60 protein-coding genes (1 of these 60 running past the window's edge) are annotated in these 56078 nt (G+C 57.9%); 29 read left to right on the plus strand and 31 right to left on the minus strand.

What is annotated here, in order from left to right:
• Nucleotides 1–138: 138 nt before the first annotated feature.
• Entirely contained in the window at nt 139–1161 is a 1023-nt protein-coding gene (locus tag B0B09_RS10735; protein WP_076659572.1) for an aspartate-semialdehyde dehydrogenase, read from the minus strand.
• A gap of 194 nt (nt 1162–1355) precedes the next feature.
• On the opposite strand from B0B09_RS10735, the gene B0B09_RS10740 reads away from it, so the two are divergent.
• The 3 genes from B0B09_RS10740 to B0B09_RS10750 all read left to right on the plus strand — a co-directional run bounded on the left by B0B09_RS10740 (nt 1356) and on the right by B0B09_RS10750 (nt 4558).
• Entirely contained in the window at nt 1356–1649 is a 294-nt protein-coding gene (locus tag B0B09_RS10740; RefSeq protein WP_076659574.1) for a hypothetical protein, read from the plus strand.
• Nucleotides 1643–3208 carry a methyl-accepting chemotaxis protein gene (locus B0B09_RS10745; RefSeq protein WP_076659576.1) on the plus strand — a complete coding sequence of 522 codons (1566 nt, stop codon included), beginning with the start codon at nt 1643–1645 and terminating at the stop codon, nt 3206–3208. The genes B0B09_RS10740 and B0B09_RS10745 overlap by 7 nt, the downstream gene beginning before the upstream one ends.
• Before the next feature lie 138 nt (nt 3209–3346).
• Nucleotides 3347–4558, plus strand: a complete 1212-nt coding sequence (locus tag B0B09_RS10750) for a Coenzyme F420 hydrogenase/dehydrogenase, beta subunit C-terminal domain (RefSeq protein ID WP_076659577.1) — start codon at nt 3347–3349, stop codon at nt 4556–4558.
• Here B0B09_RS10750 and B0B09_RS10755 read toward each other — a convergent pair.
• Nucleotides 4555–5013, minus strand: a complete 459-nt coding sequence (locus B0B09_RS10755; RefSeq protein ID WP_055293496.1) for an Lrp/AsnC family transcriptional regulator — start codon at nt 5011–5013, stop codon at nt 4555–4557. The genes B0B09_RS10750 and B0B09_RS10755 overlap by 4 nt on opposite strands.
• Nucleotides 5014–5148: 135 nt before the next feature.
• On the opposite strand from B0B09_RS10755, the gene ald reads away from it, so the two are divergent.
• Entirely contained in the window at nt 5149–6267 is a 1119-nt protein-coding gene (gene ald, locus B0B09_RS10760) for an alanine dehydrogenase (RefSeq protein WP_055293494.1), read from the plus strand.
• A 57-nt stretch (nt 6268–6324) separates the two neighbouring features.
• Here ald and mscL read toward each other — a convergent pair whose 3' ends face one another.
• A complete protein-coding gene (mscL, locus tag B0B09_RS10765; RefSeq protein ID WP_055293492.1) occupies nt 6325–6759 on the minus strand; it encodes a large conductance mechanosensitive channel protein MscL in 435 nt (144 codons plus the stop codon).
• A 160-nt stretch (nt 6760–6919) separates the two neighbouring features.
• Here mscL and B0B09_RS10770 point away from each other — a divergent pair, with 160 nt between their 5' ends.
• On the plus strand, nt 6920–7615 hold the full coding sequence (locus B0B09_RS10770; protein ID WP_076659579.1) for a glutathione S-transferase family protein: 696 nt from the start codon (nt 6920–6922) through the stop codon (nt 7613–7615).
• 112 nt (nt 7616–7727) lie between these two features.
• On the plus strand, nt 7728–8588 hold the full coding sequence (locus B0B09_RS10775; RefSeq protein WP_076659581.1) for a hypothetical protein: 861 nt from the start codon (nt 7728–7730) through the stop codon (nt 8586–8588).
• On the opposite strand, the gene B0B09_RS10780 is transcribed toward B0B09_RS10775, so the two are convergent.
• The 7 genes from B0B09_RS10780 to B0B09_RS10810 form a co-directional block, all read right to left on the minus strand.
• Nucleotides 8585–9049 (minus strand): YtoQ family protein, encoded by a 465-nt coding sequence (locus B0B09_RS10780; RefSeq protein WP_055293486.1) that lies wholly within the window; start codon nt 9047–9049, stop codon nt 8585–8587. The genes B0B09_RS10775 and B0B09_RS10780 overlap by 4 nt on opposite strands.
• A 49-nt stretch (nt 9050–9098) precedes the next feature.
• A complete protein-coding gene (pheT, locus tag B0B09_RS10785) occupies nt 9099–11495 on the minus strand; it encodes a phenylalanine--tRNA ligase subunit beta (RefSeq protein ID WP_076659582.1) in 2397 nt (798 codons plus the stop codon).
• Nucleotides 11496–11587: 92 nt separating this feature from the next.
• Entirely contained in the window at nt 11588–11794 is a 207-nt protein-coding gene (locus B0B09_RS10790; protein ID WP_055686923.1) for a hypothetical protein, read from the minus strand.
• Between the two features lie 48 nt (nt 11795–11842).
• A complete protein-coding gene (locus B0B09_RS10795; protein ID WP_076659583.1) occupies nt 11843–12271 on the minus strand; it encodes an ASCH domain-containing protein in 429 nt (142 codons plus the stop codon).
• 407 nt (nt 12272–12678) lie between these two features.
• Nucleotides 12679–13101, minus strand: a complete 423-nt coding sequence (locus tag B0B09_RS10800; protein ID WP_076659585.1) for a hypothetical protein — start codon at nt 13099–13101, stop codon at nt 12679–12681.
• Entirely contained in the window at nt 13098–14171 is a 1074-nt protein-coding gene (gene pheS / locus B0B09_RS10805; RefSeq protein WP_076659586.1) for a phenylalanine--tRNA ligase subunit alpha, read from the minus strand. The genes B0B09_RS10800 and pheS overlap by 4 nt, the downstream gene beginning before the upstream one ends.
• Nucleotides 14172–14367: 196 nt before the next feature.
• Nucleotides 14368–14739 carry a hypothetical protein gene (locus tag B0B09_RS10810; protein WP_207552145.1) on the minus strand — a complete coding sequence of 124 codons (372 nt, stop codon included), beginning with the start codon at nt 14737–14739 and terminating at the stop codon, nt 14368–14370.
• A gap of 476 nt (nt 14740–15215) precedes the next feature.
• On the opposite strand from B0B09_RS10810, the gene B0B09_RS10815 reads away from it, so the two are divergent.
• Nucleotides 15216–16634 carry an HD-GYP domain-containing protein gene (locus B0B09_RS10815; protein WP_242654376.1) on the plus strand — a complete coding sequence of 473 codons (1419 nt, stop codon included), beginning with the start codon at nt 15216–15218 and terminating at the stop codon, nt 16632–16634.
• A gap of 193 nt (nt 16635–16827) precedes the next feature.
• Here B0B09_RS10815 and rplT read toward each other — a convergent pair whose 3' ends face one another.
• The 4 genes from rplT to pyk form a co-directional block, all read right to left on the minus strand.
• Complete coding sequence (gene rplT, locus B0B09_RS10820; protein ID WP_055297200.1) at nt 16828–17190, minus strand: 50S ribosomal protein L20; 363 nt, start codon at nt 17188–17190, stop codon at nt 16828–16830.
• Nucleotides 17191–17207: 17 nt separating this feature from the next.
• Nucleotides 17208–17408: a 50S ribosomal protein L35 gene (gene rpmI / locus B0B09_RS10825; protein WP_055297198.1), complete on the minus strand. Its 201-nt coding sequence runs from the start codon at nt 17406–17408 to the stop codon at nt 17208–17210.
• A 151-nt stretch (nt 17409–17559) separates the two neighbouring features.
• On the minus strand, nt 17560–17787 hold the full coding sequence (locus B0B09_RS10830; RefSeq protein WP_055297196.1) for a hypothetical protein: 228 nt from the start codon (nt 17785–17787) through the stop codon (nt 17560–17562).
• Nucleotides 17788–17815: 28 nt separating this feature from the next.
• Nucleotides 17816–19261 carry a pyruvate kinase gene (pyk, locus tag B0B09_RS10835; protein WP_055297194.1) on the minus strand — a complete coding sequence of 482 codons (1446 nt, stop codon included), beginning with the start codon at nt 19259–19261 and terminating at the stop codon, nt 17816–17818.
• A 117-nt stretch (nt 19262–19378) separates the two neighbouring features.
• On the opposite strand from pyk, the gene B0B09_RS10840 reads away from it, so the two are divergent.
• The 4 genes from B0B09_RS10840 (at nt 19379) to B0B09_RS10855 (ending at nt 22386) form a co-directional block, all read left to right on the plus strand.
• Nucleotides 19379–20116, plus strand: a complete 738-nt coding sequence (locus tag B0B09_RS10840; RefSeq protein WP_076659588.1) for an N-formylglutamate amidohydrolase — start codon at nt 19379–19381, stop codon at nt 20114–20116.
• Nucleotides 20117–20128: 12 nt separating this feature from the next.
• The gene (locus B0B09_RS10845) at nt 20129–20422 is read left to right on the plus strand and encodes a DUF1244 domain-containing protein (protein WP_055297190.1); all 294 of its coding nucleotides are present in this window, start codon (nt 20129–20131) and stop codon (nt 20420–20422) included.
• Nucleotides 20423–20431: 9 nt separating this feature from the next.
• The gene (locus tag B0B09_RS10850; RefSeq protein ID WP_076659589.1) at nt 20432–20875 is read left to right on the plus strand and encodes a tellurite resistance TerB family protein; all 444 of its coding nucleotides are present in this window, start codon (nt 20432–20434) and stop codon (nt 20873–20875) included.
• 302 nt (nt 20876–21177) lie between these two features.
• Entirely contained in the window at nt 21178–22386 is a 1209-nt protein-coding gene (locus tag B0B09_RS10855) for a type 2 periplasmic-binding domain-containing protein (RefSeq protein WP_084190779.1), read from the plus strand.
• Nucleotides 22387–22513: 127 nt separating this feature from the next.
• On the opposite strand, the gene B0B09_RS10860 is transcribed toward B0B09_RS10855, so the two are convergent.
• From B0B09_RS10860 to B0B09_RS10880, 5 genes are all read right to left on the minus strand, one after another.
• Nucleotides 22514–23380: a D-amino-acid transaminase gene (locus B0B09_RS10860; protein ID WP_076659591.1), complete on the minus strand. Its 867-nt coding sequence runs from the start codon at nt 23378–23380 to the stop codon at nt 22514–22516.
• A complete protein-coding gene (gene dgcA, locus B0B09_RS10865) occupies nt 23377–24336 on the minus strand; it encodes an N-acetyl-D-Glu racemase DgcA (protein WP_076659592.1) in 960 nt (319 codons plus the stop codon). Before dgcA ends, B0B09_RS10860 begins: the two co-directional genes overlap by 4 nt.
• A 42-nt stretch (nt 24337–24378) precedes the next feature.
• On the minus strand, nt 24379–25380 hold the full coding sequence (gene dgcN / locus B0B09_RS10870; protein ID WP_076659594.1) for an N-acetyltransferase DgcN: 1002 nt from the start codon (nt 25378–25380) through the stop codon (nt 24379–24381).
• A gap of 235 nt (nt 25381–25615) precedes the next feature.
• A complete protein-coding gene (gene amtB, locus B0B09_RS10875) occupies nt 25616–26923 on the minus strand; it encodes an ammonium transporter AmtB (RefSeq protein WP_076659596.1) in 1308 nt (435 codons plus the stop codon).
• A 22-nt stretch (nt 26924–26945) separates the two neighbouring features.
• On the minus strand, nt 26946–27284 hold the full coding sequence (locus B0B09_RS10880; protein ID WP_055297178.1) for a P-II family nitrogen regulator: 339 nt from the start codon (nt 27282–27284) through the stop codon (nt 26946–26948).
• A gap of 278 nt (nt 27285–27562) precedes the next feature.
• Here B0B09_RS10880 and B0B09_RS10885 point away from each other — a divergent pair, with 278 nt between their 5' ends.
• Nucleotides 27563–29722, plus strand: coding sequence for a transglycosylase domain-containing protein (locus B0B09_RS10885; RefSeq protein WP_076659598.1), 2160 nt, complete (start codon nt 27563–27565; stop codon nt 29720–29722).
• Here B0B09_RS10885 and B0B09_RS10890 read toward each other — a convergent pair.
• Nucleotides 29719–30084 (minus strand): hypothetical protein, encoded by a 366-nt coding sequence (locus tag B0B09_RS10890; protein ID WP_055297229.1) that lies wholly within the window; start codon nt 30082–30084, stop codon nt 29719–29721. The two genes, B0B09_RS10885 and B0B09_RS10890, sit on opposite strands and share 4 nt — an antisense overlap.
• 183 nt (nt 30085–30267) lie before the next feature.
• Here B0B09_RS10890 and B0B09_RS10895 point away from each other — a divergent pair, with 183 nt between their 5' ends.
• From B0B09_RS10895 to B0B09_RS10915, 5 genes are read left to right on the plus strand one after another with little or no spacing between them, the layout of a single operon-like run.
• The gene (locus B0B09_RS10895; RefSeq protein WP_076659599.1) at nt 30268–30729 is read left to right on the plus strand and encodes a RidA family protein; all 462 of its coding nucleotides are present in this window, start codon (nt 30268–30270) and stop codon (nt 30727–30729) included.
• Entirely contained in the window at nt 30726–31478 is a 753-nt protein-coding gene (locus tag B0B09_RS10900) for a glycerophosphodiester phosphodiesterase family protein (protein WP_076659601.1), read from the plus strand. The genes B0B09_RS10895 and B0B09_RS10900 overlap by 4 nt, the downstream gene beginning before the upstream one ends.
• Before the next feature lie 31 nt (nt 31479–31509).
• Nucleotides 31510–32694, plus strand: a complete 1185-nt coding sequence (locus B0B09_RS10905) for a GNAT family N-acetyltransferase (protein WP_076659602.1) — start codon at nt 31510–31512, stop codon at nt 32692–32694.
• The gene (locus tag B0B09_RS10910) at nt 32691–32990 is read left to right on the plus strand and encodes a 4a-hydroxytetrahydrobiopterin dehydratase (protein ID WP_076659603.1); all 300 of its coding nucleotides are present in this window, start codon (nt 32691–32693) and stop codon (nt 32988–32990) included. The genes B0B09_RS10905 and B0B09_RS10910 overlap by 4 nt, the downstream gene beginning before the upstream one ends.
• A gap of 1 nt (nt 32991) precedes the next feature.
• On the plus strand, nt 32992–33837 hold the full coding sequence (locus B0B09_RS10915; protein ID WP_076659605.1) for a mechanosensitive ion channel family protein: 846 nt from the start codon (nt 32992–32994) through the stop codon (nt 33835–33837).
• Nucleotides 33838–33885: 48 nt separating this feature from the next.
• Here the strand turns inward: B0B09_RS10915 and B0B09_RS10920 are convergent, their stop codons facing one another.
• Nucleotides 33886–34377, minus strand: coding sequence for a peroxiredoxin (locus B0B09_RS10920; RefSeq protein WP_076659606.1), 492 nt, complete (start codon nt 34375–34377; stop codon nt 33886–33888).
• Nucleotides 34378–34469: 92 nt separating this feature from the next.
• On the opposite strand from B0B09_RS10920, the gene B0B09_RS10925 reads away from it, so the two are divergent.
• Genes B0B09_RS10925 through B0B09_RS10935 form a run of 3 tightly spaced genes read left to right on the plus strand, consistent with a single transcriptional unit; the run spans nt 34470 to nt 36875 of the window.
• On the plus strand, nt 34470–35684 hold the full coding sequence (locus B0B09_RS10925) for an NAD(P)/FAD-dependent oxidoreductase (protein WP_076659608.1): 1215 nt from the start codon (nt 34470–34472) through the stop codon (nt 35682–35684).
• Entirely contained in the window at nt 35681–36238 is a 558-nt protein-coding gene (gene rsmD / locus B0B09_RS10930; RefSeq protein ID WP_076659610.1) for a 16S rRNA (guanine(966)-N(2))-methyltransferase RsmD, read from the plus strand. Before B0B09_RS10925 ends, rsmD begins: the two co-directional genes overlap by 4 nt.
• On the plus strand, nt 36228–36875 hold the full coding sequence (locus B0B09_RS10935; RefSeq protein WP_076659611.1) for an HAD family hydrolase: 648 nt from the start codon (nt 36228–36230) through the stop codon (nt 36873–36875). The genes rsmD and B0B09_RS10935 overlap by 11 nt, the downstream gene beginning before the upstream one ends.
• 43 nt (nt 36876–36918) lie before the next feature.
• Here B0B09_RS10935 and B0B09_RS10940 read toward each other — a convergent pair whose 3' ends face one another.
• The 6 genes from B0B09_RS10940 to B0B09_RS10965 form a co-directional block, all read right to left on the minus strand.
• Nucleotides 36919–37776 carry a 4-(cytidine 5'-diphospho)-2-C-methyl-D-erythritol kinase gene (locus B0B09_RS10940; protein WP_076659613.1) on the minus strand — a complete coding sequence of 286 codons (858 nt, stop codon included), beginning with the start codon at nt 37774–37776 and terminating at the stop codon, nt 36919–36921.
• Nucleotides 37763–39457: a tetratricopeptide repeat protein gene (locus B0B09_RS10945; RefSeq protein ID WP_242654377.1), complete on the minus strand. Its 1695-nt coding sequence runs from the start codon at nt 39455–39457 to the stop codon at nt 37763–37765. Before B0B09_RS10945 ends, B0B09_RS10940 begins: the two co-directional genes overlap by 14 nt.
• 276 nt (nt 39458–39733) lie before the next feature.
• Nucleotides 39734–40240 carry a hypothetical protein gene (locus B0B09_RS10950; protein ID WP_076659614.1) on the minus strand — a complete coding sequence of 169 codons (507 nt, stop codon included), beginning with the start codon at nt 40238–40240 and terminating at the stop codon, nt 39734–39736.
• Nucleotides 40237–41478 (minus strand): bifunctional folylpolyglutamate synthase/dihydrofolate synthase, encoded by a 1242-nt coding sequence (locus B0B09_RS10955; RefSeq protein WP_110549953.1) that lies wholly within the window; start codon nt 41476–41478, stop codon nt 40237–40239. Before B0B09_RS10955 ends, B0B09_RS10950 begins: the two co-directional genes overlap by 4 nt.
• A gap of 29 nt (nt 41479–41507) precedes the next feature.
• Nucleotides 41508–42443, minus strand: a complete 936-nt coding sequence (gene accD / locus B0B09_RS10960) for an acetyl-CoA carboxylase, carboxyltransferase subunit beta (RefSeq protein ID WP_076659617.1) — start codon at nt 42441–42443, stop codon at nt 41508–41510.
• A 60-nt stretch (nt 42444–42503) separates the two neighbouring features.
• Nucleotides 42504–43412, minus strand: a complete 909-nt coding sequence (locus B0B09_RS10965) for a CPBP family intramembrane glutamic endopeptidase (RefSeq protein ID WP_076659618.1) — start codon at nt 43410–43412, stop codon at nt 42504–42506.
• A 108-nt stretch (nt 43413–43520) separates the two neighbouring features.
• Here B0B09_RS10965 and ilvD point away from each other — a divergent pair, with 108 nt between their 5' ends.
• The 6 genes from ilvD (at nt 43521) to B0B09_RS10995 (ending at nt 48746) form a co-directional block, all read left to right on the plus strand.
• Nucleotides 43521–45254, plus strand: a complete 1734-nt coding sequence (ilvD, locus tag B0B09_RS10970) for a dihydroxy-acid dehydratase (protein ID WP_076659620.1) — start codon at nt 43521–43523, stop codon at nt 45252–45254.
• Between the two features lie 4 nt (nt 45255–45258).
• Nucleotides 45259–45870 carry a hypothetical protein gene (locus B0B09_RS10975; protein WP_076659621.1) on the plus strand — a complete coding sequence of 204 codons (612 nt, stop codon included), beginning with the start codon at nt 45259–45261 and terminating at the stop codon, nt 45868–45870.
• A gap of 62 nt (nt 45871–45932) precedes the next feature.
• Nucleotides 45933–46706, plus strand: a complete 774-nt coding sequence (locus tag B0B09_RS10980) for a DUF6478 family protein (RefSeq protein ID WP_076659623.1) — start codon at nt 45933–45935, stop codon at nt 46704–46706.
• Between the two features lie 12 nt (nt 46707–46718).
• Nucleotides 46719–47084 (plus strand): hypothetical protein, encoded by a 366-nt coding sequence (locus B0B09_RS10985; protein ID WP_076659624.1) that lies wholly within the window; start codon nt 46719–46721, stop codon nt 47082–47084.
• 129 nt (nt 47085–47213) lie between these two features.
• A complete protein-coding gene (locus B0B09_RS10990) occupies nt 47214–47705 on the plus strand; it encodes a fasciclin domain-containing protein (protein WP_076659626.1) in 492 nt (163 codons plus the stop codon).
• A gap of 375 nt (nt 47706–48080) precedes the next feature.
• Complete coding sequence (locus tag B0B09_RS10995) at nt 48081–48746, plus strand: lysophospholipid acyltransferase family protein (protein ID WP_165689318.1); 666 nt, start codon at nt 48081–48083, stop codon at nt 48744–48746.
• A gap of 7 nt (nt 48747–48753) precedes the next feature.
• Here B0B09_RS10995 and B0B09_RS11000 read toward each other — a convergent pair whose 3' ends face one another.
• Both B0B09_RS11000 and B0B09_RS11005 read right to left on the minus strand, forming a co-directional pair.
• A complete protein-coding gene (locus B0B09_RS11000) occupies nt 48754–49596 on the minus strand; it encodes a sugar phosphate isomerase/epimerase family protein (RefSeq protein WP_076659629.1) in 843 nt (280 codons plus the stop codon).
• Nucleotides 49593–50576 carry a fatty acid desaturase gene (locus B0B09_RS11005; RefSeq protein ID WP_076659631.1) on the minus strand — a complete coding sequence of 328 codons (984 nt, stop codon included), beginning with the start codon at nt 50574–50576 and terminating at the stop codon, nt 49593–49595. Before B0B09_RS11005 ends, B0B09_RS11000 begins: the two co-directional genes overlap by 4 nt.
• Before the next feature lie 154 nt (nt 50577–50730).
• Between B0B09_RS11005 and B0B09_RS11010 the strand changes: the two genes are divergently transcribed.
• From B0B09_RS11010 to B0B09_RS11020, 3 genes are all read left to right on the plus strand, one after another.
• A complete protein-coding gene (locus B0B09_RS11010) occupies nt 50731–52755 on the plus strand; it encodes an NADPH-dependent 2,4-dienoyl-CoA reductase (RefSeq protein ID WP_076659907.1) in 2025 nt (674 codons plus the stop codon).
• Between the two features lie 194 nt (nt 52756–52949).
• Nucleotides 52950–53855, plus strand: a complete 906-nt coding sequence (locus B0B09_RS11015) for a LysR family transcriptional regulator (protein WP_055297130.1) — start codon at nt 52950–52952, stop codon at nt 53853–53855.
• 135 nt (nt 53856–53990) lie between these two features.
• The gene (locus B0B09_RS11020; protein ID WP_084190821.1) at nt 53991–54728 is read left to right on the plus strand and encodes a GGDEF domain-containing protein; all 738 of its coding nucleotides are present in this window, start codon (nt 53991–53993) and stop codon (nt 54726–54728) included.
• A gap of 5 nt (nt 54729–54733) precedes the next feature.
• Here the strand turns inward: B0B09_RS11020 and B0B09_RS11025 are convergent, their stop codons facing one another.
• Nucleotides 54734–55672, minus strand: a complete 939-nt coding sequence (locus B0B09_RS11025) for an OmpA family protein (RefSeq protein ID WP_076659634.1) — start codon at nt 55670–55672, stop codon at nt 54734–54736.
• Nucleotides 55669–56078 carry the 3' portion of a peroxidase-related enzyme gene (locus B0B09_RS11030; protein WP_165689319.1) on the minus strand. It continues 157 nt past the right edge of the window, so the window shows 410 of its 567 coding nt (coding positions 158–567); its start codon lies beyond the right edge, outside the window — the gene reads right to left on this strand; it ends in the stop codon at nt 55669–55671. The genes B0B09_RS11025 and B0B09_RS11030 overlap by 4 nt, the downstream gene beginning before the upstream one ends.

Below are 56078 nucleotides of genomic sequence, written 5' to 3' on the forward strand. Positions count from 1 at the left end.
ATCCAAAGCCGCCATTGGAGCAGCCACAGCGAAAGTCTGACAAATCCCGCAAAACAGACATCACCAAAGAACACCCAAGGTATCCCAACAAAAAGGGCGCCCCGCAGGACGCCCTTTTCAAACTCCAACCTTGGCCAATCAGCCTTTTTTCAGGCACTCACGTCCAAGCAATTCTGCGATCTGCACAGCGTTCAAAGCCGCACCCTTGCGCAGGTTATCGGACACGCACCACAGGTTAAGACCGTTATCAATCGTGCTATCCTGACGGATGCGGCTGATGAACGTGGCAAAGTCACCGACACATTCGATGGGCGTCACATAGCCGCCGTCTTCGCGCTTATCGATCACCATAATGCCGGGGCTTTCGCGTAGGATATCGCGGGCCTCGTCCTCGTCCAGAAACTCTTCGAATTCGATGTTGATCGCTTCGGAGTGGCCAACAAACACAGGAACGCGCACACAGGTGGCCGTGACCTTGATCTTGGGGTCAACGATCTTCTTGGTCTCGGCGACCATTTTCCACTCTTCTTTGGTCTCGCCGCTATCCATGAAAACATCGATATGCGGGATCACGTTAAAAGCGATCTGCTTGGTGAACTGCTTGGGCGGCTTGCTGTCGGTGGGATTATAGATCGATTTGGTCTGGTCCCACAGCTCATCAATCCCGCCTTTGCCGGCGCCCGACACGGACTGATAAGTGCTCACAACAACGCGCTTGATCGTGGCGCGGTCATGCAGGGGCTTGAGCGCCACAACCATCTGCGCTGTCGAACAGTTCGGGTTGGCAATAATATTTTTCTTGGAATAGCCGTGCACGGCCTGCGGGTTCACCTCGGGCACGATCAACGGCACATCGGCGTCATAGCGATAAAGCGATGAGTTATCGATCACCACACAACCGGCTTTGGCAGCCTTGGGGGCATAAATCTTGGTCGCCTCGGACCCGACCGCAAAAAGCGCCATGTCCCAGCCGGTGAAATCAAATGTATCAAGGTCCTTGGTCTTCAGGGTTTTATCGCCAAAGCTGACCTCGGTGCCAAGCGATTTACGGCTGGCAAGTACGGCAATCTCGTCCACGGGAAAGGCCCGCTCGGCGAGGATGTTCAGCATTTCGCGGCCCACATTCCCAGTGGCACCGACAACGGCGATTCTATAGCCCATTTGGCTGGCTCCTTGTTACAGATGCGCCCCTTTAACGCGTGGGGGGACCAAGGGAAAGGGGTGGGCATCGCGAACCCACTGCCAGCCCAGTTTTACAGGCATCTTTGTTGCGGGTTTGTATCGCAAATCATCTGTGTGAATTCGCAGTTTCTTAATCCTCAGGGGCTAGTGGATGTGGGGGAAGGAATCTCTGCATGAAGAATGTACTATTCATAACGATCGCTACGGCGACGGTGCTTGCATCGCCTGGCTTGGCACTCGTCGCACAGAAAAAACCTGAAAGCGGCGATCTTGCACTGGTCGTTGCGTCCCCGTTTGGCAGGTCGGTTGAGCAGGTGCTTGACGCATCAGGAATGACAGATGCCTATCCAAATCGTGCGCCACTGGGCGCTTTCGTCCAATTGGAAACACCGCAAAGCTACGACCTGCTGATTGAAAACGGGGCCTGGCTCGTATTGCGCGGCAAGGAGATACTCGAGCTATGCTAGCGACAGCAACACACTCCGCAGCAGGACAGCAGCAGCAAGCAAACGAACGCTTCGTGCAGCAGGTTACGAACTGGATATTGGCGCCCGTCCCTGCGGTGGCAGCCTATGCCGTGAACGATTTGCCTCATTGGTGGATTTTTGCCGTGATCGGGCTGTTGCTCGGCGTGCTCGGCAACGCAGCAATAAGGTCTTCGGCTGAATTGCGCGACTACGTGATCAGTTTCTGCTTTGTCGGTCAGTGCATCCTACTGACATCCGCACTTGCCGGCCATCCGTGGCAGATCGATTCGCACATGTTGTTCTTCGCGGTATTGGCGATCATATCAACATTGGGCAGTCCGCGCGCACTGGTTTTCGCAACCGTGCTGGTGGCCTTGCATCACATGGCGTTCAGTATCGTTCTCCCCGGCCTCGTGTTTCCAAGCGTAGGCCTCGTCGGAAATCTTGAACGGACAGCATTCCATGCCGCGATTGTCTTACTCGGAAGCGGCGTGCTGCTGGTCTCAATCATAAATCGTGCCGCTGCGGAATCGGCGCTTCAGGTCGAACGCGCCGCCCTGCAAGAGCAGACCGAGGTCGCCAACCAATCGCGCGCTGCCGCCAGAAAGGACCAAGATGACGCAGAAGTTGTCGTGAAAACGCTCCAACGCCATCTGGACGATTTGGCGCGTGGCGTTTTGGACTGCCAGATCAAGACTGAGTTTCCAAAGGACTATGCGCCGTTGCGCCTCAGTTTTAACGCTGCGGTTGAGAAGCTTGGTGAAACGCTTGGGCAGGTTTCCGGCGCTGCGACGAATATCAAAACAAATGTCGCCAACATGAGCCAATCTTCCGAAGATCTGTCCAGACGGTCCGAAACACAGGCGGCCACGTTGGAAGAAACTGTAGCTGCGCTTGAAGAAATTACAGTTTCGGTAAGGCAGGCCGCACAGAGCGCGCAAAACGCCAAGACCATCGCAACCGACACGCGGCACGATGCCGAAAGAACCGGCAATATCGTGGCAGACGCGATTGCCGCAATGACAGCGATCGAAGCGTCATCCGATCAAATCTCGAGCATCATTGGCGTCATTGATGATATCGCATTTCAGACCAACCTGCTGGCGTTGAATGCCGGTGTTGAAGCGGCCCGCGCCGGCGATGCAGGGCGCGGATTTGCCGTGGTCGCCACAGAGGTACGCGGCTTGGCCCATCGGTCAGCGGACTCTGCAACAGAAATCAAAGGGTTGATCGAACAAAGCTCTCTGCAGGTCCGCAACGGCGTGGAATTCATTGGGAAAGCCGGTGAAGCAATTGGCGGCATCGTGGCGCGGGTCAAAGAAATCTCCACCGCCATCGCCGAAATTGCCAGCGCCTCTGAAGAACAATCACGCGGACTGAGTGAAATAAACGTTGGCGTCAGCGAACTTGATACCGTCACCCAGCGGAACGCCGCAATGGCAGGTGCGCTGACGACGAGCGGCTATGAATTGAACGCCTATGCGCAAGAGCTTGCGGTGTTGGTACAGCAATTCCAACTGGCCCAGAAACAGGGCAGTTTCGGGCAGGCTGCGGCCTAGGACATAAGGCACAACCGGACACAACCGAACGTTGTATTCCTATACATCACTTGACGGGGATGTCACGTCAACCACCAATAACCACAGCACGTTGTTGCGGCCTCTAGACACCGGTCGCGTCAGGCCTAAGGTGGCACCATGAAGGTGCCCAGTACCCCCCCGTTCCGTCAAGCCGCACCCCGTGGCCTTTGCACCGATTGCGGCGTGTCGCGCATGGCCGATGCCAGTGCCTGCGGAAAGGCCTGCCAGTTTATCAAACCGGATTATCCCAAGCATGAGGCCTATATTCATGGGCGTGCAGCAAAAGATACTGGCGACGAACGTTTCTTCGGGGTTTCGCGCGCGATGTACCGTGCCGCGCTGAGACCTGCGCGCGAGGGCGCGCAGTGGACTGGCCTTACCACCCGCTTTGCCGAGCGACTGCTTGAAACAGGTGCGGTGGATGCCGTGCTGACAATGGTGCCCGATGCAGACGACAAATGGCGGCCCCGCCCCGCGATCATCACCGACCCTGCCGACATGCAACACGCACGTGGCATGCGGATGGGCTATGCCCCGCTTTTGGCATTGCTTGAACCTGCTTTGGCGGCAGGACACCGCAAGATCGCGGTTATCGGCATTCCGTGCCAAATCTACGCCTTGCGCGCGATTGAGGCAGATCTGGGGTTCGAGCGGATATATGTAATCGGCACCCCCTGCTCTGACAACACAACGACCGAGAACTTCCACAGTTTTCTTGCACGGCTGACAGATGCACCTGACACAGTCACCTATCTGGAATTCCGCGCCGATTATCACGTCGAGCTGCGCTTTAGCGATGGCAGCAAACGGCTGATCCCGTTTTTGAAACTTCCACTATCGGACCTGCCGCCCGATTTCTTCCCAACGACGTGCCGTACCTGCGTGGATTACACCAACCGGCTGGCCGATATCACGGTGGGCTATATGGCCGGCGAAGGGGAACAATGGCTGATCGTGCGCAACCAGCGTGGCAAAGAGATTTTGGAAGCTCTCGGCGATGAAGTGTCGCTTGCCGCGCCGGGATCACGCGGTCAGCGCCAAAGCTCGGTCAAGGGTTTTGTGGAAAACACGCGCCTTGCGGCAGGCGGGCTTCCGTTGCGGCGGATGCCCAACTGGCTGCGCGGGATCATGGCATGGGTGATGCCACGGGTGGGGCCGCGCGGTCTGGAATTTGCCCGTGCGCGGGTTGAAATGAAAGCGGCCGAAACCGTCTTGCATTTGCGCCGCGAAGAACCCGCCAAGATTAAAAACATGGTACCCGAGCACGTCTGGAACCTAGCCAAACCCTACGGGATTGCATCGGAAGAGAACGAGCGGACCGATCCTTAAACCGGCATTGCGGTTGTCTGACGCACGGTGCGCAACGCAAAGGACGATTGCATCTGCGCCACCCCTGGCAGTGTCGCCAGATAACGCCGGTGAATACGGGCGAAATCCTCGGTATCGCCGGCCAAGACCTTCAGCAGATAATCCGCCGTGCCCGCCATCAAATGACACTCGAGCACATCCGGCACGCGGGCCACAGCACGTTCAAACGCATCGAGCACCTCGTCGGCCTGCCCGCTGAGCGTGATTTCCACAAAAACCGTCGTCGGACGCCCCACTTTGCGGGGGTCGAGCAGCGCCACGTAATCCCGGATATAGCCGTCCTTTTCCAGTCGCTGCACACGCCGGTGACAGGCCGAGGCGGACAGGTTCGCCTTCTCTGACAATTCGGCGTTCGAGATGCGGCCTTTCTTCTGCAAAACCTCGAGGATTCGGCGATCAATACTATCCAGTTCCATTTTACGCACGATCCTTCGAACAAATGATACTTTTGCACACAGTTCTACCGCAAATACCTAGAACATCCAAGGACACTCCGATGAAATTGCAGCGAAGCGGCGTGATACTTCCAACAGACACAGGAGGAACCGGTCATGCATATTGGATGCCCAACAGAGATCAAACCACAAGAATTTCGCGTCGGCCTGACACCGAACGCAGCCTTTGAAGCCGTCAACCACGGCCACACCGTGACAATCCAGTCCGGCGCTGGCAATGGCGCGGGCTTTACCGACGCCGATTACACTGATGCCGGGGCCGCAATTGTAGGCACCGCTGCAGAAGTGTTCGAAAAAGCCGATATGGTTGTAAAAGTGAAAGAACCACAGCCCAAAGAGCGCAAAATGCTCCGCGAAGGTCAGATTTTGTTTACTTATCTGCACCTTGCGCCGGACCCCGAACAAACCAAAGACCTGATGGAGTCCGGTGCAACCTGCATTGCCTACGAAACAGTGACCGACGATCGCGGCGGGCTGCCGCTCTTGGCGCCCATGTCAGAGGTCGCAGGGCGTCTGGCACCGCAGGTCGGCGCATGGACGCTGCAAAAGGCCAACGGCGGGCGCGGTGTTCTTATGGGTGGCGTACCGGGTGTTGGCCCTGCCCGCGTGCTGGTCATCGGCGGCGGTGTTGTCGGCACCCATGCGGCGCGCATCGCGGCGGGCATGGGCGCTGATGTCACCGTGCTGGACCGGTCCCTGCCGCGTCTGCGCTATCTGGATGATACGTTCGGCGGCGTTTTCAAGAACGGCTACGCCAATGCAGGCAACACAATTGAGCTGGCACGTCAGGCCGACATGATCATCGGCGCAGTCCTGATCCCGGGTGCGGCGGCGCCCAAGCTGATCTCGCGCGCGCAACTTTCCGAGTTGAAACCGGGTGCGGCACTTGTTGACGTGGCGATTGACCAAGGCGGTTGTTTCGAGACGTCAAAGGCCACAACCCACGAAGACCCTGTCTATGATGTCGACGGGATCATGCACTATTGCGTGGCCAACATGCCGGGTGCTGTGGCGCGCACGTCCACGATCGCACTTGGGAATGCCACCATGCCGTTCATGCTCGCGTTGGCCGACAAAGGCTGGCGGCAGGCCTGCGAAGATGATCCACATCTGCTGAACGGTCTGAACGTCCATGCAGGCAACCTGACCTACTATGCCGTCGGCAAGGCCTTGGGGATTGACGTTTTGTCGCCATCACTGGCGCTTAAAGCGTAGACACAGAAAAGGGCCCGCTTGCAAAAAGCGGGCCCTTTCTACCTGCGGCAGTTAAAATCAGGCGTTCGCCTTGAGCGCATCGCGAATTTCGGCCAACAGTTCTTCTGCTGTCGGACCCTTCGGCGCTTCCGGTGCAGCCTCTTCCTCTTTCATCGCAGCGTCTTTGACCTTGTTGACCATTTTCACCAGCATGAAGACAACGAAGGCAATAATCAGAAAATTGATGATGGCCATGATGAACGCGCCGTAGGCAAAGATCGATGCACCTGCCTCGCGCGCGGCTTCCAGCGATGCGCCCGCAGGCACTTCTCCGGCAAGTACGGCGTAGTTGTTCGTGAAATCAACACCGCCGGACACAAGGCCGATAATAGGGTTGATCAAATCGCCAACAAGCGATGTGACGATGGCCGTAAATGCGGCACCGATGATGATACCAACGGCCATGTCCATGACATTCCCCTTGGCAATAAACGTTTTGAATTCATTAAGCATTCTTTGTCCCCATTTCTTGTTTTTCAGCCTACGGTTAATTCCCTATTGCGGCTGCGCGCACAGTATTAACCATATTTTTGAACAGTGGAACGGGTTTTTGTTTGCGGTTTTTCCCCCTACCTTCGGTGGATTGCAAAACGAGATAGAAGGACCACTACACATGGCCGATTTATCGGACTTTCCGATCACACAACGCTGGCACGCAAAGGACCCGTCCGTGATCCAGCTTTATTCATTCCCTACCCCCAACGGCGTCAAAGTCTCTATTGCGCTTGAAGAGATGGGGCTGGCGTATGAACCGCACCTTGTCACGCTCAGCGATGCCGACGTGAAAAGCGATGCCTTTCTGTCGCTGAACCCCAACAACAAAATTCCCGCGATCATTGACCCGAATGGGCCTGACGGCGCAATTGGGCTGTTCGAAAGCGGTGCCATCCTGCTCTATCTGGCCGAAAAGTCCGGCAAATTCATCGGCGCGACAACGGCAGACAAGCACAAGATCACCCAGTGGCTGATGTTCCAGATGGGTGGCCTCGGACCTATGCTTGGTCAGATGGGGTTCTTCTACAAATTTGCAGGCTCACAGATCGAGGATCCCCGCCCGCGTGAACGCTACCGCGATGAGGCGATCCGTCTGTTGGCCGTCCTCGACAAAGAACTTGCCGGCAAAGACTGGATCGCGGGCGATTATTCCATCGCGGATATGGCGATTGCGCCATGGGTGAACGCGCTGGGATTTTACGGCACCAAAGACGAGGTCGGCTATGACGATCTGAAAAACGTGCCGGCCTATGTCACGCGATTTTTCGAACGGCCTGCGGTGGACAAGGCCAAAAATATTCCCGATCCATCTTGAACTGACGAAAGAGTCAGCAGACGCACCGGGGCCAAGCACCATGGTGCGTCACTGGACACACTGCCTTTCATGGATTAGTGGGTGGAAGGGCTGGTATTCAGGAAATTGTAGGATGCGCGACAATCAAGAATGGTGGCTCGTACTCGTCATCTGGGGCGAAAAATACTCTGATGACGACTGCAACCGGCTTATCTTCAGCGCCCTGAGGCATTCCACAAATTGTAAAGGCGTTTGCGTCCTGACAGACCGCTTGGACAGAGCGATAGACAGCAGGGCGACGTTAGTGCCGTTCCCCGAGGACTTTAACCGCGACGATTTCAAGCGGAGTGGACTGCCGATCAAGATTTGTATGTTTGATCTCCCCACAGTCCCAGAGGGCGATGTCTGCATTTATGTTGACCTCGACTCCATGATTGTCGGAAATCTTGATAAAATTGCGGTGCTCGCAGAGAAGGCCGATATCTGGACGATTGATGTTTTCCCGCGGCGTTTTTCCCGCTTTCGGCGAGCCCGGTTTCGGCTTTCCGGTGGCAAGTACTTTACCGCAGGCAATTCATCATGTTTTGTGTTCAAAAACCGGTTTCCAGGCAACCCAACAGAAAAGTTCAGAACGCTCTTCGCAGCAGGCAAGCTGCCCAAACGGTTGTTGCATGATGATCGCTTTATTGGATGGAGCTGCCAAGAAAAGCTACGCGGTTTCCCCACGCATCTGGTCTCCTATTTCCGGCTTGAATTTCTAGCACCTGCCATGTGGATCACGCGCCTCTTTGCGATTTTCCGAAAGAGGCTCCGGCAACAGATCGTTGTTGTGACCTTTGCTGGAAGAAACACAAAACTCGAAAAATTGCTGGCCGCAGGTAAAGATGAGCGGATCGTCGATCATCATGGTCGCGTGGGCTACTGGACGAATGATTTGACGAGCGGAATTAGCGGCAAAATCGAAGCTGAATTACAAGCTTTCAAAGACCGCTAAAGCCCCGCCCCCTTTTCAGGCAACGTCCCGTTCAAAACGTAAGCGAGGATATCAACCACCTGCTGCGGCTCTTCCACAACAGCGAGGGCGGCCGCGTCAACCTCTTTGAGCGGATGCTGATGTTCCGGCCCGTGCATCACGATCAGTGATTTACCAAGAGCCGCCGCATAGCCCGCATCAAAGGCTGCGTTCCACTGTTTGTATTTGTCGCCAAAGCGGACCACCACGATATCGGCATTCTGTAGCCCATGTCGCGTGCGGATCGCATTCAGGTTCGCACCTTTGTTGTCATGCCAGAACTTCTTGTCTTCCGCGCCCATGATCGCAACGCCACAATCGTCCGAAGCAGCATGGTCCGTCACCGGCCCGTCAAACACCACATCAAGCCCCGCTGCACCGGTGATGATCTGCTCGCGCCAGTCGGTGTGGATTTCGCCGGAGAGGTAAATCTTGAGGGTCATATTGGGGCTCCTTCGTTTGTTTCGTACAGGCCGTTGGCGCGGCGCAGAATTACCCGCGCAGGACACCACCCGTGGCTTTCGTCACTTTCTCCACAATCTTGGCGCTGACCGCTTCGATATCGGCGTCCTTCAACGTCGCCTCGGTCGGCTGCAAACGCACGGTCACAGCCAGGGATTTCTTGCCTTCACCCAGCGACCCGCCAATGAATTCGTCAAAGACGCGCACGTCGGTGATCAGGGACTTATCCGCACCCGCGGCGGCGTTGACCAGCGTCAGCGCCTCGACCTGCGTATCGACGACAAAGGCAAAATCGCGCTCGACCGCTTGCAGATCCGTGGCGACAAGTGCGGAACGTGTGGCAGATTTGTTCTTGGGCAGAGGAACTTCATCGGGCCAGATGGTAAAGGCCACAGCAGGCCCTTTGATATCCATCTCGCGCAGCACGCGCGGGTGCAGTTCACCAAAGATACCCAACACCTTCTTCGGCCCGAGGCAAATCTTGCCATGCCGTCCGGGGTGCCACCAATCATCCGCGCCACGCAGGATCTGTACTTTCGCAGGCGCGCCGATTGCCGCCAGGATCGCCTCGGCATCGGCCTTGGCATCGTACAGATCAACCGGGCGCGCTGTCCCGTGCACGTCCTTGGGGCCTGTTCGCCCGATCAACACACCCGAGACCAGCATGTGCTGTTCACCCGGCTCACCGCCGTGGAAACCTGCGCCGACCTCAAACAGGCCCATATCCATGAAACCGCGCGCCTGATTGCGCGCCGCTGCCCGCAACAGACCGGGCAGCAATGCAGGCCGCATATGCGACATCTCCGAACTGATCGGGTTCTCCAGCATGGTCGCATCATCGCCACCGCCAAAGAGCTTGGCCGCCTCGGCATCAATAAAGCTGTAGGTTACACATTCGTTGTAGCCCAGCGCTGCCGCGGTCCGGCGTGCCGCCTGTTGACGCATCTGACCGGGTGTCAGGATTGGCTTGGGGACGCCCGCGTCAATGCGCGGCAAAGGCTTGCCTTTGAGTTTCGTCAAGGACGCGATCCGCGCGACTTCTTCGACCAGATCAGCCTCGCCCTGCACATCGGGACGCCAAGACGGCACATGGGCCATATTGCCTTCCATCACAAAACCAAGATCGGTCAATGTGCTGCGCTGGGTAGATTCCGAAATCTCCATACCCACCAGCGATATGACGCGCTTGGCGTCAAGTTTATAAGCGCGCGACGTATCGGGCACAGCACCTGCCTGAATCACTTCAGACACCTCGCCGCCCGCATGATCGACGATCATCCGCACCGCATGTTCAAGCCCCTCTGGCGTGAATGCAGGGTCAACACCACGCTCGAACCGGTACCGCGCATCCGAGTTGATCTTGAGCGCGCGGCCTGTGTAGGCGATCTGCACGGGATCCCAATAGGCACTTTCGACGAAGACGTTTACGGTCTCTTCGGTGCAGCCTGTCGCAAGCCCGCCCATAATCCCCGCAATGCTTTCGGGGCCGTTGTCGTCCGAAATCACCATCTGGCCTGCTTGCAGGGTATAGTCCTTGTCATCAAGCGCTGTGAGGGTCTCGCCACCAGCAGCGCGATGGACGCGCAGGTTGCCTTGCACCTTATCGGCATCAAAGACATGCAGCGGGCGGTTCAGGTCGTAGGTGAACCAATTGGTCACATCCACCAGAAAACTGATCGGACGCAACCCGATGGCGCGCAGCTGCGCTTGCAGCCATTCAGGGCTGGGGCCGTTCTTGACCCCTTTGATCAGGCGGCCACAGAAGACGGGGCAGCCGTCCAAGGTATCCTCGGCAATACTCACACCAAGATCGGCCTTGAAGGACGCGGGCACAGGATCAACCGATAGGGGAAGCAGTTTGCCGATGCCGCGCGCCGCCAGATCGCGGGCGATGCCACGGACGCCAAGTGCATCAGGGCGGTTTGGCGTGATCGCGATTTCAATCACAGGGTCGACTTTTTCAGGACTGTTCTCGGCCAGCCAGTCGGTGAACCGCTGTCCCACCTCGCCCGAGGGCAGTTCGATGATACCGTCATGTTCTTCTGAGAGTTCCATCTCGCGCTCGGAACACATCATGCCATAGCTTTCGATGCCGCGGATCTTGCCCACGCCGATCGTCGTGTCGATGCCGGGGACAGAGGTGCCGGGGCTGGCGATCACGACGGTGATGCCTGCGCGTGCGTTGGGTGCGCCACAGATGATCTGGGTCGGGCCATCTGCCGTTTCGACCTGACAAACCTGAAGTTTGTCGGCATCGGGGTGCTTTTCCGCCGAAACCACCTTGCCGATGGTGAAATCCGCCAGCTTGTCGATGGGGTTTTCGATGCCTTCCACCTCGAGCCCCAGATCGGTCAGCGCATAGGCGATGTCCGCAACAGAGGCGTCGGTTTCAAGGTGGTGTTTCAGCCAGGAAAGCGTGAATTTCATGGGTCCGTCCTGCGGGTTAAATCTGTTGCGAAGGGCTTAGCGGATTACGCGCAGAGGGGGAAGAGGGCGTTACGCAGCGGTGAGGTCCCGGATCAGGTCCGGGACTGCGGATCGCTGCGACGTTGATGTGCCGCAGCCCACTTTGACACCAGCCATGCAGGGATCAGGATCACGCCCCAGCCAGCCGCGTTGATCAGCGTCAGCCGCAATGCCAGATCGCGCGGCATGTCCGAGGTCCACATCGCGATGTGGCCGCCAATGATGAAGGTCAGAAGGATGATGAGCCAGAGCCGTTGCATCGACTTGATATAGCGTTGTGGTCGCCGGGGAAAACCCCGGCGCACGGCCTACAACTCGCGCCCTGCCAAATCCTCAACCAGTTCGAAGTGTTCGAAGACCAGCATCATTTCAGGGTCAAACCCGCCGTTGCGTTTGAAATACGCCTTGTGATCCTTGCGCCAGCCCAGAAGGCTGTCATTCTCGCCCTCGGCCAGCGCCATCTCTTCGGTCACGTCGCAATAGCGGATTTCTTCTACCTTGGTGGTGCGGATGACCAATGCGGGCGTGCCGTCCCAATTCGCCGCGATATCGCAACGGCCGACGACGGGCATCGCCTCGGGTTCGCCGTCGAAATCGGCCAGCGCGCCGCAGGTGGCGGTCTTTTTGCCTTGGCGGACAAGGGCGATCAGGTGTTGGCAGAGTTGCGCGCTATCGCCGAATTTGAACGTCCCTGCGCCGGGGTATGTGTCTTGGAGGTCTTCGGTGTCGTTGGTCATGGGGGTGGCTTTCTCGCGTGGGTTTCACCCACCCTACAGGGATTTGGCGCGGAACGTTAGGGCAGGACCCAAAGCGGGCAAGAGTTTGTCAGGTAGGGTGGGTGAAACCCACAAAAGGCAAAACACATGCCGTGCCGGAACGTGGATTTCATGGTCAACCGGCTTGGAGATGATCGCGCGGACCTTTTCAGGTTCAAACGGGCGAAGCCCCAGGGGCGCGGCAACCAAATGCAACCGAAGGGCAACGCACGGACCTCGGGGTGGGCGCTGCGACGGTTCGATTTGGCGGAGCATTGAGTCGATCGGTCCGGCTGGTGATGTTTGCAGCGTTGCAAAAGCGCCCTCCCCATGGGGGAGGTCCGGGCGCTGCCCGGCGAGCCGGGCGGAAACTTCGTCAACACGCGAGGCTAAGTCGGAGTCAATGGCCATTTCAGATTAAGTTTCACACCAAAATGCCCTTCGGATTCTTCATCAATCCATCCACCTACAATCTTTGCGCGTGCAGCGGCTATAGGCAGGCTAGGATCAAGAGCCTTCAGCTCATCTCGGTATTTCGTTGCATCGGTTTTTGGCAGATAACCCACCAATAGACCATTTATCCTTACTTCAACTGCGTTAGCGTCATACGGGTTAACATCATCAGGCACTAAGACCGCAATGCACTCATACTTGGCAGAGCGTTCTGACTTGCCTCCTACAATGTTGCTGATAGCATTCTGATAGCTTGCCTCACCAACAACTTTCTGTTGGAAGCCCCTAGTATGAGCGAGTGTGAAAGAAGCAGTGAATTCCTTCTTCTTCCGACCAAGAAGTCTTCCAAGTAAACTCACCTACTCAACCCACCATGCAGCGTCGGCACATCCAGCGCGCTGAAGCCGTAGTGCCGCAACCACCGCAGATCGCTGTCAAAGAACGCCCGCAGATCGGGGATGCCGTATTTTAGCATCGCGATCCGGTCGATGCCCATGCCAAAAGCAAAGCCTTGCCATTCCGCAGGGTCGATCCCGCCTGCTTGCAGCACCTTGGGGTGCACCATGCCGGAACCGAGGATTTCCAGCCAGTCGTCGCCCTCGCCCACTTTGAGCGTGCCGCCTTCCCATGAACAGCGGATGTCGACCTCGGCCGATGGTTCTGTGAAAGGAAAGTGCGACGCGCGGAAGCGGATGTCGACGTGGTCAACCTCGAAGTAGCTTTTCACGAACTCTTCCAGTACCCATTTCAGGTTCGCCATGCTGATATCTTTGTCAATCGCGAGCCCCTCGACCTGATGGAACATCGGCGTGTGGGTCTGGTCATAATCGGCGCGGTACACACGACCGGGGCAGATGATGCGGGTCGGTGCGCCTGTCGCCTCCATCGAGCGGATTTGCACCGGTGATGTATGCGTGCGCAACACATGCGGCGGGCGGTCATCGCCTTCGGCACGGTGGGTATAGAACGTGTCCATCTCAGCCCGCGCAGGGTGGTGGTCGGGGATGTTCAGGGCGTCAAAGTTGTACCAGTCGCTTTCGATCTGCGGGCCTTCGGCCACACGGAACCCCATGTCGGCAAAGATCGCGGTCACCTCTTCGGTCACCTGGCTGATGGGGTGAATTGACCCTTGCCGCGCATCACGTGCAGGCAGCGTCACATCCAGCCATTCGTCGCGCAAACGCGCATCAAGGGCGGCATCAGCCAGCGCCATTTTCTTGGCCGCCAGTGCGGAATTGATCTCATCCTTCAGCGCATTCAGCGCAGGGCCTGCGGTCTGGCGTTCCTCGGGCGTCATCTTGCCCAATTCCCGCATCTGCAAACTGATCTCGCCCTTTTTGCCGACGGCCTGCACGCGCAGGTCTTCGATGGCGGCCTCATCGGCGGCACCGGCAATCAAGCCAAGGTATTTTTGTTTCAGATCGTCCATGCCGCACCTCTTGCAATCGTCCCAGCGGAGTTAGCGAAATGGTGCCATGGTTGCAAGAAGCGTTCAGCCTTGGCGCGGCAAGCGTGGCGGCCGCGCCGGAGTCTAGACCAACTGGTCAGACACAGGGCAATCTGGGACAAAACTGTAAATGGTGCGCAAGGTGGGGCCTTTTGCTGGAGAGAGCAGCCTGTAAACGTCAGCGATTGCCTCTGCCGTTGTTACCGTTACCGCCTTTGCCGTTGCCGTTATTGCCGTTGCCGTTATTACCGTTGCCGTTGCCGTTGCCGTTATTGCCGTTGCCATTGCCGTTGCCGTTGCCGTTATTGCCGTTGCCATTGCCGTTGCCGTTGCCGTTATTGCCGTTGCCATTGCCGCTATTGCCATTGCCACTGCCGTTATTGCCACTGCCGTTGCCGTTATTGCCGTTGCCACTGCCGTTGCCGCCGTCGCCATTGCCGCCGTTGCCACTGCCGTTGCCGCCGTCGCCATTGCCGCCGTCGCCATTGCCGTTGCCGCCATTGCCGTTACCGTTGCCGCCATTGCCGTTGCCGTTCCCAGCATCATCCATAGGAGGCGGTTGTATATCCCCCATGGCCTCTGCCATGTCCATTGCAAAGGCTCTGGCCCCGTTCAACGTGGCTTGTGATGCGCCAACCCCCAGAATAACGGCAAGAGAAGTAACAACGGCAAAATCGACAGTGACAGCGCCATTGTCATCTTGTTGGAATTTCTTGAAAAACGCGCGGGGACCTGTCGGTTGTTGGGTTTTGCCGCAGCGCCGCAGCAGATTGGCGTTACCAAACATATCGAACATATCACTGGTCCTTCTCAACTCGCACTAGATACAAAAACGGGACGGCACCCGCCTTTTCATTGGTCTGCTGATCGCGTGAGGATATGTTCCAATTAAGACAGAATATTGAAAATTTACTTCAAATTGTGACCCGGCACACAAAGGGACTATCTGATCCGTACAGCGACTGAAAAAACTCCCGATGCGCGGTGCCTAAGCTCCTCTTAACTTTGCTGTCGTAAGACGCGTGCATGTTTATGCAGACCGCAGCCCCCGTTATTGCCGCGAAGAGCCTTTATACGGCGGCAGGTACTCACGCGCCGCCGCGTGCGCTACGGCTGGGTTCGCTTCTCGGGGCGATGAGCTATGCACTTGATATGACGGAAGGCCAGCCGCCAGGGCATTGCATTCGCTGTTGCTGGATCGGGACACGCATTGGCAAAGCCTTGGAGATAACCGGGCAAGCCTATGAGGACCTCTATTTCACCCTTTTGCTGAAAGATCTTGGCTGCAGCAGCAATGCGGCACGAATTTGTGAACTCTACATTGCAGATGACATCACCTTCAAACGTGATTTCAAGATGATCGACGGGAGTCTCTCGGCCGCATTGCGGTTTGTCTTCACCAAAACCGGGCTGGGCGCCGGGCTCAGTGAAAGGTTGCGCGCGACCGTCAATATCTTGCGCAACGGGGGCGACATTAGCCGCGAACTGATTGAAACCCGTTGCAACCGTGGCGCAGATATTGCGGCAAAGATGCGGTTTTCGAAGGCTGTCCAGGAGGGCATCAGATCGCTTGATGAGCACTGGGGCGGCGGCGGCAAACCACTCGGGCTGTCTGGCGATGATATACCGCGTATTTCAAACATCGCCCTGATGGCGCAGGTCGTCGACATTTTTCATTCAGCGCAGGGCCCAGAGGCCGCAATGGCAGAAATCGAAGGACGCGCCGGCGACTGGTTTGATCCGGCTCTGGTGGCAGCGCTTAAAACGGCCAGCGCAACGCCTGACTTTTGGACGCGCCTGAACGATCCAGATTTGGCAGAACTTGTTTTCTCACTCGACCCAAGCGAAACGGCCCTTGATGTCGACGAGGACTATCTTGACGATATCGCCTCGGCCTTTTCCGATGTCGTCGATGCAAAATCGCCCTTTACGGCCGACCACTCCAACCGTGTCACCCTCTATACCGACATGATCGCCGAGGAACTCGGGCTTTCGGCGGATCACCGGCGCTGGCTGCGGCGCGCGGCGCTCTTGCATGATCTTGGCAAACTGGCGGTGAGCAATCAGATTCTCGACAAACCGGGACGACCGGATGCCACCGAATGGGCAACCATCCGGACGCATCCGAAATATAGTCAGACAATCCTCGAACGGGTCGAGGCCTTTTGCGATATTGCACCCGTTGCCGGGGCGCACCATGAACGTGTGGATGGGAAAGGATATCCTGCGGGACTGGGTGGCAAAGACCTTTGCCTAGAAGCCCGCATACTCGCCGTTGCGGATGTTTTTGATGCACTCACTGCGGACAGGCCCTACCGGGCGGCAATGCCGATCGCGAAAGCGCTGGAAATCATGGCCGCAGATGTTGAAGCCGCCTTTGACCCCGTCTGCTTTGCTGCACTGCAAGGTGGGCTTGCTAAGCTGGCAAGCCCCGATGAGATTTGAAGATCTCTGGCGTCCAGCCTGCGCATCGCAGACCGTCCGGTTCGCGCCGCAAACAGATAACTGGGCGGCCAGAAATTGAGCAGCCTTCGCGCCTGCGTTACTGCAAACTCATTCACATGATCTGCCGAACTATCTGACGAAAAAGGCCGCCCAGTTTCCTGAGCGGCCTTTGTTTTCCGGTCGGGTGCGGGGCTTAAGCAGCCAGCGCATCCTTGGCTTTTCCAACAACAGCGGCAAATGCCTCAGGCTCGTTCACGGCGAGATCAGCAAGAACCTTACGGTCCACTTCGATGCCAGCCAGTGTCAGGCCGTTGATGAACTTGGAATAGTTCAGTGTCTCGTCAACCGAGCGCACACCTGCGTTGATCCGCTGGATCCACAAAGCGCGGAAGTTGCGCTTGCGGTTGTGACGGTCACGGGTTGCATACTGGTTGGCTTTGTCGACCGCTTGTGCCGCGACCTTGAAGGTCTTGGAGCGGCGATCATAATAACCTTTGGCAGCGTCGAGTACTTTTTTGTGACGACGGTGCGTGACGGTTCCACCTTTAACGCGCATATCTCAATTCCCTCTAATTAACGTGCGTAAGGCATCATCGGCTTGATGATACCCTCGTCTTGCTTGCTCAGTGTGGTTGTCCCACGAGCGTTACGGAGGAATTTGTTCGTGCGCTTGATCATGCCGTGACGTTTGCCAGCCTGGCCCGCCACAACACGGCCAGAAGCCGTCACTTTGAACCGCTTTTTGCAGCTCGATTTCGTTTTCATCTTCGGCATTTCCGTCTCCTTCAAAGGTTCGGTCTAATCGCGCGACTCGGCATGCCATCTTGGCCGGACGCGCGGGCTCAGGCGCGGCTGATACGACAGGGGTGGGGGTATTGCAAGAGGTGTTTCGCGTTTTACCCTGCTATGAAAGGCAAAGCGGGCTTCAGGAGCCGATCACTGTCGCCACGACACGGAGGATCACATCATCGACCGTATCAAGCGCATAGGCCCCGGGGTTTTCCTGCGCCGCATAAGCCATGCTTCCCGCCCCTATCACCAGCAAAGCAAGCGCATTCTTGGGCCAGCGCCAATCGGAATAAGCGCTGACAGCTGACGGGATTGCAAAGGCGACCATCGTCAAACCGATCACAAAAATAAGATCATAATCCATGGCGCCCTACCGATGCTGCTTTGCGATGTTACTCTTGTTCTACTGCGTAAATCAAACGCTCTGCACAAGGGGCAACCCGCAAGATATTTGTAGACCCCGGCGTATTGAAAGGCACACCTGCGGTAACGACGACCATGTCGTCCTCACCCGCAAGGTTCTGGGCCTTTGCGGCACGGACTGCGGCAATGACAGCATCCTTAAAGCGGTCCACTTGACCGGAAAGCACACAATTCGTGCCCCATGACAGGCAGAGCCGCCGCGCGGTCGTGATGTGATTGGTCAAGGCAATGATCGGCACACGCGGGCGTTCGCGCGATACCAACAGAGCGGTCGTGCCGGATTGCGAGAAACAGCAGATCGCTTTGACATCCGTTGTTTCGGCAATCTCTCGGGCGGCGGACACGATTCCGTCTGCGACGGTCTTGCCGTCGGATTTGCGCGACGCCTCGATAATTTCGGTATAGGTCGGGTCGGCTTCGACCTCGGCTGCGACATTGCTCATCGTGGTGACGGCCTCAATCGGGAAAGAGCCTGCGGCGGATTCGGCCGACAACATGATCGCGTCAGCCCCCTCATAGATCGCCGTGGCCACATCCGACACCTCGGCACGTGTCGGCATCGGACTGTCGATCATGGACTCGAGCATCTGTGTTGCCACGATGACGGGCTTCGCCGCGGCACGGCATTTGCGCACCAGCTGTTTCTGGATCGGCGGGACGTTCTGCACCGGCAATTCAACACCCAGATCACCACGCGCGACCATGATGCCGTCAGACACGGCAAGGATGCTGTCAAAGACCTTGACCGCGTTCGGCTTTTCGATTTTTGACAGGATCGCGGCACGGCCTTTGGCAAGCGCGCGCGCCTCTTCCACGTCTGCAGGGCGCTGAACGAACGAAAGCGCCAACCAGTCAACACCCAGATCGCAAACGAATTCCAGATCCTTGCGGTCTTTTTCCGACAATGCGGCCAGCGGCAGGATCACGTCAGGGACGTTCACGCCTTTGCGGTTGGAAATCGTGCCGCCCACGATGACTTCGCAATTGGCAAAGGTCGCGCCACAGTCTTTGACCCGCAGTTTGATTTTGCCGTCGTTAACTAAAAGATGCGCACCTGGTTCAAGCGCGTCAAAAATTTCTTTGTGCGGCAGCTTTACGCGGTGCACGTCGCCCTCGGCATCATCCAGATCAAGACGGAAGTCCGCACCCGGCACCAGCTCTTCTTCACCATTGGCAAAGACGCCGACCCGCAGTTTCGGCCCCTGCAAATCTGCCAGAATGGCAATCGGGCTATCGAGGTCTTTTTCCACCTGCCGGATAATCGCATGGCGCGCTTTGATTTCGGCATGATCCCCGTGCGACATGTTCAGCCGGAACACATCGGCACCGGCCTCGTGCAGGGCGCGGATCATCTCGTAATCATTGGAAGCAGGGCCAAGTGTTGCGACGATTTTCACATTACGGTGGCGTCTCATAGTCATTCCTTCGTGCATCGCTACCGTTAGCGGTAACAGATTGAGTTGCGCCCTTATTGCGCAATTCCATTCCTGCTTCAACTAGCCTAAATCCTGTGTCAAAGGAATGACACCGCTATGACACATGACCCTTACAAAATCATTGGTGAAAACCGCAGCGGACGCTGGCTGATTGCCTGTGATCACGCCACAAATATCGTGCCGGATTGGGTGCACGGCGGCGATCTGGGCCTGCCTGAGGCGGATATGCAGCGCCATATCGCCTATGATATCGGCGCGGCAGGTGTCACACGCAAATTGGCCGAAGCGCTGGACAGTCCTGCGATCCTGTCACGGTTTTCACGGCTGGTGTGCGACCCCAACAGGGGTGAGGATGACCCCACGATCATGATGCGCCTTTATGATGGCACGATTATTCCGGGCAACCGCAACGCCGATGACGCCGAAAAAGAAGAACGCTTGCAGCGGCTCTACCGGCCTTATCATGCCGCCTATGCGGACTTGGCCAACAAGATGGATAATCCGGTGATCTGTGCCGTACATAGTTTCACGCCGCGCTTGCAAGGGCGGCATCCGCGCCCTTGGGAGATTGGCGTGCTTTATGCCGATGACGCACGGCTTGCCACGCCATTCATGGCGGCCTGTCGCGCGGCAGGGTGGTGTACAGGTGACAACCAACCCTATGCAGGCCACCTGCCAGGTGACGCCGTAGACAGGCATGCCTTACAGCATGGCCGCCCGAATGTGTTGATTGAGTTACGTCAGGACTTGATCGCGGATGAAGCAGGACAAACCCATTGGGCAAACCGGCTGGCCCCTATATTAACAGACGTACTGGCCCAATCAGGCCTTTGAGAGGACAAGACCATGGACGACCAGACCCGTATCGAGATCGAAGCTGCTGCCTTTCGCAGGTTGCAAAAGCACCTGATGGAAGACCGCACCGACGCGCAAAACATCGACATGATGAACCTTGCAGGATTCTGCCGGAATTGCTTGGCACGCTGGTATCAGGAAGCCGCGAACGAGCGCGGTATTCCGATGACCAAGGACGAAGGTCGTGAGGCGTTTTACGGAATGACCATGGCCGAATGGAAAGCGAACTATCAGACTGAGGCAAGCCCTGCGGCCAAAGAGGCCTTCAAGGACAGCCACGGATAAGGAACAGCCATGCTTGAACGGCTCACAGCGTTTTTCGGCAATCCCGCAGGCTATCACACGCCCCTGCCTGAAGCGGACGCGCAACATGCGATGGGCGCGCTACTGGTCCGGGCGGCCAAAGCCGACCATACCTATCTTGTCGAAGAAATCGCGATGATCGACAAAATCTTGGCGCAGCGTCACGGCATCAACCCTGTTGCCGCCGCCAAAATGCGCGCCGAGTGCGAACTTTTGGAACGTAAAATTCCCCAGACGACAGATATTGCCGCAATCCTCGAGACTGCGATCGGCACCGCGGAAAAAGAAGCGACGCTGTTGGCGCTTTGGCAGGTCGTCTTTGCTGATGGGATCATGCACGTAGAGGAAGACGAGGTGCTGCACCAGATCGAAGCCGTGTTCGGTGTGGGGCCCGAGCGCGCGAAAGAGTTGCAGCTGCAGGCGGAGCCCAGTTAGCATATCATTTAGCAAAAGATGCAAAGCCGGCGCAGAGTGAACGTGCGACAGCACGCAGCGCCGGACCTTGCCTTACAGAGCGGGCAGCCCCCCCTATTTCCTGTGCCATGTGCCAACAGGAATGAAAGCCGCAGCCCCCCAATTCGACCCGTGCAACCCTGACGCGCGCACTGATCTAACTTTGCACCTTTTTTCGGCTTCTTTTCGCCCAAATGGTTCTCTAGTCCGGCTACAAAGCTCGCAAAAAATCGACATTGTGTTGGTTTTTAAACGGCTTCCGTAACCTAAAGAGGTAAGAAAACATGCAGAACGCATCAAGTTCCCATTGGCTCACACTCAAGAAGTGGCTTATTGCGAGTTCCTTTCTTTGCGTAGCGGCACCCCTCGCCGCTGAACCCGTTACCCTCACCGCAATCAACGGCTCGACGACGGTGTCTGGTGAACTTCTCGATTTTACCGGTGACACCTATATCATCGACTCCACCCTCGGCCCTTTGCGCGTTCAGGCAAGCTCTGTTGAGTGCAGTGGCCCTGGCTGCCCGGGCGCCGAACTGAGTGCCGACTCAATTGTGGCGTGGGATGTGTCCTTGTGGGGCCAGCGACGGGCCTTTACCGAGCACATCGAAAGGATTGCGGAACTCGTTGACCAAAAAACCGACGGGCGGTTCACTCTGAACCTGTCCTATGGTGGTCTTGCCCCTGCGCGCGAAAACCTTGAGGGCATTCAGGCCGGTACGTTCGAGATGGCGCAGTTCTGTGCGGGCTATCACCCTGAAAAAACCCCGACTGTCACCGTGCTGGAATTGCCGTTTCTTGGCGTCTCGACGCTTGAGCAAGAAGTTGCAGTATCGTTTGCCGTTTATGAGCACCCCGCCACAGTAGCGGATATGGCGCGCTGGAATGCCACTATTCTGATGCCATCACCGCAACCGCAAAACAACATCCTTGGCGTTGGGTTCCCGCCAACGTCGTTGGCGTCTTTCAACGGAATGCAAATTCGCGCCGCCGGTGGCGTGGGCCAGGCGGTCGAAGCATTGGGCGCAGTTGCATCTGTCATTCCGGCACCACAGGTCGCAGAAGCCTTGCGTGATGGCACCGTTTCAGCCGTGGCATTTGCCCCCCATGCCCATATGGCATTCGGCACACTTGATAGTGGCACGTGGTGGACAACCAACCTGAACCCCGGCACCACAAACTGTCCGGTGGTCGTGAACACCTCTGCGCTTGAACGGTTGCCGTCAGCGCACCGTGTGGCGCTCTTGTCATCTGTGGGTGAGGCGATTGATTACTACGTGGATAACTATAATGGCGCGACAATGGACGCATGGGGCCCTGCCCTCGCGGAACGCGACATTGTCGAAATCACGATCAATGACGAGATCACAACGGCGATCAACCGTGAAGTTGCCGGACCTGCGGCTGCGCAATGGATTGCAGAACAATCCGCCGCAGGTTTTCCCGCACAAGAACTCTACGATCTTGTGAAAGAAGTGGTTGCCGCCACAAATTGATGCGTGACCGGTGGGATCAAAAAGACCGCCACAGCGCATAATGCAAAGATCAAGACCCGGCACCTAAGTGTCGGGTCTTTCTATCTTGCAGAGCACTCTTTCCCCGTCGTGAAAAGCAATGCGCCCTTCAGACAGCGGCCTTCCGGCTTTCTTCCAGATAAATCTCGCGCAACCGGGTCGCCACAGGCCCCGGCGTTCCTGCGCCAACCGCGACACCATCCACCTCGACCACCGGCATCACAAAGGTGCTGGCGGATGTGATAAACGCCTCATCCGCGTCTTGGGCTTCGGCAATCGTAAAGCTGCGTTCCTCGACCTTCATCTGTGCCTCACGTGCAAAGCGGAGCACAGCAGCGCGCGTGATCCCATGCAGGATTTCATTGCCCAGATGCCGCGTGATGATCGTGTTGTTTTTGATAATATAGGCGTTGTTCGACGTACCTTCGGTCACGGCCCCATCCTCGACCATCCACGCATCATCGACACCGGCAGCCTTGGCCATCATCTTGCCCATCGACGGGAACAGCAGTTGCACGGTTTTGATGTCGCGGCGCGCCCAGCGCTGGTCTTCGATCGAGATGACCTTGATACCTTTTTTCGCGGCAGGGCTATTGGCAAGCCCGGGTTTGTTCTGGGTAAACAGCACCACAGTGGGTTTTGTCGTCTCGGGGTCAGGGAAGACAAAATCGCGGTCTTCAGGGGCGCCGCGGGTGATCTGCAGATAGATCATACCCTCTTCAATGCCGTTCAGGCGCACCAACTCGCGGTGGACCTCCAAGAGATCCGGCAGAACGTCAGGGTGCGGCATATGCAGCTCGTTCAGTGACCGTTCCAACCGCTTGGCATGGCCTGCGAAATCGATCAGCTTGCCGTCCAGCACAGAGGTGACTTCATACACCCCATCCGCCATCAGAAATCCGCGATCAAAGATCGAGACTTTTGCTTCGTTTTCCGGCAGATACGCGCCGTTGACATAGACTGTCCGCATGGTCATCCCCAAAGTGCTGTGGCGGGCGGGTGCACGCCCAGGTGATCGAATTGCAAAGGTTCATCACGGTCTTCGGCCAATAACAGCGGCCCGTCAAGGTCGGTGAATGCCACACCCTGTGCAAGGATCGTGGCCGGTGCCATCGCAAGTGACGATCCGACCATGCAGCCAACCATCACACCGTAACCCTCGGCCTGTGCCTGCCGTTTCAGCGCCAGCGCCTCGGTCAGGCCTCCGGTTTTGTCCAGCTTGATGTTTATCATGTCATATTTGCCGCGCAACGCGGGCAGGCTGCCACGGTCATGACAGCTTTCATCGGCGCAAACAGGCAAGGGGCGTGCGATTTCAGCCAACATATCATCCGCATCTGCAGGCAACGGTTGTTCCACCATTTTCACACCAAGGCGGATCAGATGCGGCGCGAGATCGGCATAGACCTCCGCCGTCCAACCCTCATTAGCGTCCACGATAATATCCGCATCCGGCGCCCCACGGCGCACCGCTTCAAGGCGTGCCATATCGTCGGGCGTACCAAGCTTGATCTTGAGCAAGGGGCGGGACGCATGTTTGACGGCTTGCCGTTGCATCGCCTCGGGCGTGTCGAGCGAGAGCGTAAAGGCAGTAATTTCTGGGGTTGGTGCGGGCAGACCCAACAGGTCCCAGACACGTTTGCCTGCACGCTTGGCCGCATGATCCCAGAACGCGCAATCAAGCGCGTTGCGCGCGGCCCCCGCTGGCAAGGCGTCGGGCAAATCGGGCCACGCACCCGTGAAACCCGCAATCTGCGCGCTCACACTCTCCAGCGTTTCGCCGTAGCGCGCATAAGGAACGCATTCACCCATGCCGCGCGCGCCATCACCTTCAACGGTAACAGTCAGGACCTGTGCCTCGGTCCGTGACCCGCGACTGATCGTAAAGACCTCGGCCAGTTGGAACACATCGCGCGTCACGCTGACTTTCATGATACCCTCATCATCTTGCCAAAAATACTCCCGCCGGAGGCATCAAAGTTCTGCCAGCGCGTCCACCAAACGCGCAGCCCCCTGACGGTATGTATCCACGGTCGGCAGACCCATGCGTTTTTCCACTTCGGCCATATAGGCAATAGCCTCGTCCTCGGACAGGTGCTGCGTGTTGACCGACACGCCCACAATCTGACAGGCGGGGTTTGCCACGCGCGCGATGGGCAGCGCGGTGTCACGCAGGGTTTCAAGGCTGGGCAATGCGTAATCCGGTAACCCGCGCATGTGGGTGCGGGTGGGCTCATGGGCAAGCACCAAGGCATCCGGCTGGCCGCCATGGATCAGGGCCATTGTGACGCCCGAGTAGGACACATGGAACAGGCTGCCCTGCCCTTCGATATGATCCCAATGGTCAGGGTCATTGTCAGGGGTCAGATATTCAACCGCGCCCGCCATGAAATCCGCAATCACCGCATCCAGCGGCACACCACCGCCGGTAATCAGGATGCCCGTCTGGCCTGTGGGACGGAAGGTGGATTTCATGCCGCGCTTTTGCATCTCGGCATCCATCGCAAGGCCGGTGTACATCTTGCCGACCGAACAATCGGTGCCGATCGCAAGGCAGCGCTTGCCGGTCCGCTTTTTACCATTCGCAATCGGATAGGCGACGGACGGAATACGCACATCAAAAAGCGTCCTGCCACTCACGCGGGCAGCGGCCATCAACTCGTCCTCATCCCGCAACAGATTGTGCAGGCCTGACGCAATATCAAACCCCATGCGCAGGGCGGTCACCAAAACCTCTTTCCACGCCTTGGAGATATAGCCACCACGGTTAGCCACACCGATCACCAAAGTTTTGACACCAGCCGCTTGGGCCTCTTCCAAGGTCATATCGGGAATCCCGAGGTCGGCACCACATCCCGGCATCCGGAATTGGCCAAGGGCGTTCTCAGGACGCCAGTCCTTGATCCCTTGGGCCACTTTCGCGGCCAGTTGATCTGGGGCATCGCCGAGGAACAAAAGATAGGGGGTCTGGATCATGGAAAGGCTCCGGATATCATGTGTTTCGTGTTGTGTGGAAGATATCGCGCATCACAGCGCAATTGCATCGCTGAATGGCACGCTTGTAACGGAAATCCCGGCAATTTCTTGCGTCAAATATACTTTTCTTCGAAGAAATTACGGAGCAGTTCCGTAAGGTGGATAGGATATCCACCGCCCCAACAAAAAAGCCCGGGCGCGAACGCCCGGGCCGTGAAAAGCTAATGGGAGGATATCAGCCTTTTGAGAAGTCAGGATAGGCTTCCATGCCCAGTTCAGACATGTCCAAACCGTTGATCTCGGCCTCTTCGGTGACACGGATACCCATGACGCCTTTGAGGATGATCCAAACGACCAGAGCAATCACGAAGGTGAAGACACCGTAAGCGATGATACCTGTGATCTGCGCACCCCAGTTACCTGTGTAGAAGGCAACAGCCAGTGTACCCCAGATACCTGCGAAGAGGTGGACAGGGATCGCGCCGACAACGTCATCAATCTTGAACTTGTCGAGCAGTGGCACTGTGAAGACCACGATCACACCACCAACGGCACCCGTCAGAAGCGAACCGAAGAGCGATGGCGCCAGAGGCTCGGCTGTGATGGAGACCAGACCGGCCAATGCGCCGTTCAGAACCATTGTCAGGTCGACCTTCTTGTACAGGATCTGTGTCAGGATCAGTGCAGTCACCGCACCGGCAGAAGCTGCCATGTTGGTGTTCGCAAAGATGCGGCCAACGTCTGTGATGTCGCCAACAGTACCCGCAGCCAGCTGCGAACCACCGTTAAAGCCGAACCAACCCAGCCACAGGATGAAGGTACCCAGTGTCGCAAGAGCGAGGTTCGAACCAGGCATTGGCACGGTTTTGCCGTCCTTGTACTTGCCCAGACGTGGGCCAAGGATCAGCGCACCAGCCAGAGCAGCCCAGCCGCCAACGGAGTGTACGATTGTGGAACCAGCGAAGTCGGAGAAGCCCAGTTCGGACAACCAGCCGCCGCCCCACTGCCAAGACCCCGAAATAGGGTACATCAGGCCAGTCAGGATCACGACGAAGATCAGGAACGGCCACAGCTTGATACGCTCGGCCAATGCGCCGGAAACGATCGACGCAGTCGCCGCAACGAACATCAACTGGAAGAAGAAGTCGGATGCTACGGATGCGTAATCCAGTGCTGCGTCAGACGCGGAAAGGCCGACAGGCTCAAGCACTGTTGGTACAAAGTTCAGTGCGAAGTAGCCGTTGAAATCACCCGGATACATCAGGTTGAAGCCCACCAGCCAGTACATGATGGCTGCGATGGAAAAGAGTGCGATGTTCTTTGTCAGCTGCATCGCCACGTTCTTGGACCGCACCAAACCTGCCTCAAGCATGGCAAAGCCCGCTGCCATCCAGAACACAAGGAAGCCGCCCACAAGGAACAGCAATGTGGTCATGAGATACGGGCCGATTTCGTCAAAGCTCGGCGCGGCATCCTGCGCCAGCGCGAAAGTCGGAAGCAGCGTCAAGGCCGCGCCAACTGAAAGATATTTCGTCAGTTTCATAGTTTTGTCCCTCGTTCCGCGATCAAAGCGCGTCATCATTGGTCTCGCCGGTCCGCACGCGCAGCGCACTTTCAACGTCGAGTACGAAGATCTTGCCGTCGCCGATCTTCTCGGTCTTGGCGGTGGTTGCGATGGTAGACACGACCTGCTCGGCCATGCTGTCCTGCACGACGATCTCGAGCTTGACCTTTGGCACGAAGTTCACCGCGTATTCCGCACCGCGGTAGATCTCAGTGTGACCGGATTGTGAGCCGAAGCCCTTGATTTCAGACACCATCATGCCGCGCACGCCAACGGTGGTCAGCGCCTCGCGGACCTCCTCCAGCTTGAACGGTTTGATTGTTGCAATGATGAGTTTCACGTTCTTCCCCTTGCAAATACTACTGCAGGCCCAATTTCGGCAGCGCCCGCTTGCACGAAGACAAAGAGCCCGCCATCACCTCCGCGACAAGATTTTGCGCACTGCTGAACAGGGGGTTAATGTATCACTTTGCACATTTTTTGCACAAATTGACCACTTCGCCTAATTTTTAGGCGGCATAAAAAGGCGCATATGCCGACTCATCCGCGCTCTACATTCTCAAGCAGGCAGGCTATAGTGCGCAAAAATCAGACCCCAAGCAGTCAATCGAGCGGATCATGAGCGGAAACGGCAAAAAGCGGCCCCCATTGGTGGCCGACAAACGCTACACAGCAAAACCGGCGGCCAAGAAGGCCGCAGGGCCGAGCAAGAAGCCGGCAAAACCGGCGGCACGACGCAAAGTAGCCCCCAAAAGGGCCAAGCCGCGCGGCGTGATCGGCTGGATCCTCGCGGCGTTTCGCTGGATGACCCGCCTGATATGGGCCCTCTCATGGCGGGTGGGTCTTGTGACGGGTCTGATTATCGGGGGCTTTTCGCTTTATTTCGCGTCGCAACTGCCGGATGCTTCCGAGTTGATCGACGGACGCACGCGCGGATCTGTCACGATGACCGATTTGTCAGGCAGTGTTTTCGCGTGGCGCGGCGACCAGTTTGGCGGGATGGTGACGGCAGAAACCGTCTCACCCCATCTTCACAACGCAGTCGTCGCGACAGAAGACAAACGCTTCTACCGTCACTTCGGGATTTCTCCGCGTGGCATCGCCTCGGCGGTGCGCATCAACCTGCGCGAGGGGCGTGGGCCGCTGTCCGGTAACGGCGGTTCCACAATTACGCAGCAGACCGCCAAGCTGTTGTGCCTCGGCGTGCCATTTGATCCAAACGTCTGGGAGAGCGAGCGCGCCTATGAGGCTGACTGCCGCCAGTCATCGCTTTGGCGCAAGGCCCGCGAGGCGGTGTTCTCGGTCGGGATGGAAATCAAATATACCAAGGAAGAAATCCTCACGATCTATCTGAACCGCGCCTATCTGGGTGCGGGCAGCCGCGGGTTTGAGGCCGCAGCCCAGCGTTATTTCGGCATTTCAGCCGCCGAGGTGAACCCCGCACAGGCCGCGATGCTGGCCGGATTGCTGACCGCCCCTTCGGCCAATGCCCCCACGCGCAACCTGCAACGCGCCCAAGATCGCGCATCCGTCGTGATTGGCTTGATGGAAGAGCAGGCGTATCTGACACCGGAACAGGTCCGCGATGCCCGCCTGAACCCTGCAACCCTTTCTGATGCGGCACGCGCCAGCTCTGGCGGGTTCTTTGCCGACTGGGTGATGGATAGCGGCCCCGAGTTCTTTACCCGCAACACAACAGAGGATGTGATTATCCGCACCACGCTTGACCAGCGTATTCAAAACGCCGCTGAAGAGGCGCTTTTGCAAGTGTTTGAAAACGATGTGAAAGAAGGGTCCGAAGCGCAGGCGGCGATTGTCGTGATGTCCGCCGATGGCGCCGTGCGCGCCATGGTAGGCGGCCGCAACATAAGTGCAACAGGCGCATTCAACCGCGCCACACAGGCGCTGCGGCAGACCGGATCGGCGTTCAAGCCGTTTATCTACGCTGCCGCCCTCGATCTGGGCATGTCACCTTATGACATGGTCGACGATGCACCCACCTGCTGGCAACGCACCGGATCACCCAATTGGTGCCCGGAAAACTATGACCGCGAATTCGTGGGACCGATCAGCTTGGTTGATGCCTTGGCCACCAGCCGCAATATCCCCGCAATCGTTGTCTCCGAAGAGGTCGGGCGCGGCTTGGTCAGCAGCGTAGCGAACGGCTTTGGCGTGCAGGGTGATCTTGCCGCCGGTCCTGCGCTGGCGCTGGGTGTATCGGAAAGCACTTTGCTGGATATGACCGGTGCGTTTGCCGGCATTTTGAACGGGGGATCAGCCGTCACTCCCTACGGACTGACAGACCTGCGGCTGATGGGCGATGACACACCGCTGATGGATGCCTCAAGTGTCGGCATCGGCGAACGCATCATCCGCCAAGAGGCCGCGCGTCAGCTGACATGGATGATGACCAAGGTTGTCGAGCAAGGCACCGGAACACGTGCGCGCATCGACGGCTGGCAGATCGCGGGCAAGACCGGCACGACCCAGGGATCACGTGATGCATGGTTTATCGGCTTCACTGGCGATTATGTTACCGGCGTCTGGATGGGTTACGATGATAACCGGCGTCTGACCGGTGTAACGGGGGGCGGTCTGCCGGCAACAATCTGGCGCGAAACGATGCAGCGCGTTCTCAGCGACCAACAACCCACGCCCCTGCCGATGAGCATCCCGGAACGCCCCTTTGCAACAGGTGTCCTTGAAAGCCAGGGCGGCGAAGCACCGGCGCAGGATATCCTCAACCTGCTCGACAGTATTCTGACGGGCACGAACTAGCGGTCAGGGGCGTCACACCGGTCATAGCGGAAGGCATAGCCGCTCCAGATCATGTAGAGTCCGGTGCCTTGCGCATCGGGCATCAGCATCGCGCGCTCGGTCCATGCCTCGGCCTCGCCAGAGCACTGCATCTCGTAGATCGTGGCGTTCATATCCTCGACCTCGACAGGGTTGATCATGTGACACTCGACCTCGACCCCGTAGAAGATGTCTTCTTCGATCTTAAGCGACCCACCATCCACACCGACAAGCGCACATTCCGCGTTCGCCGTCTGTTTATAGACGCCGTCATAGGGGTTGGCCCAAAGGGCGACAGGCAAAAACGCCAGTCCAAACAATAGATTCGCAAATGGTATTCGCATAAGGGTTACACCTTTGCGCAATTCCGCCTGCTGTTTCAATCTTTGATCGTGCCCAAAGGGCAACAAGACGCACCCCCCAGTGCAGAAAGGCGACACTTCGGTTTCGCCCAGAACAGCCCAGAGTGATGATTGCGCCCCGCCGGTTTGCCCGCTAGCGTGCGCGCAAATGACAGGAGAACGACCATGAGTGTAATCGAATCCAAACTTGCCGAATTGGGCGTGACACTGCCTGATGCCCCCGCCCCCGCTGCCAATTATGTTCCCTATGTTGTCGCAGGCGACATCGTCTATGTCTCGGGCCAGATTTCGGCCAACGCCGATGGGATGATCAAAGGCAAACTTGGCGCCGATATGGAGGCCGAGGCCGGCGCTGATGCGGCCAAGACCTGCGTGATCAGCCTTCTGGCACAACTCAAGGCCGCCTGTGGCGGCGATATCGACCGGTTGGTCCGTGTTGTGAAGCTGACAGGTTTCGTGAATTCGACCGCGGATTTCGGCGACCAACCCAAAGTGATCAACGGCGCGTCCGACTTTTTGGTCGCCGCCCTAGGCGACAAGGGCCGCCATGCGCGATCAGCGGTCAGTGCAGCAAGCCTGCCCTTTGGTGTCGCTGTTGAAATCGAAGCGATCTTCCAGATCAAATGACACTTCCTGCGTCTTTCTTTGCCCGCCCCATCACCCACCGCGCCTTGCATGACCGCAAGGCAGGGCGGGTCGAGAATAGCGTCAAATCCATTCAGGCCGCTCTTGATGCCGGATACGGGATCGAGATGGATGTGCAGCTGACCAGCGACGGTCATGCAATGGTGTTCCATGACGATACCCTGGATAGATTGACAGCAGAATCGGGGCCAGTGCGTGATCGCACGCGTGCTGCGTTAGAGGAAATCCCGCTCACAGATGACGGCGGCACCATTCCATCGCTGGAGGCCGTGCTGGACCTGGTGGGTGGAAAAGTGCCGCTGCTGATCGAGATCAAGGATCAGGATGGCGCAATGGGTGCAAACGTGGGACCGCTGGAAAAGGCAGTCTGTGCCGCCCTTGCTAATTATACCGGCGATGTGGCGCTGATGTCTTTCAACCCGCATTCTGTAGCAGCTTGCGCGCAATATGCGCCCCACATCCCACGCGGCATCACGACCTCCAGCTATGAGGCGGTCTTCTGGCCCGAGGTTCCCGCCGAAACCCGGGATGTCCTGCGCGAAATCCCCGACTACGACCGCGTCGGTGCATGCTTTATCAGCCATGAGTCCACCGATCTTGACCGCCCGCGCGTGGCCGACCTCAAGGCACAAGGCGCGCATATCTTCACGTGGACAATCCGCTCTCCCGAGGCTGAAGCAAAGGCGCGGCGGATCGTGGATAATGTGACATTCGAGGGTTACTTGGCTTGACGCCGCACCCGATGCACACAAGTTGCACAGTATGAGCGACGCACCCATCGAGATTACCGCCCACCCGACCATCAACGCGATTGACGCGACCGAATGGGATGCCTGCGCATGCCCCGAGGCCGCAGATGGCCGCCCCGATGATCCGTTTACAACACATCGTTTTCTCAAGGCGCTGGAAGATAGCGGATCGGTCGGCACAGGCACGGGGTGGCAGCCGCGGTATCTGACGGCGAAACAAGGGGATATGATGATCGCGGTCGCCCCGCTTTATGCCAAGGGGCATTCACAGGGCGAGTATATCTTCGATCACAACTGGGCCCATGCCTATGAAAATGCGGGCGGGCGCTATTACCCCAAACTGCAAATCGCCGTGCCGTTCACCCCTGCCACAGGGCGGCGCTTTCTGACCAAGCCGGGGTTTGAAGCCGCAGGCATGTCCGCACTGATCCAAGGGGCGGTCCAGATTGCGGCCGACAACAAACTATCCTCGCTCCATGCCACATTTTGCACTGAGGCAGAGGCCATTGCTGGTGCGGAAATGGGCCTGCTGGCGCGCATTGGACAACAGTTTCACTGGGTAAACGATGGCTACGCCGATTTCGACGCCTTCCTTGGCTCGCTGTCCAGCCGCAAGCGCAAGAACATGCGTAAGGAACGCAAAACAGCCAATGATTTTGGCGGTGAGATCGTCGCGCTGACGGGCGACCAGATCAAGCCCGAACATTGGGATGCATTCTGGGTGTTCTATCAAGACACCGGCAACCGCAAATGGGGCACGCCTTATCTGACGCGGGCATTCTTCGATTACGCGCAGGAAACGCTCCGCGATGATATGCTGATGGTGTTGGCCATGCGCGACGGGCGGCCTGTGGCAGGGGCGCTGAACTTTATCGGGCGCGATACGCTTTTCGGGCGGTACTGGGGCTGCATCGAGCACCACGATTGCCTGCATTTCGAAGTCTGCTACTACCGCGCCATCGACTATGCCATCCAACACGGACTGGGCAAGGTTGAGGCAGGCGCGCAGGGCGAACATAAGCTCGCGCGCGGGTATCTGCCTGTTGCCACCCATTCGCTGCACTGGTTCGGCGACGCAGGGTTCAAAGACGCTGTCGCCCGCTATCTTGAGGCCGAGCGTGAAGCGATTGATCACGAAATCGAGGTGCTGACCAGCTATGGCCCGTTCCGCAGATCGAATATGGAGGACCACCAATGACCGACAAACTGACCGCTGCCGAGCACAAAGAACATATCTCGCCGTTGCTTGAAAACGGATGGACGCTGGCCGAGGGCGGTGAGGCGATCCATAAGGAATTCGTCTTTGCCAACTTTGTCGAGGCGTTCGGCTTCATGACACGCGCCGCGATCTGGGCAGAGAAGCTGAACCACCACCCCGAGTGGTTCAACGTCTACAAAACCGTGAAGGTGACCTTGACGACACATGACGCAGATGGCCTAAGCGCGCTCGACGCCAAACTGGGCGCGAAAATGGACCAACTCGCCGGAGGCTAATGTGGAGCAACTACTCAATACCGTGATCTGGAACGGCAATACGATCGGTGATCTGCTGACGATCCAGTTTCTGGCATCCGCCGTCGGCAGTGTGCTGGCCGTTGTCGCGATCCTGTTCGTGGGCTTTCTGCTGGGCGGCTGGGTGCGCAAGCGCCTAATCGGGCTGGGGCAGTCTTACGCGCATTTGGATATGACGCTGTTCAACTTTTTGGGCAACGTGGCGCGCTATATTGTTATCGGCTTTGCGTTCCTCTTCGTGCTCAACACATTCGGGGTGCAGACGACATCGGTCGTCGCTGTCATCGGTGCCGCCGGTCTTGCGATTGGTCTGGCTTTGCAGGGTACGCTGTCGAATGTCGCGGCTGGCGTGATGATCGTGTTTTTCCGCCCGATCAAGATCGGTGACTTCGTCGAGGTGAATGGGCAGATGGGGACCGTCAAGGAAATCACGCTGAACTATACCGAACTGGCGGCGATCAGTAACGTGCAGATCATTATCCCCAACTCGCAGGTTTGGGGCAATACGATCGTAAACTATTCAAGCTATGATACCCGCCGCGCGGAATGGACGTTTGGTGTCGCCTATGGGGCCAACCTGAAGCTGGCCGAAGACACGATCCGCGAAACGATCATGTCCGACCCACGGTCAAAGACCGACCCTGCGCCGTTTATTCAGGTGAATAATCTGGGCGATTTCTCGGTCGATTTTCTGGTGCGCGTTTGGTGCGACAGTGGCGATTATTTTGCCTATCAGGCCGATATGAAGCGCAAAGTAAAAGAGGCGCTGGATGCAGGCGGTATTGAGATTCCGTTCCCGACACGGACTGTGATGCAGGTGCAGGGCTAAGCGCCCCGCAAATGAAAAGGCCCGGCAATTTGCCGGGCCTTTTGTGTATCAACCAATTTGCGCGAGAAGCGTTTCACCGGCCGAGACTTCGCAGACGCCTGGGCCTTCTTCTTCGTTCAGAATTGTCACTACACCATTGTCGACAAGCATCGCGTAGCGCTTGGAACGGTCGACGAAACCGACCGGCCCCGCGCTAAAGTTCATGCCAATCGCCTTTGTGAACGCGCTTTCGGCATCGGCCAGCATGGTAATACCGGTTTCAAGCGCACGGGTGCTGTCGCCCCAAGCCTTCATCACGAAGGGGTCGTTCACTGAAACGCAGATAATTTCGTCCACGCCTTTTTCCATGAACGCGTCATAGGTCACCATGAAGCTTGGCACGTGGGCAGTTGTACAGGTCCCCGTATATGCGCCCGGCAACCCAAAGATCACAACTTTGCGCCCGTTTACTTTATCAGAAAGCTGAACTTCCTGAGGGCCTTCATCGCCCATCACCAGCAATGTCGCATCTGGCAGCGTATCACCCGTCTTGATTGTCATCAGTATCGCCCTTGTTCTGATTTGTTTCTTCCTTCGGTTCTCATATAGAGTGCAAAAAGCCAACAGCCAGTCACATAAAGAGGTGAACCCCCATGACGCACGTTGTTATCGTCGGAGCAGGACAGGCAGGTGCATCACTGGCTGCGAAACTGCGCACCGTTGGGTTTGAGGGGGACATCACTCTGATCGGTGCGGAAAAAGTACCTCCCTACCAGCGCCCGCCGCTGTCCAAAGCCTATTTGCTCGGCGAAATGGCCGAAGAACGGCTCTATTTGCGGCCTGCGGCCTTTTATGACGAGCACAGGATCAACTTGCGTCTCGATACCCGCGTGACGGAGATAGATCGCGCGGCGAAAACGATCCGGCTCAGCGACGATACACATCTGTCCTACGATGAGCTTGCCCTGACCACGGGTGCCCATCCGCGCACCCTGCCCGCATCCATTGGCGGCATGCTGGACGGCGTTTTTGCCGTGCGCGATCTGAGCGATGCAGATGCGATGTCCCCTGCGTTCACCGCAGGTAAGCGGGTGCTGATCATCGGCGGTGGGTATATCGGGCTTGAAGCGGCGGCGGTGGCGTCGAAATTGGGGCTACAGGTAACGCTGGTGGAAATGGCAGACCGGATCTTGCAGCGGGTCGCGGCCCCGGCAACGTCCGACTATTTTCGCGCTCTGCACCAAAGCCACGGGGTTGATATTCGCGAGGGCGTGGGGCTTGAGCGATTGTTGGGCGATGATCATGTGACCGGTGCAGTACTGACCGATGGCACAACGCTGGAGATTGATTTTGCGGTCGTTGGCGTCGGGATTAACCCTGCGAGTATTCTGGCCGAAAGTGCGGGAATTGACGTGGGCAATGGCATCACGACTGACATTCACGGGCGCACGTCCGCCCCGCATATCTGGGCCGCTGGCGATTGCGCATCTTGCCTGTTTCATGGCCAGACCATCCGGCTTGAAAGCGTGGGCAATGCGATTGATCAGGCCGAAGCAGTTGCCGTGAATATCGCAGGCGGCGATGCGCCTTACGTGCCCAAGCCATGGTTCTGGTCGGATCAATATGATTGCAAACTGCAAATCGCGGGGCTGAACATAGGGTATTCAGATGTTTATGTCCGCATGGGCGACGCGCCCGGCGTGCAATCAAACTGGTATTACAACGGCAACACCCTGCTGGCCGTCGATGCGATGAACGATCCGCGCAACTATATGATTGGCAAGCGTTTGATCGAAGCGGGACGGAGCCCCGATCCGGCACTGATCACTGATCCCGCAACCGACATGAAAGCCTTGCTGAAACCGTGAGGATCATCGGCGGCACCCATCGGGGCACGGGCTTGGCCGCTGTCGGCCAAGGCGACGCAGCCGCGCATTTGCGCCCCACCACGGACCGCGTGCGCGAAAGCCTGTTCAACGTGCTGCAAGGCGGGCGTTTCGGTGATCCGATCAACGGCGCGCATGTGCTCGATCTTTTTGCAGGCACCGGCGCGCTGGGGCTTGAGGCGCTGTCACGTGGGGCGGCGCATGTCACATTTGTCGATAACGGGCGGGTGGCGCAGAAACTGATCCGCGAGAATATCACCAAGCTACGCCGGCAGGATGATACGACCGTACTGGGCACCGATACCGCGAAACTGCCGCAGGGCACGCCTTGCACATTGGTGTTTCTTGATCCGCCCTATGATCAAAACCTTGGCGGCAAGGCGCTGGCCGCCGCGAAAGCCGCAGGGTGGCTTGCCCCTGACGCCCTGGTCGTCTGGGAAGAAAGCCGCGCCCAGATCGCGCCACCGGGTTTCACCGGTCTGGATCAAAGACGCTATGGCGATACGTGGATCACTTTTCTGCACCATGACGCCTGAGCTTGTGATCTTTGACTGTGACGGGGTGCTGGTGGACACCGAGACCGTGACCAATCAGATCATTGCAAATTTTCTGGCGCGATACGGTCTGAGATTGCCGGTGGATGAGATCAACACGCTTTTTGCCGGTGGTACGATGGCATTGGTCGGGGTTGAGGCCACCAAGCGCGGGGCGACACTGCCTGAGGGTTGGTTGGATGATATTTACGGTCTGGTCTTTGATGCGCTACGTAAGGGTGTTGACATCATTGACGGGGTCGAAGACCTGATTGCCCGCGTGACCGCGCAAGGGATCGCTGTTGCGATTGCGTCCAACGGGCCGCTGCAAAAGATGGAGATCACGCTGCGCCCTTCGGGTCTGTGGCAGCCCTTTGAAGGACGCATCTATTCGGGCCACCAGCATGGACCAAAACCAAAGCCGGATATGCTGTTCAGGATCATGGCCGATGTCGGGGTCAGCCCTGCGCAAACCGTCATGATCGACGATATGCCGGCAGGTTGCCGCGCGGCACAGGCAGCGGGTGTGCGCTGTTTCGGGTATGTGGCGGACGGCGACCCGCACAGGCTGGCGGGGACAGGGGCCATCAATGTCGCGTCGATGCGTATGATTGGCGATTTGCTGGGATTGCCGGACTAGAGTCAGGACGGACACACAAACTCGCGGCAGGGATTTCCTGCAGTCAGAGAATCTCGGCAGGTGCCACCCACCAATCCATTTTGGCGACCTGTATGATGCGTGCGACCTGACGCGCAGTCGCCATATCTTTGACCAGCCCGAAACAGGTGGCGCCTGAGCCCGACATGCCCGCGACTGATACCGCAGGAAGTGACCGGAGCTTGGCAATCGCTTCGGTGATCTGGGGGGCAATCGCCTCGGCCGGGGCCTGCAGATCATTGCGCTGCGCCATAAGCCAGCGGACAAAGCCATCATAGTCGAGTGCAGCGGGCAGTGGTGTCATCGGGCTGCCCTGCTTGGTGGCAAGGCCCTGAAACACCGGGCCTGTCGGCACCTCGACCGGGGGCCGCACCAAGACCAATGCGCAGGATGGCAGTTCCGCGACCGGCGACAGCACATCGCCGATCCCGGACATCCGCAAAGGGCGCGGCGATGACACGCAAACCGGCACATCTGCGCCAAGCGCCACGACCTCGGGCGTCATCGCGGGAAGCGGCGCGACGCCCCAAAGCTCTGCCAACATCGCCAGCGTCGTCGCGGCATCCGAAGACCCGCTGCCGATACCTGCTGCGTGGGGCAGGTGTTTTTCCAAGGTCAAAGACGCCCCTTTTGTGACGCCCCGCGCCACACGAAGTACCTCGGCGGCGCGCATCATCAGATTGGTATGATCTGTCGGCACGCCGACCGAGAACGGGCCGGTCACCGAAATCCGCAAATCGGGGGCGATCGAGGCGCTCAACTGATCGGCCACGCCAGCGAAGACGACAAGACTGTCCAGCAGGTGATAGCCATCTTCCCGCTGCCCGGTGACATGCAGGGTCAGGTTCACCTTGGCGGGGGCGCTGGCCCTAATCGTCGCCACTGGCAACCCGAATGGGGGCGCGCCCCTCATCGACCAAAACCAGATCTAACCCACGCTTCAACTTGTCACGGATACGCAAGGCCTCGTCAGCCTCGGGATCGAACGAGAGTGCGCGATGCCACTGAAAACGCGCTTCGGTCTCGCGGCCAACAGCCCAGAATGCGTCTCCCAGATGATCATTGATCACAGAATCGACAGGTTCGAGCGATGCAGCCCGTTCAAGATGGAAAACAGCCTCTTCATACCTGCCTAGTTGGAAATAGACCCACCCCAGACTATCCACAATCGCGCCGTTATCGGGTCTCTCTGCAGCCGCTGTTTCAATCATCTCCAGCGCTTCATCCAGCTTTTCGCCACGTTCCACCAGCGAATACCCAAGATAGTTCAGAACCTGCGGGTGATCGGGGCGCAACGCCAGTGCCGCACGGAAATCTGCCTCGGCATCCGGCCATTCATCCATGCGGTGATAGGAAATGCCCCTCGTATAATGCACAAACCAGCGCGGGTTCTGTCCTTCGTCGTAAAGTTCAAGTGCGGTGGTGTAGGCGGCAATCGCCTCGTCATAGCGTTCTGCCTGCCGCAAGGTATCGCCCTTTGTAGCGTAGACTTCGGGCAAGTCGGGGTGACTGCGCGTCAGGGCCTCAAGCACCTCGATCGCCGCATCCTGCCTGCCAGCGGCACGCAGCACCTCGGCACGACCCAACTCAGCGGCCGAAAAAGAGGGATCGTCGCGCGCCACAGATGCAAAAGCGGTATTGGCAAGATCATGCTGCTCAAGTCCTTCGAGCAGGCGCGCTGTCATGAGAACAGCAGCCGTGTTTTCAGGCCAAAGGTAACTTGCCGCACGGGCGTACATCAGCGTGAACGGTGCCGGTGCGTCCTCCTGCACAATGCCTGCAATAATATGGAACAAATCGCCAAGCCCCTGCGCGGGTGTGCGCACGGCCGTGTAGGCTACAGCCTCATCTGCGGTGATTTTGGCCCGCAGATCAACGATACTGGGATCGAGTTGATCGCCAAACACACCGTCAATAATGGTCAGTGCATCGTCATTGCGCCCCAACTGGCTGAGGATTTGCGCGTGGGCGATGGCGCTTTGGCGGCTGTAACGCATCCCCCCCGGGACCTGCCCCGAGAAAATGGCATCGGCGCCTTCAAAATCACCCACAGAGGCCAGCGCATAGGCTTTATGCGTTAACCCGTAGATCATCATGCCTTCAGCCACGATCACAGCGTCAAAGCTCTCGGTGGCGCGGGTCATGTCGCCCTCGCCCAGATAGGCCCAGCCCTTGGCCAGTCCGTCCACAAGCGGCCCGACCGAGCGGCCCGCTTCAAGCGTCTCAAGAATACCCTGCCAATCGCCTGCTTTGGCGCTGGACATCATCAATGTCAGGTTGGCGACCTGACTTTCATATCCGCGTTCCACGATGCTTTCCGCGATGGGCAGCGCCCGCGCGACATCACCCAAGGCGATGTAGGCAGTCATGGTATTTTCAAGCAGCGCTGGGTCTGCCGGATCAGAAATCAATGCGCGCGACAATCGCCGCGACGCTTCGGCAAAGTCATTTGCCTGCAGGGCCTGACGCGCCGCAAGGTATGATCCCGCATCCGGATCCGCGAAACCCGGACCACAGCCCAAAATGGCCGCGGCCGTAATTGCTCCGAAAAATGCTCTTTTCACTACAGTCAAACCCGAACCTCTATTTCTTTTGTCGTACCCTAAGCAGCGAAAGGCTTGCATGCAAACGGCACAAAGCAAGGGAGGCAAATTGTTGCGGGGTAGCTTGGAAATTCAGTGTGGCCCGACACGGCGGCAAACAAGAAGACAGGCCATTACGGCCCGCCTGCTCGCCCTGCCAAGACTGCTCGCACACGCCTATTAAATATAGCGCTTCACGTTAGCAGCGACACTAAGCGATAAGATGATTCGCAGTCAAGTGACTGATTCGCGAATCGGTCAACTTGTCGGCGCGTAAACCCGGCAGAGCGGATCGACCGGGACCGGGCTGACCAGAAAAGGTGTCTCAGGCGGCATGCCGCTTTCTTCAACCCAGCGCCCGTTGAGGCAAAAATCCTGTGCGTAGTTGCCAAGATTGAACCCGAAACCGGGGTCGCCACAATCCATCGCCGTGCCATCGGCGTTCCAAGCCTGCGAGACGCCAAGCCCCATTTCGCCGGGGGTCAGAAAGACACTGCGCGCAGGATCATAGTTAAGAAGCCAACTCGCACCGTCACGCATTGTGTCGATGTCCCATTTACCCAAAAGCTGCTGGTCTTGGTATCCGGCAATCCGGAACAGGGTGACATCGTCTTGGGTAATCAGAGGTTTGTTCAGCGCACTTGGCGTGATCGACATCTGGCCGGTCATTGTGTAGCCGTTCGCCCCTTGCCAGCAAAAGTAGAAATCTGCCGCGTTCGCAGAATTCGCCAACAATGAAAGCGCAACAGCAACACCTCTGATCAACCGCTATTCTCCCGCATCACATGCCCCGCCAGATAGAGCGATCCGCAGATCAGGATACGTGCGTCGGGCGCATCCTGCTTGATCGCGACGATTGCCTCTTGAACACTGTCGGCAATGCGGGCCGGTAGTCCAACCTTTTCCGCCTCTGCAGCGGTTGTCGCCGCAGGCAACGTGGCTTTCTCACCGGGAATTGACAGGGCGGTCAGCGATGTCGCGACACCGGCCAAAGGGCGTAGGTAGCCACCAATATCCTTGGTGTTCAGCATCCCGCAGATCAGATGCGTCGGACGCGACGGCTGGGCCCGCAGGGTCTCGGCCAGCGCCTGCCCTGCCGCGGGGTTGTGCCCACCATCAAGCCAAAGCTCGGCGGGTGCCGCCAGAGCGACCAAGGGCCCTTCTGTCAGCTTCTCCATCCGCGCGGGCCAATATGCGCGGGTGACTGCCGCCTCGCAGGCTGCTTCGTCTTTGCCCAGTGCGCGCAATGCGGCAATTGCCGCCCCAGCGTTCATGACCTGATGCGGGCCGGGCAGGTTTGGCAGCGGCAGGTCCAACAGGCCACGTTCGTCTTGATAGATCAGCCGGTCACGCTCGACACTCACATGCCAGTGCTGGCCATACGCGAGAAGCGGCGCGCCGAGCACTGCCGCTTTTGCTTCGATCACATCCATGCTTTCGTCGTGCTGCGGACCAACGACACAAGGCACGCCACGCTTGATGATGCCCGCCTTTTCGCCCGCAATCGCGGCCAACGTGTCGCCCAGATATTGCTGGTGATCCAAATCAACCGGCGTGATGATCGTGATAGCAGGGTCTGCGATCACATTGGTCGCATCCAGTCGACCGCCAAGACCGACTTCAAGCAATGTATAATCCGCCGGCGTTTCCGCGAAAGCAAGAAGCGCTGCAACTGTTGTGATCTCGAAATAGGTGATCGGATCAGGGCCGTTCGCTACATAGCAACGGTCCAGCACCTCCGTGAGCGCCTCTTCCGTGATCAGCGTTCCGGCAAGCCGGATCCGTTCGTGAAAGCGCGCCAGATGCGGGGATGTGTAGGCGTGAACGGTCGAACCGCCTGCCTCTAATCCTGCACGAATCATCGCTTGGGTCGAACCCTTGCCATTGGTGCCAGCCACGTGAATCACGGGGGGCAAACGGTCTTGGGGGTTGCCCACGGCCGCCAGCAAACGCCACACACGGTCCAAGGTCAGGTCAATGACCTTGGGGTGCAAGGCCATCATCCGTTCAAGGATCGCGTCAGAGGTCAGACTCACTTGGCCGCTTCTTCCGCCGCAGCGATTTCCTCGGCTGCTTCAGACTTGATCTCTGGCGCGGGCAGATCACCCTTCACCGGTGGATCCTGCCGCATCAACAGGCGCACAATTGTCACCAGTTCATCCTTCAGTTCGGTCCGCTTTGTCACGCGGTCCAACATCCCGTGGTCGAGCAGATATTCCGCCCGCTGGAACCCTTCGGGCAGTTTTTCACCGATGGTTTGCTCAATCACCCGCGCACCGGCAAAACCGATCAGCGCATTTGGTTCGGCAATCTGCACATCACCCAGCATCGCATAGGACGCGGTCACGCCGCCCGTCGTCGGATGCGTCAGCACAACGATGTAAGGCAGCCCTGCCTCTTTGAGCATCTGCACCGCAATTGTTGTGCGGGGCATTTGCATCAGGCCAAGGATACCTTCCTGCATGCGCGCGCCGCCAGCGGCGGAAAAGAGGATCAACGGGCATTTCAATGCAATAGCGCGCTCGGCTGCCGCGACAATCGCGTTGCCGACATACATCGACATTGACCCGCCCATGAACGAGAAATCCTGCACCGCAACAACAACCTGCGTACGGCCCATTTCGCCTTCGGCAACCAGCATCGCATCTTTTTCGCCGGTTTTCCTGCGGGCTTCCTTGATACGGTCGGTATAGCGTTTCTGGTCGCGGAAATGCAGCGGGTCTGCTGTGGGTTCAGGCACCGCAACCTCGACAAAGACACCGCCATCAAAGATGGACCGCAGACGGTCACGCGCGCCAATCGCCATGTGATGATCGCAGTTGGTGCAAACGTTCAGGTTATCCGCCAACTCGCGGTGAAACAGCATCGTGCCGCAGTCATTGCATTTCGTCCAAAGATTGTCCGGCACCTCGCGGCGCGAAAACAGCGAGTTGATCGTGGGGCGAACGTAGTTGGTAATCCAGTTCATAAGTGCGGCCTTTAAGGTCTGTTCCCAGATTGAAATATGACGCCACGTCGCGAAATGCAATCAGCGCCGCAGTGCAATTCGTGCCGCAAGCCACATGATCAGAACTGTCGTCAGCATCGTGAGCAGCTGAAACACGATCCACGGCGACAAGAGCGCCTCGATGCCATAAGCATAAAGTGCTGGATCCTCATAGGGGTAGAGGAAAAGCGCCAGCCCGGATGACGGCCAGCCCTGGACACCGACGACGAGCAGCGCAAAGACATTGTTCGCCATATGCAGACCAATCGCAGCACCGAGGTTCCCGGTGCGCGCGGTCAGATCGGCGCAGGCGATGCCCAGCGCGGTGGCCCATATTGCCCATATCGTCCCTTCGGCAGCCCCGTTGCCATTCCAGAAGTGCAGCCCCCCGAACATCACAGACGGCAGGACCATCCACACCCAGGGGCTTTCCGAAATACAGGCGCATTGCTGTTGCAGGTAGCCGCGAAAGATCATCTCTTCGGTACCCACCTGTATCAGCACCGCCACCAAAGCGAGCGGGATGAGTGATGCCCAGACCCCGAAATCGCGCACTTCGGCCAGATCGGCGAGGTTGATCCATGGCGGCAGAAACTCGAACACCAAAAGCCAGATTGCAACGGCCCGTCCGACGCGGATCAGATCGCGCTTGGCCGCATGTGCGGGCCCGATCAACGACCAGAACCTGCGACCATGCAACAGCCGCAGCAGCACCAGAAATCCGATGGCAGAAATGCCGAAGGACGCAAACTGCGCCAGCGTGCCAAAAGCTGTCGTGCCCTCATAGAATGCATTAACTGCCGCGTCGCTGGGTAGAAATGCCGAAAAGATCGTCGGTGACACCGCGAAAACAATCTCGAAACTGACGATCATCACAAGGATGCGCCACGTCTCGCGCGCGGCCCAAGCGGGTCTGATAAAACTGCGGTGGGCTTCGTAGGGGTGGCGCATGGCGTGACCCTAGCGCAGTTACCAACCGCCGCAACCACGCTTTGCAGGGCTTGCGCCGGACCTGCCCTCTATTTAGACCGTTTCCAAAGCGTTTGTGAGGAGATTGAAATGCCCAAGGATCAAGTCGACAAGACACACCTGCCCAGCCGCCACGTGACCGAAGGCCCGTCACGCGCGCCGCATCGGTCCTATTTCTACGCGATGGGGCTTGATGAAGAGGCAATCAAACAGCCATGGGTCGGTGTCGCAACCTGCTGGAACGAAGCAGCCCCTTGCAATATCTCGCTGAACCGTCAGGCGCAGGCTGTGAAACTGGGTGTCAAAAAGGGCTATGGCACGCCACGCGAATTCACCACGATTACGGTCACCGATGGTATCGCGATGGGCCATGAAGGTATGCGCTCCTCACTCGCATCACGCGAAGCGATTGCCGATACCGTTGAGCTGACCATGCGCGGCCACTGCTATGATGCGATTGTAGGTCTTGCGGGTTGCGACAAATCCTTGCCCGGCATGATGATGGCGATGGTGCGGTTGAATACGCCGTCCGTGTTTATCTACGGTGGTTCCATCCTGCCGGGCCGTCTGGACGGCAAGGACGTGACCGTACAGGACGTATTCGAAGCCGTGGGCAAGCATCAGGCAGGCAACATGTCGGACGCTGAACTGGAAATCCTCGAACGGGTCGCCTGCCCCTCTGCCGGTGCCTGCGGTGGCCAGTTCACCGCCAACACCATGGCCTGTGTGTCCGAGGCGATTGGCCTTGCGCTGATGAACTCCTCCGGTGCCCCCGCCCCTTATGAAAGCCGCGACCAATATGGTGTGGCTTCGGGTGAAGCGGTCATGAACCTGATCGCCAAGAATATCCGCGCCCGTGATATCGTGACACGCAAGTCGCTGGAAAACGCGGCCCGTGTGGTGGCCTGCACCGGTGGTTCGACCAACGCAGGGCTGCACCTGCCCGCGATCGCCCATGAGGCCGGTATTGATTTCGACCTGATGGATGTTTGCGAGATTTTCCGCGATACGCCCTATTTCGTAAACCTCAAGCCCGGTGGCGATTATGTCGCCAAGGACCTTTACGAGGCTGGCGGCGTACCTGTGGTTCTGAAAGAACTGCGCAAAGCGGGTCTGATCCATGAAGACTGCATGACCGCAACAGGCCGCACAATGGGCGAAGAGCTTGATATGATCAAAGGCGATGCCGACGGCACCGTGATCTATCCGGTCGAGAACCCGATCACGCCAACAGGCGGTGTTGTTGGTCTGCAAGGCAATCTTGCCCCTGAAGGTGCAATTGTAAAAGTGGCGGGCATGGCCAGCGACGAGCAGGTCTTTACCGGTCCTGCGCGTGTCTTCGAGAGTGAAGAAGAAGCGTTTGCCGCTGTCAAAGCCCGCGAATACGAGGAAGGCGAAGTCATCGTCATCCGCAATGAAGGCCCTGCAGGCGGTCCCGGAATGCGCGAGATGCTGGCAACGACTGCTGCACTGTCAGGTCAGGGCATGGGCAAAAAGGTGGCGCTGATCACCGACGGCCGCTTCTCGGGCGCGACACGTGGCTTCTGTGTAGGTCACGTTGGACCTGAGGCCGCACATGGCGGACCAATCGGTTTGCTGGTCAATGGCGACGTGATCACCATCAATGCGGTGACGGGTGAGTTGAGCGTCGATCTCACAGACGAAGAACTGGCCACGCGCAAGGCGAACTGGAAAGGCCCAAAAGAGACGATCTATGCGTCTGGCGCGCTGTGGAAATATGCGCAGCTTGTCGGTGGGGCACGGCTTGGGGCGGTGACGCATCCCGGTGCGAAAGCCGAAAAACACATCTACATGGATCTGTAACGGCATGATCCGTGCCACTTGCGCAGTTCTTGGGGTGCTGGCTATGACGGCCTGCACCCCGATTGATCAGGTGACACGGTCTGTTTCGCTTGGTCAGGACACTGTTATTGCGACCGCGCCCGCAGGTTACTGTGTTGACCCCGGATCGCGCCAGCTTGGCAGTGATTTTGCCATGTTGGTATCCTGCGCCACATTGGGCCATAGCGTCGCCGCGCCCGAAATCGTGGGCATCGCAACCATACAGGTGGGCCCCCCCGACAGCGGGCGCATCACTATGGATGAAATCGGCCTGCGGGATTTTCTCATCACGGATGACGGTGTCCGCCTGCTGACGAAAGCGAGTAATCCCGCGGCTGTGAATGTTCTGTCCACGCAGGCCTTCAATGATCAGGTGATGATCCACTTCACCGATCAGGGGCCACCACCGCTGGACGGTCTGCAAAGAGAAGAATGGCGCGCCTTCACCAATGTGAGCGGGCGGCTGGTCACAATCGGTGTGCGCGGGTTGGCGGCATCGCCGCTTCAGGACGGGCCGGGCGCGACGTTGCTCAAACAGATACTTGCGGGTGTACAGGCGCCACCCGCCGCGGCGACAGACAATCCAGCCGAAATCTGAGCAGTTTTCATCGCGCGTTTTGTTTGGCAAACTTGCCCTTTTGAGAGAAGAAGACCGCACATATGCCATTACCACTGCAAGGCCACATCACGAGGTTCCTGCAACGCCGCAGCATTGCGCGGTGGCGAAAGGCGACGAAAGCCGTCGGGGCGACCGACCTTGCGACACTGGATCAGACGAATGAAGCCGCCAAGAAACTGCTCCGCCATATTCAGGCCTTTCGCTTTGCTGCAGATAGCCGGCTTGCGCTGCCACGCATCAGCTCTGACATTTTTCCACAGCCGTCCGGGACGGACTGGGCATGGCGACCAAAACCATGGCAGGCCATAGCGGACACACCGGCGCATGCACCTGCTTTGTCCAAGATGGAAATCACCAATGAACTGGTGATCTTTCACGACTGCCCGCGCGGCGAAATCATTCTCCGGCAGGTCCGCAATACCCAAGACACCGATCTTGCGCCTTTTGGGATCGTGCTTGAGACCTTCCAATTTACGGGGAGCTATCTGTCACTTGTGATCGAGGTTCCTAAAGAGTCCTGTGACGGGCTGCGTAAGCGCCATCTGATCCGGTTGGCGGCGTTGATCACGCGAGAGAAGCCGACCGCGATCTACGCGCGACTGAACGTCAAGAACGGCCCCAACACCGAACAGGTGTTGCTGACATTGCCGGACGATGCACCGGAAACCATGGTCGAATTCGATCTCGCCTACAGCGGCCTGAATGAACGGCGGGCCGAACGGATGTGGATTGATCTGATGATCGAGCGGCCCGCGATGAACAAACTGACCATTCGTGATCTGACACTCAGCCGCTATCCGCGCGCTGAAATCTAAGGAAACGCCCCCATGGCCACTGCGCATTTCATCAACACGCGGATTAAAGCAGGTGTTTGGCACGGCGACCTGACGGGTGCCGGACAGGAACACCCCATTTTGCAGGTCACCCATTTGGGTCAGGCTCTGTCAGAGGTGAACTACACCTATAACGCGGCCCACGACGTTTGGCATGTCGCCGTCCCGATCCCTGCGGCAATGATCGCGGATGGGGTGCAGACCTTTCTGATCACAGATCAAACCGGCACAACATTGGACAGCTTCACCCTGGTCGCAGGCGCGCCGCTTGCCGACGACTTGCGCACAGAGATTGCGGCTTTACGCGCTGAACTGGAAGTCCTCAAACAAGCCTTCCGCGCGCACTGCGCCGAAAGCTAACGCGACCTTACGTAAGGTCACGTCCATCGGATCAAAACAATACACCTCATAAACTCATTGTCAGAATGACAACCAGTACGCCTCTCGCCCCGTAACAACTTGGTTAACAGGGAACGAAAGGAACACCCAATGAACCGTCGCTTTGCAATCAAATCTACCATTCTCGCCGCTGGCGTTGCTGTTGCAGCTGCTTGTGCACCCATGATGGAGAGCGAGCCTGATATCGTCGATATCGCGGCCTCCAACGGCAACTTCAACACACTGGTCGCCGCTGTCACCGCTGCCGGTCTGGTTGACACATTGAAGGGCGAGGGTCCATTCACTGTCTTCGCACCGACAGACGCAGCTTTTGCCGCGCTGCCAGCAGGCACCGTTGAAACACTCCTGATGCCCGAGAACATCGACCAACTGACAGCCATCCTGACATATCATGTCGTACCCGGTGCGGTCACATCCGATCAACTGGCAGGTCAGCGCCTGAGCGTTGCCACCGTCAACGGTAAAGAGGTCCACATCGACGGCCGCAACGGCGTAACCGTTGAGAACGCGACGGTGACAACCGCAGACATCATCGCGTCAAACGGCGTAATCCACGTCATCGACGCAGTTCTGCTGCCATAAGCTATACCACCCACCCAATTGCATCTTCTCCCCGGATGTTGCGGTTGGGCTGCCCCAAAGGGCACCACTCGGCCCCACCGCTTTAAAGCGGTGGGGTTATTGGTTGCGACAACGCATTCTTCGCGTGATTGCACTGATCCGGTTGGCATGGCGATGTCGCGATAGACTTGAGCAATCAGTCGACCCGACGAAACGGCACATTCGGGCCTGACGACACGCACGCGAATATTGTTGTGTAAACGGCGTTCGCACAGCATCCTCGTGGCGGAATGCTTGTTGGGGGACAAAGCTATCAAAATCATGGGCGCGTTGGCAGAGATCATTCGGGGAGGATACGCGTCTGCACTATGGATATCGGGCTTATCCTTCACCAGTTTGCGCATCGTCCTTACAGCCAAGACCCCCGATGCTGCACGTCGGCTAATCGCCGCACACTCGCGCCGGTTTCTGGACATCTGTCAGATCAAGGTCACCATCAGTGGCACACCACCGAAGGCCGGATCAGGCTGCGTGCTGTGCCATAATGAAGCGTCTTTTGCCGATGTCGCGGCCTATCTGGCGGTCATGTGGCCGCATGTTGATCGCGCAGCAGGCGCCGATCTATACGCAATATTTCCGTTCATGCGCGCCGCCACCCGCAAGGCAGCGATTGAACTTGTTCCCCGCGGCAACCGTGCGGGAACAGAGCGACTGATCGAAAAGGCGGTGCTGGCTGTGAAGTCGGGCGAGCGTCTCGGATGGGGCGGAGAAGGCCGGATATCGGGTCAAGACGGCGTCGCGCGGTTCAAGGTCGGTGCCAGTCTGGTCGCCATAAGATCACAAGCGCCGATCATACCTGTGATGATTTACGGCGGGCACCGGTTACTGCCACTCGGGTCGATCCGCGCGCGACGGGGGGAAATCCACATCCGTTTTGGTGCGCCGATCTCGACCACAGGTCTTGATGACACTGACGCACGCGCACTGGCCGACAAAACGCAGGCGGCCACTGCGGAAATGTATGCGGATTTCAAAACTCAAGAAGGGCGGATTGCCCCCTAGACTTCGGTCACCCGTCCCCGCCCAGTTCATCCCAGATCTCGCGCACCCAGGCCATAATCACCTGCGCCTCGTCCCAGCGGTTCGACATCTCGCGCCCGTCTGGTCCGGTCATGGCGTATTCAGGGGGCCCAAGTTCGCAGACGAAAATACAGTCGCCCGATGGGTTGCGCGCGCGCCAATCGGCAAGCCCCTCACGCCACCAACCCTTGAATAGTTCCACCCATTTCTGATGCTGTGGAAAATCCAATTGCAGCTGGATTTGCTGGCGTGAGGCGACGCGCCCTTGAAAGCTGTCGGACCTTTTCAGGATGCGGCTCATCAGGCCAAGGTCATGGTCAGACAGTGGGAACCAGAATTCGCGGTCCACCACGTAATGTGACAGGTCAGCGCAAATCCGCATCTCGGGGATCAGATCAAGCAGCTGCAACGTCGTGTAAAGATCGTTGGTGATACAGTTCCGGTGGGTTTCGAACTGCACCGGAATGCCGATCCGGTCGGCCATGGTGATCCAAGCCTCGATCACCGGTACCATTTCATCAAGGGCAATAGGCATCACCTGACCGATCACATCGACAAACGGCGCGCCAAAATCGGCCGCCATATGCAGCGTGTCTTCAAGGCTTTCGATCGTCTTGGGAAAGGCCACGATCAGCGGGGTCAGACCGTTTGCCTGCATATGTGGCCGCACCGCGTGGGCTACAGCGACATCAGAGGCACCCAGATCAATCGCCATACCGTCGAATCCGGCATCCGCGACCATTGCGCAAACCTGATCATAGGGCAGTTTTACGTCGCTCTGGTCGTGCGGCTGCATGGCCCACAGCGAGGTATAAACCTTCAGTTGCCTCACTCTGCGGGCATCCGTGTCACGCGCCCACCGCTACGGGGGATGATCCAGACCTCATCCATCGGGTACTGGCTTTCATCCTTGGCCATCAGTTTGCCAATCACCTCAATCTGGAATTCGAGCCAGCCCATCCGGTGGACCTGACCTGCCTTTTCCTCGATCCGGTCGTTTAATGTCCGCAGCTTCCAGAATGGTACGGCAGGAAACGTATGGTGTGCAGTATGATAGGGCATCTGCCAGCACAGCCAGCGTTGCAGCGCATTAGCGCGGGTCGAGCGGGTGTTTTCCATGATATCGTTTTCATGGCTCAGCCCCAGATGCTCGATGGTGTTCTGTAATTGGTGAATGGGCTTGGTCAGCACCATCGGGATGATCCAGAAGGTCAGCGCGGCCCATGATCCGGTTGCAACAGACAAAAGTGCAATTACCGCGTAGCCTGCCAGATGCAGGCGGCTTTCACGGATGACTTTGGTCTCTTCCTCTGCGCGGATATAGGGCTCGATAATGATCCCGCGCGCGCGACGGACGATACCAAAGACACGGTTGCGCCAATAGGTGATCCCGCTGAGCCAAAGCAGGTAAGTCGCCAAAGTATAGGGTTCACGCACCAGTTCACCGTCACGCTCCCAATCCTGGGTATATTGGTGATGGGCAAAATGCATGATCTGGTCGAAATTGCGTGGAAATAGCTGGATAAAGCCGATGATGCGGCCGAAGACCTCGTTCAGTTTGCGGGTCTTGAACACGGTCGCATGGGACAGTTCATGCTGGGCTGCATAAAGAAAGTTCAACAGAACGCCCAAAGCAAACCCCGTCACCCAAACCCACGCAGTGCCCATCGCCTGCGCATGCAGCAGCGCGACAACCACGATAGCCCCGACGTGGCTGGCCATCTGCAACCCGCCCTGCAGATCGGACCGTTCGGACAATTGTCGCAGTTCGTGTGGCGTTAACAGTTTCCGGCGGGAAAAGCTGGCTTCCATCGCAAACCCCTTTCTTCATTCATGCGCAGAGTAGCGGACTGGGCATGAAGCGCAAAACCTTTCCGGTCTTCCTGCATGTGATCCATTTTACGCCACGTTGAGGGTGACGACCGCCACGACTTTCGCCATGATCGCCCAAAGCGGAGGCACTTTCATGACCCAATATCCCCATCTTTTGTCCCCCCTCGATCTGGGGTTCACGACGCTCAAGAATCGCGTGCTCATGGGCTCGATGCATACAGGGCTTGAGGAAACAAAGGATTGGAACCGCGTGGCCGAATTCTATGCCGAACGGGCACGGGGTGAGGTTGGTTTGATGGTCACGGGTGGCATGGCCCCCAACGCCGAAGGCGGGGTCTTCCCGGGGGCGGCGGGTCTCTTTACGCCCGATGATATCAGCAACCACCGGATCGTGACCGACCGCGTCCATGATGCAGGTGGCAAGATCGCCATGCAGATCCTGCATGCGGGGCGGTATGCTTATTCGCCAAACTGCGTTGCCCCCTCGGCCATCAAATCACCGATTTCGCCGTTTCCACCGAAAGAGCTGGATGAGGACGGGATCGAAAAGCAGATCAGCGATATTGTCACCGCCGCTGCCCGGGCGCGCGAGGCCGGCTATGACGGTGTCGAGGTCATGGGCTCGGAGGGGTATTTTATCAACCAGTTCCTTGTCACCCACACCAACAAGCGCACTGACCGCTGGGGCGGGTCATACGAGAACAGGATGCGCCTGCCGGTCGAGATCGTGCGCCGTGTTCGCGCAGCGGTGGGCGCTGATTTCATTGTGATCTACCGATTGTCGATGATTGACCTCGTACCCAACGGATCAACTTGGGAAGAGGTCGTCCAGCTTGCCAAAGCCATTGAAGCGGCAGGTGCCACGATCCTGAACACCGGCATCGGCTGGCATGAGGCGCGCATCCCGACCATCGCGACATCGGTGCCGCGCCGCGCCTTCACGTGGGTGACCAAGAAACTGATGGGCGAGGTCAATATCCCCGTTATCACGTCGAACCGCATCAACATGCCTGAAGTCGGGGAAGCCGTGCTCGCTGACGGCTGTGCCGATATGGTCAGCATGGCGCGCCCCTTTCTTGCGGACGCGCATTTCGTGGCAAAGGCGGCGGCAGGCAAAGCTGCAGAGATCGCGCCCTGCATCGCCTGCAATCAGGCCTGTCTCGACCATACATTCAGCGGCAAACTTTCATCCTGTCTGGTCAATCCGCGCGCCTGCCACGAGACAGAGTTGACGATCACGCCAGCAGAGACGCCCAAAAGCATCGCCGTCGTCGGCGCAGGTCCGGCAGGGCTTTCAGCCGCGCTCACTGCCGCAGAACGCGGGCATCATGTGACTATCTTTGATCAATCCGAAGAACTTGGCGGCCAGTTGAACATGGCCAAACAGGTACCAGGAAAAGAGGAGTTCTGGGGGTTGGTCGACTACTATCGCACGATGGTAGCGAAGGCCGGGATTACGCTCCACTTGGGCATGACAGCCACACCTGAAGATCTGGCCGACTTTGACGAGATCATCATCGCCACAGGCGTCGCCCCGCGCGACCCCGAAATCCCCGGTCAGGACGGTCCGAACGTGCTGTCCTATATCGACGTGCTGCGCGGCAAGGCGCAGGTCGGCAAAACCGTTGCGATTGTCGGGGCCGGTGGTATCGGGTTTGATGTGGCGGAGTTTCTGGTGACAGGCGACAGCCCAACCGAAGATCTGGACGAATGGCTGCAGGAATGGGGCGTGGGTGATCCCGCGCAGACACGTGGCGGCTTGCGCGCGGAGGGCCCTCAGCCCGAGGCACCGGTGCGGCAGGTCACGCTCTTGCAACGCAAGGCCGAAAAGCTGGGCAAGCGTCTGGGCAAGACCACCGGCTGGATCCACCGTGCAGGTCTGCAAATGAAGAATGTGCAGATGATTGGCGGTGTAAATTATGAAAAGATCGACGCTGATGGGCTGCATATCAGTCATGGTGAAGCGCGCGAAAACCCCAAGCTCATTGCCGCGGAGACGATTGTGCTTTGTGCGGGTCAGGTCCCGCAACGCAGTCTGGCGGATGCATTGGTCGCCCAAGGGCGCAGCGTTCACGTGATCGGCGGGGCCGATGTCGCGGCGGAGCTGGACGCAAAACGCGCAATCAATCAAGGCACGCGCCTTGCCGCAAGCCTGTGACGTCACCAGACATCTGACGGCTGATAATACGCCAAAACCCACGATTTAAAGGCGATTGTTCCATATTTCGCTGTTTCCGCATTGTCACCAAAGCGGATTCATTCCCCCGTATTGTCAGGCATTTGTCCTAATCCTGCCCGAATTCACTGCCACGGTAGGCGGAACGGTATCATATAGCAGCGTCAGGAAGTTTCATGGATCGTCTAACCGAAATGGAGGCCTTCGCCACAGTTGTGGATCAGGGTGGCTTTACGGACGCGGCCAAGAAAATGGGAATTTCCAAATCTGCCGTTTCGAAACATGTCTCATCGCTTGAGGCCCGTTTGGGCGCGCGCTTGCTGAACCGCACCACCCGCCGCGTCAGCCCAACCGAAATCGGGCTGGCCTATTATGATCGCGCCCGCCGTGTTCTGAATGACGCAGGCGAAGCCGATGCTTTGGTCACGTCGATGCAGTCTGCGCCTTCCGGCCTGCTGCGTATCAGCGTGGCGACAGATTTCGGGGTGAACCACCTCTCGCCTGTTCTGGGCGAATTCCTGTCCGAATTTCCCGACATCACTGTGAATATGGCGCTGAACAACCGCTATGTTGAATTGATTTCCGAGGGCTTTGATATGGCCGTCCGCATTGGTGAGCTGGAAGACAGCACCCTGCGCGCCCGAAAGCTGACCGAAACAACAAAGCGCATGATCGCGAGCCCTGCTTATTTCAAGCAATATGGCCGCCCCGAAAAGATTGACGACCTGAACGAGCACAAGCTGCTGCATTATTCAAACCAAGCGAACTCCGCGGTCTGGAAACTGACCGCGCCGTCCGGCGAAAAGCGGCAGGTGCGCACGGCAGGCTGGTTGACCGTGAATGATGGCCAATCGCTGTTGAATGCCTGCATCGGCGGACTTGGAATTGCTTATCTGCCAAGTTTTCTTTACGCCGACGCTATGAACAAAGGATTGGTCGAGGTGGCTATTCCCGATCTGCCGGTTGAAACACAAGGTATATATGCTGTGTATCCGCCGGGGCGCTTTACGCAGCCCAAGGTGCGCGCATTCATAGACTTTTTGGCCCATGCCTTTGCCGACAAGGGCCCCGAAATCTGGTAGTCTCCCAAGGTGTAACTTCACCGACTTGCGCGACCGTGTTGTTGGTCGCGCTTTTTTTATCTTAAACCAATCGTAATGCATATGTCCTATCCGGTGTCCTATGGACGACGGAGAATAGACTTGATGGACCAAGTCATGCGTTTACTGGCACCGCAAAGCACACTTGGCTTTGTCGTGCGTCTTGCGGTGTGGCTTGGGTTTGTCACACTTGCGAATATCGCTTTCGCGACGTTCTTTGGCGGTGGCGCATACTACTCTTTGTGGTTCTACATTGCACATTCCATCGTGGTGGGTGGCCCTGTGATCACGTTCTTTTTTATCATCACGATATTCCAGTTGCGCCTGCAAAGACGGCTATGGCGATTATCCCGTATGGATGGCCTCACGGGGCTGAACAACCGGAACACGTTCTTTGATGTGGCCGCTCAGGCCCGGATGCGCGAAAACACCGGTGTCCTGATGATGCTGGATGCCGACCGGTTCAAAGCCATTAATGACACCTATGGCCATCAGGCCGGGGATATCTGTTTGCAGGCCATCGCCGCAAAGCTGCGTGAGAATATCCGTCAGGATGACGTATTGGGCCGCCTCGGGGGCGAGGAATTTGCCATTTACCTTCTGAATGTGGCACCAGAGACGGCTCAATCCATCGGGGCGCGCCTCACACAACCAATTAAATTCATGACCGAGGCGCATGGCGAACTGACTGTGACCCTCTCGATCGGTGCGGTAATCACGCAACCGACAATCCCGATTGATACCCTACTGGCCCGGGCAGATGCGGCGCTTTACTACGCCAAGCAGAATGGCAGGGCTCTTTTCGTGAATTGGACGCCATCGTTACAGAAGAAAGCAGTCATGGCGCGCGGGTAAGGCCACTACTCTTGCGTAGATGTCACGATCACTTCGACACGACGGTTGGCCGTCCGCCCTGCTTCCGTCAGGTTTGAGGCAAGAGGCGCAAGATAGCCCATGCCTTCGGCCTCAAGCCGCGCACGATCCGCGCCATAGTCGCTGACCAGCCGTTCCAGAACAGATGCTGCGCGACGTTTGGACAAGGCGATATTCGTCTCGAGTGCGCCGGATGAATCCGTATGCCCCACCAATGCAACCGTCCGCGACGGCGTCTTTGCAAGATAATCTGCCAAAGCGCGCAACGACGGGTAATCCCCTTGGGCAAGCTGCGCCGAACCCGTCTCAAAGCTCAGATCCGCAAGTACCGCACGCCCGGCTTGATCAAGTTGCTCGGACAGCGCGGCGTCGGGGACTGCACCAAAGGCACGCAAAGGGGCAGACTCAGCCTGCGCAATCGGCAAAGCGGTATCGCTTTCAGGGCCAACATGCGTGATCTGGACAAACCCTGCTTCTGCAGTGCGGCTAATGAACAACGTCAGATACTCTGGCCCGTCCTGTCCGACCCGTTCCGCCGCAAGAAACCGGAAATCACCAATGTTGATCCGCATATCAGGCGGTGGCAGGGTTTCGACCGCAAAGCGAAAATCAAATCCACCGCAAGCCTCGGTCTGGCATTCAAAGATGATCTGGTAACGGTCGTTGCGCAACTGTTCACGCAAAGGGCGTACCAGTTGCAATGTCGTGAGCGAAGGCGCCGCGATTCGCCAGGCTTGCTGGATCACGCGGCCTTCGACAGTTTGCGCAGGCATCGCGCCCTGATCCCAAATGCCCAGCGGCAAAAGGTAACTATCGGCGGGGCGGATCACCTCTTCCTGCAAGCTCGCGTTGCTTGGAAAATCGAGCGTTTGACCCTGCGCCATGCCCGCAGCAATGCCCAAACATGCGGCGAGTATGCGGATCATCGGGCTTGCGCGTGATATTCGTCATTGGGCCGCATATCCGTGGCCGAAGCGATCCGGTTGCTCATGTTGTAAAAGCCGGCCGTCGCGGCGATATCCCAGATATCACGGTCCGAGAACCCAACCTGACGCAGTGCGTCACGGTCTTTCTCTTCAATCTTGGCACTGGCCACAGTCATCAGTTCCGCAAATTCCAGCATCGCCTTCTGGCGTGCATCCAGAGGGGCGACACGCCAGTTCATCACCAGCATCTCGCCAAGTTGCGGATCACCCGACAACTGCCGCACGGCGGCGCCATGGGCAGTCAGGCAGTAATAGCATTTATTGATGGACGACACCGCGACCGCGATCATTTCACGCTCGAATTTGGACAGGCCAGAGGCGGACAGCATGATATCGTTATAAAGCG

This window comes from Yoonia rosea, from assembly GCF_900156505.1.
In the GTDB taxonomy this organism is placed as follows: Bacteria; Pseudomonadota; Alphaproteobacteria; order Rhodobacterales; family Rhodobacteraceae; genus Yoonia; species Yoonia rosea.

Coding starts and splice junctions, on each gene's coding strand:
- pheS (WP_076659586.1), bottom strand. CDS start 14,171: ATGGACGATCTGAAACAAAAATACCTTGGCTTGATTGCCGGTGCCGCC.
- B0B09_RS10890 (WP_055297229.1), bottom strand. CDS start 30,084: ATGCGAATACCATTTGCGAATCTATTGTTTGGACTGGCGTTTTTGCCT.
- B0B09_RS10815 (WP_242654376.1), top strand. CDS start 15,216: ATGTTTATGCAGACCGCAGCCCCCGTTATTGCCGCGAAGAGCCTTTAT.
- B0B09_RS10755 (WP_055293496.1), bottom strand. CDS start 5,013: ATGGAACTGGATAGTATTGATCGCCGAATCCTCGAGGTTTTGCAGAAG.
- B0B09_RS10910 (WP_076659603.1), top strand. CDS start 32,691: ATGACCGACAAACTGACCGCTGCCGAGCACAAAGAACATATCTCGCCG.
- pyk (WP_055297194.1), bottom strand. CDS start 19,261: ATGAGACGCCACCGTAATGTGAAAATCGTCGCAACACTTGGCCCTGCT.
- B0B09_RS10965 (WP_076659618.1), bottom strand. CDS start 43,412: ATGCGCCACCCCTACGAAGCCCACCGCAGTTTTATCAGACCCGCTTGG.
- B0B09_RS10790 (WP_055686923.1), bottom strand. CDS start 11,794: ATGCAACGGCTCTGGCTCATCATCCTTCTGACCTTCATCATTGGCGGC.
- B0B09_RS10775 (WP_076659581.1), top strand. CDS start 7,728: ATGCGCGACAATCAAGAATGGTGGCTCGTACTCGTCATCTGGGGCGAA.
- B0B09_RS10840 (WP_076659588.1), top strand. CDS start 19,379: ATGACACATGACCCTTACAAAATCATTGGTGAAAACCGCAGCGGACGC.
- B0B09_RS10920 (WP_076659606.1), bottom strand. CDS start 34,377: ATGACAATCAAGACGGGTGATACGCTGCCAGATGCGACATTGCTGGTG.
- rplT (WP_055297200.1), bottom strand. CDS start 17,190: ATGCGCGTTAAAGGTGGAACCGTCACGCACCGTCGTCACAAAAAAGTA.
- B0B09_RS10900 (WP_076659601.1), top strand. CDS start 30,726: ATGACACTTCCTGCGTCTTTCTTTGCCCGCCCCATCACCCACCGCGCC.
- B0B09_RS10980 (WP_076659623.1), top strand. CDS start 45,933: ATGCCATTACCACTGCAAGGCCACATCACGAGGTTCCTGCAACGCCGC.
- B0B09_RS10735 (WP_076659572.1), bottom strand. CDS start 1,161: ATGGGCTATAGAATCGCCGTTGTCGGTGCCACTGGGAATGTGGGCCGC.
- B0B09_RS10925 (WP_076659608.1), top strand. CDS start 34,470: ATGACGCACGTTGTTATCGTCGGAGCAGGACAGGCAGGTGCATCACTG.
- B0B09_RS10975 (WP_076659621.1), top strand. CDS start 45,259: ATGATCCGTGCCACTTGCGCAGTTCTTGGGGTGCTGGCTATGACGGCC.
- B0B09_RS10955 (WP_110549953.1), bottom strand. CDS start 41,478: ATGATGGCCTTGCACCCCAAGGTCATTGACCTGACCTTGGACCGTGTG.
- B0B09_RS10905 (WP_076659602.1), top strand. CDS start 31,510: ATGAGCGACGCACCCATCGAGATTACCGCCCACCCGACCATCAACGCG.
- B0B09_RS11020 (WP_084190821.1), top strand. CDS start 53,991: ATGCGTTTACTGGCACCGCAAAGCACACTTGGCTTTGTCGTGCGTCTT.
- B0B09_RS11005 (WP_076659631.1), bottom strand. CDS start 50,576: ATGGAAGCCAGCTTTTCCCGCCGGAAACTGTTAACGCCACACGAACTG.
- B0B09_RS10855 (WP_084190779.1), top strand. CDS start 21,178: ATGCAGAACGCATCAAGTTCCCATTGGCTCACACTCAAGAAGTGGCTT.
- B0B09_RS10780 (WP_055293486.1), bottom strand. CDS start 9,049: ATGACCCTCAAGATTTACCTCTCCGGCGAAATCCACACCGACTGGCGC.
- B0B09_RS10795 (WP_076659583.1), bottom strand. CDS start 12,271: ATGACCAACGACACCGAAGACCTCCAAGACACATACCCCGGCGCAGGG.
- B0B09_RS10830 (WP_055297196.1), bottom strand. CDS start 17,787: ATGGATTATGATCTTATTTTTGTGATCGGTTTGACGATGGTCGCCTTT.
- amtB (WP_076659596.1), bottom strand. CDS start 26,923: ATGAAACTGACGAAATATCTTTCAGTTGGCGCGGCCTTGACGCTGCTT.
- B0B09_RS10745 (WP_076659576.1), top strand. CDS start 1,643: ATGCTAGCGACAGCAACACACTCCGCAGCAGGACAGCAGCAGCAAGCA.
- B0B09_RS10895 (WP_076659599.1), top strand. CDS start 30,268: ATGAGTGTAATCGAATCCAAACTTGCCGAATTGGGCGTGACACTGCCT.
- ald (WP_055293494.1), top strand. CDS start 5,149: ATGCATATTGGATGCCCAACAGAGATCAAACCACAAGAATTTCGCGTC.
- dgcA (WP_076659592.1), bottom strand. CDS start 24,336: ATGAAAGTCAGCGTGACGCGCGATGTGTTCCAACTGGCCGAGGTCTTT.
- B0B09_RS10885 (WP_076659598.1), top strand. CDS start 27,563: ATGAGCGGAAACGGCAAAAAGCGGCCCCCATTGGTGGCCGACAAACGC.
- dgcN (WP_076659594.1), bottom strand. CDS start 25,380: ATGATCCAGACCCCCTATCTTTTGTTCCTCGGCGATGCCCCAGATCAA.
- B0B09_RS10850 (WP_076659589.1), top strand. CDS start 20,432: ATGCTTGAACGGCTCACAGCGTTTTTCGGCAATCCCGCAGGCTATCAC.
- B0B09_RS10985 (WP_076659624.1), top strand. CDS start 46,719: ATGGCCACTGCGCATTTCATCAACACGCGGATTAAAGCAGGTGTTTGG.
- B0B09_RS10845 (WP_055297190.1), top strand. CDS start 20,129: ATGGACGACCAGACCCGTATCGAGATCGAAGCTGCTGCCTTTCGCAGG.
- B0B09_RS11015 (WP_055297130.1), top strand. CDS start 52,950: ATGGATCGTCTAACCGAAATGGAGGCCTTCGCCACAGTTGTGGATCAG.
- B0B09_RS10860 (WP_076659591.1), bottom strand. CDS start 23,380: ATGACCATGCGGACAGTCTATGTCAACGGCGCGTATCTGCCGGAAAAC.
- B0B09_RS10935 (WP_076659611.1), top strand. CDS start 36,228: ATGACGCCTGAGCTTGTGATCTTTGACTGTGACGGGGTGCTGGTGGAC.
- B0B09_RS10990 (WP_076659626.1), top strand. CDS start 47,214: ATGAACCGTCGCTTTGCAATCAAATCTACCATTCTCGCCGCTGGCGTT.
- B0B09_RS10770 (WP_076659579.1), top strand. CDS start 6,920: ATGGCCGATTTATCGGACTTTCCGATCACACAACGCTGGCACGCAAAG.
- pheT (WP_076659582.1), bottom strand. CDS start 11,495: ATGAAATTCACGCTTTCCTGGCTGAAACACCACCTTGAAACCGACGCC.
- accD (WP_076659617.1), bottom strand. CDS start 42,443: ATGAACTGGATTACCAACTACGTTCGCCCCACGATCAACTCGCTGTTT.
- ilvD (WP_076659620.1), top strand. CDS start 43,521: ATGCCCAAGGATCAAGTCGACAAGACACACCTGCCCAGCCGCCACGTG.
- B0B09_RS11010 (WP_076659907.1), top strand. CDS start 50,731: ATGACCCAATATCCCCATCTTTTGTCCCCCCTCGATCTGGGGTTCACG.
- B0B09_RS10810 (WP_207552145.1), bottom strand. CDS start 14,739: ATGGATGATGCTGGGAACGGCAACGGCAATGGCGGCAACGGTAACGGC.
- mscL (WP_055293492.1), bottom strand. CDS start 6,759: ATGCTTAATGAATTCAAAACGTTTATTGCCAAGGGGAATGTCATGGAC.
- rpmI (WP_055297198.1), bottom strand. CDS start 17,408: ATGCCGAAGATGAAAACGAAATCGAGCTGCAAAAAGCGGTTCAAAGTG.
- B0B09_RS10740 (WP_076659574.1), top strand. CDS start 1,356: ATGAAGAATGTACTATTCATAACGATCGCTACGGCGACGGTGCTTGCA.
- B0B09_RS11025 (WP_076659634.1), bottom strand. CDS start 55,672: ATGATCCGCATACTCGCCGCATGTTTGGGCATTGCTGCGGGCATGGCG.
- B0B09_RS10750 (WP_076659577.1), top strand. CDS start 3,347: ATGAAGGTGCCCAGTACCCCCCCGTTCCGTCAAGCCGCACCCCGTGGC.